The 43865-nt window shown below is 39.2% G+C and carries 55 protein-coding genes; 41 read left to right on the plus strand and 14 right to left on the minus strand.

From position 1 onward, the window contains the following. Nucleotides 1-127: 127 nt before the first annotated feature. The 7 genes from KHB02_RS21445 (at nt 128) to KHB02_RS21475 (ending at nt 4457) form a co-directional block, all read left to right on the plus strand. Complete coding sequence (locus tag KHB02_RS21445) at nt 128-322, plus strand: twin-arginine translocase TatA/TatE family subunit (protein ID WP_213145112.1); 195 nt, start codon at nt 128-130, stop codon at nt 320-322. A gap of 108 nt (nt 323-430) precedes the next feature. Further along, nucleotides 431-1162, plus strand: coding sequence for a twin-arginine translocase subunit TatC (gene tatC, locus KHB02_RS21450; RefSeq protein ID WP_213145113.1), 732 nt, complete (start codon nt 431-433; stop codon nt 1160-1162). Nucleotides 1163-1329: 167 nt separating this feature from the next. Next, nucleotides 1330-1524, plus strand: coding sequence for a hypothetical protein (locus tag KHB02_RS21455; RefSeq protein ID WP_213145114.1), 195 nt, complete (start codon nt 1330-1332; stop codon nt 1522-1524). A 374-nt stretch (nt 1525-1898) separates the two neighbouring features. After that, the gene (locus tag KHB02_RS21460) at nt 1899-2492 is read left to right on the plus strand and encodes a TasA family protein (protein WP_213145115.1); all 594 of its coding nucleotides are present in this window, start codon (nt 1899-1901) and stop codon (nt 2490-2492) included. 71 nt (nt 2493-2563) lie between these two features. Further along, nucleotides 2564-3109 carry an amyloid fiber anchoring/assembly protein TapA gene (gene tapA / locus KHB02_RS21465; protein WP_213145116.1) on the plus strand — a complete coding sequence of 182 codons (546 nt, stop codon included), beginning with the start codon at nt 2564-2566 and terminating at the stop codon, nt 3107-3109. Between the two features lie 62 nt (nt 3110-3171). Then, nucleotides 3172-3804 (plus strand): signal peptidase I SipW, encoded by a 633-nt coding sequence (gene sipW, locus KHB02_RS21470; protein ID WP_213145117.1) that lies wholly within the window; start codon nt 3172-3174, stop codon nt 3802-3804. 20 nt (nt 3805-3824) lie between these two features. Continuing rightward, nucleotides 3825-4457 carry a TasA family protein gene (locus KHB02_RS21475; protein ID WP_213145118.1) on the plus strand — a complete coding sequence of 211 codons (633 nt, stop codon included), beginning with the start codon at nt 3825-3827 and terminating at the stop codon, nt 4455-4457. A 67-nt stretch (nt 4458-4524) separates the two neighbouring features. Here KHB02_RS21475 and KHB02_RS21480 read toward each other — a convergent pair whose 3' ends face one another. Further along, on the minus strand, nt 4525-5415 hold the full coding sequence (locus KHB02_RS21480) for an MBL fold metallo-hydrolase (RefSeq protein WP_213145320.1): 891 nt from the start codon (nt 5413-5415) through the stop codon (nt 4525-4527). 189 nt (nt 5416-5604) lie between these two features. Between KHB02_RS21480 and KHB02_RS21485 the strand changes: the two genes are divergently transcribed. The 8 genes from KHB02_RS21485 (at nt 5605) to msrB (ending at nt 12689) form a co-directional block, all read left to right on the plus strand. Then, complete coding sequence (locus KHB02_RS21485) at nt 5605-7119, plus strand: spore germination protein (RefSeq protein ID WP_213145119.1); 1515 nt, start codon at nt 5605-5607, stop codon at nt 7117-7119. 12 nt (nt 7120-7131) lie between these two features. Further along, complete coding sequence (locus KHB02_RS21490) at nt 7132-8253, plus strand: GerAB/ArcD/ProY family transporter (RefSeq protein WP_213145120.1); 1122 nt, start codon at nt 7132-7134, stop codon at nt 8251-8253. Continuing rightward, nucleotides 8237-9394 (plus strand): Ger(x)C family spore germination protein, encoded by a 1158-nt coding sequence (locus KHB02_RS21495; protein ID WP_213145121.1) that lies wholly within the window; start codon nt 8237-8239, stop codon nt 9392-9394. Before KHB02_RS21490 ends, KHB02_RS21495 begins: the two co-directional genes overlap by 17 nt. Nucleotides 9395-9490: 96 nt before the next feature. Further along, entirely contained in the window at nt 9491-10051 is a 561-nt protein-coding gene (locus KHB02_RS21500; RefSeq protein WP_213145122.1) for an SCO family protein, read from the plus strand. A 104-nt stretch (nt 10052-10155) separates the two neighbouring features. Beyond that, a complete protein-coding gene (locus KHB02_RS21505) occupies nt 10156-10986 on the plus strand; it encodes an SGNH/GDSL hydrolase family protein (protein WP_241114007.1) in 831 nt (276 codons plus the stop codon). 5 nt (nt 10987-10991) lie between these two features. Continuing rightward, nucleotides 10992-11576 (plus strand): YpmS family protein, encoded by a 585-nt coding sequence (locus tag KHB02_RS21510; protein ID WP_213145123.1) that lies wholly within the window; start codon nt 10992-10994, stop codon nt 11574-11576. Between the two features lie 196 nt (nt 11577-11772). Beyond that, nucleotides 11773-12258 carry a peptide-methionine (S)-S-oxide reductase MsrA gene (gene msrA, locus KHB02_RS21515; RefSeq protein WP_378584392.1) on the plus strand — a complete coding sequence of 162 codons (486 nt, stop codon included), beginning with the start codon at nt 11773-11775 and terminating at the stop codon, nt 12256-12258. Continuing rightward, the gene (gene msrB, locus KHB02_RS21520) at nt 12255-12689 is read left to right on the plus strand and encodes a peptide-methionine (R)-S-oxide reductase MsrB (protein ID WP_213145125.1); all 435 of its coding nucleotides are present in this window, start codon (nt 12255-12257) and stop codon (nt 12687-12689) included. Before msrA ends, msrB begins: the two co-directional genes overlap by 4 nt. Nucleotides 12690-12824: 135 nt before the next feature. On the opposite strand, the gene KHB02_RS21525 is transcribed toward msrB, so the two are convergent. Continuing rightward, nucleotides 12825-13424, minus strand: a complete 600-nt coding sequence (locus KHB02_RS21525; RefSeq protein ID WP_213145126.1) for a DUF502 domain-containing protein — start codon at nt 13422-13424, stop codon at nt 12825-12827. A 119-nt stretch (nt 13425-13543) separates the two neighbouring features. On the opposite strand from KHB02_RS21525, the gene KHB02_RS21530 reads away from it, so the two are divergent. Beyond that, nucleotides 13544-13699 carry a YjcZ family sporulation protein gene (locus KHB02_RS21530; RefSeq protein WP_213145127.1) on the plus strand — a complete coding sequence of 52 codons (156 nt, stop codon included), beginning with the start codon at nt 13544-13546 and terminating at the stop codon, nt 13697-13699. 45 nt (nt 13700-13744) lie between these two features. On the opposite strand, the gene KHB02_RS21535 is transcribed toward KHB02_RS21530, so the two are convergent. Further along, nucleotides 13745-15097 (minus strand): TrkH family potassium uptake protein, encoded by a 1353-nt coding sequence (locus KHB02_RS21535; protein WP_213145322.1) that lies wholly within the window; start codon nt 15095-15097, stop codon nt 13745-13747. A gap of 170 nt (nt 15098-15267) precedes the next feature. Between KHB02_RS21535 and KHB02_RS21540 the strand changes: the two genes are divergently transcribed. The 10 genes from KHB02_RS21540 to KHB02_RS21585 all read left to right on the plus strand — a co-directional run bounded on the left by KHB02_RS21540 (nt 15268) and on the right by KHB02_RS21585 (nt 24694). After that, the gene (locus KHB02_RS21540) at nt 15268-16611 is read left to right on the plus strand and encodes an aspartate aminotransferase family protein (RefSeq protein WP_213145128.1); all 1344 of its coding nucleotides are present in this window, start codon (nt 15268-15270) and stop codon (nt 16609-16611) included. A gap of 17 nt (nt 16612-16628) precedes the next feature. Continuing rightward, complete coding sequence (locus KHB02_RS21545) at nt 16629-17321, plus strand: CoA transferase subunit A (RefSeq protein WP_213145129.1); 693 nt, start codon at nt 16629-16631, stop codon at nt 17319-17321. Further along, nucleotides 17306-17971, plus strand: coding sequence for a 3-oxoacid CoA-transferase subunit B (locus KHB02_RS21550; protein ID WP_213145130.1), 666 nt, complete (start codon nt 17306-17308; stop codon nt 17969-17971). The genes KHB02_RS21545 and KHB02_RS21550 overlap by 16 nt, the downstream gene beginning before the upstream one ends. A 32-nt stretch (nt 17972-18003) precedes the next feature. After that, the gene (locus tag KHB02_RS21555) at nt 18004-19272 is read left to right on the plus strand and encodes a peptidase (RefSeq protein ID WP_213145131.1); all 1269 of its coding nucleotides are present in this window, start codon (nt 18004-18006) and stop codon (nt 19270-19272) included. A 100-nt stretch (nt 19273-19372) separates the two neighbouring features. Further along, nucleotides 19373-20227: a putative beta-lysine N-acetyltransferase gene (ablB, locus tag KHB02_RS21560; RefSeq protein WP_213145323.1), complete on the plus strand. Its 855-nt coding sequence runs from the start codon at nt 19373-19375 to the stop codon at nt 20225-20227. A 64-nt stretch (nt 20228-20291) separates the two neighbouring features. Further along, nucleotides 20292-21683: a sigma-54 interaction domain-containing protein gene (locus KHB02_RS21565; protein WP_213145324.1), complete on the plus strand. Its 1392-nt coding sequence runs from the start codon at nt 20292-20294 to the stop codon at nt 21681-21683. A 163-nt stretch (nt 21684-21846) separates the two neighbouring features. Continuing rightward, nucleotides 21847-23280: a lysine 2,3-aminomutase gene (gene kamA / locus KHB02_RS21570; RefSeq protein WP_213145132.1), complete on the plus strand. Its 1434-nt coding sequence runs from the start codon at nt 21847-21849 to the stop codon at nt 23278-23280. A 12-nt stretch (nt 23281-23292) separates the two neighbouring features. Then, the gene (locus KHB02_RS21575) at nt 23293-23574 is read left to right on the plus strand and encodes a YokU family protein (protein WP_213145325.1); all 282 of its coding nucleotides are present in this window, start codon (nt 23293-23295) and stop codon (nt 23572-23574) included. 74 nt (nt 23575-23648) lie between these two features. Beyond that, on the plus strand, nt 23649-23879 hold the full coding sequence (locus tag KHB02_RS21580) for a YozE family protein (RefSeq protein WP_213145133.1): 231 nt from the start codon (nt 23649-23651) through the stop codon (nt 23877-23879). 119 nt (nt 23880-23998) lie between these two features. Then, entirely contained in the window at nt 23999-24694 is a 696-nt protein-coding gene (locus KHB02_RS21585; protein ID WP_213145134.1) for a hypothetical protein, read from the plus strand. Nucleotides 24695-24697: 3 nt separating this feature from the next. Here the strand turns inward: KHB02_RS21585 and KHB02_RS21590 are convergent, their stop codons facing one another. Further along, a complete protein-coding gene (locus KHB02_RS21590; RefSeq protein ID WP_213145135.1) occupies nt 24698-24862 on the minus strand; it encodes a hypothetical protein in 165 nt (54 codons plus the stop codon). A gap of 173 nt (nt 24863-25035) precedes the next feature. Here KHB02_RS21590 and KHB02_RS21595 point away from each other — a divergent pair, with 173 nt between their 5' ends. From KHB02_RS21595 to KHB02_RS21615, 5 genes are all read left to right on the plus strand, one after another. Further along, a complete protein-coding gene (locus KHB02_RS21595) occupies nt 25036-25209 on the plus strand; it encodes a YozD family protein (RefSeq protein WP_213120491.1) in 174 nt (57 codons plus the stop codon). A gap of 172 nt (nt 25210-25381) precedes the next feature. Continuing rightward, the gene (locus tag KHB02_RS21600) at nt 25382-25558 is read left to right on the plus strand and encodes a hypothetical protein (RefSeq protein ID WP_241114008.1); all 177 of its coding nucleotides are present in this window, start codon (nt 25382-25384) and stop codon (nt 25556-25558) included. A gap of 23 nt (nt 25559-25581) precedes the next feature. After that, nucleotides 25582-26403, plus strand: a complete 822-nt coding sequence (locus KHB02_RS21605) for a serine/threonine protein kinase (protein ID WP_213145137.1) — start codon at nt 25582-25584, stop codon at nt 26401-26403. After that, a complete protein-coding gene (locus KHB02_RS21610) occupies nt 26390-27160 on the plus strand; it encodes a sporulation protein (RefSeq protein WP_213145138.1) in 771 nt (256 codons plus the stop codon). The genes KHB02_RS21605 and KHB02_RS21610 overlap by 14 nt, the downstream gene beginning before the upstream one ends. A 163-nt stretch (nt 27161-27323) precedes the next feature. Further along, nucleotides 27324-27638 carry a YodL domain-containing protein gene (locus tag KHB02_RS21615; protein ID WP_213145139.1) on the plus strand — a complete coding sequence of 105 codons (315 nt, stop codon included), beginning with the start codon at nt 27324-27326 and terminating at the stop codon, nt 27636-27638. Between the two features lie 34 nt (nt 27639-27672). On the opposite strand, the gene KHB02_RS21620 is transcribed toward KHB02_RS21615, so the two are convergent. Continuing rightward, nucleotides 27673-27801 (minus strand): hypothetical protein, encoded by a 129-nt coding sequence (locus tag KHB02_RS21620; protein WP_213145140.1) that lies wholly within the window; start codon nt 27799-27801, stop codon nt 27673-27675. 180 nt (nt 27802-27981) lie between these two features. Here KHB02_RS21620 and deoD point away from each other — a divergent pair, with 180 nt between their 5' ends. From deoD to KHB02_RS21635, 3 genes are all read left to right on the plus strand, one after another. Further along, a complete protein-coding gene (deoD, locus tag KHB02_RS21625) occupies nt 27982-28686 on the plus strand; it encodes a purine-nucleoside phosphorylase (protein ID WP_213145141.1) in 705 nt (234 codons plus the stop codon). A gap of 248 nt (nt 28687-28934) precedes the next feature. Continuing rightward, nucleotides 28935-30401: a lmo1851 family serine protease gene (locus KHB02_RS21630; RefSeq protein WP_213145326.1), complete on the plus strand. Its 1467-nt coding sequence runs from the start codon at nt 28935-28937 to the stop codon at nt 30399-30401. 132 nt (nt 30402-30533) lie between these two features. Next, a complete protein-coding gene (locus tag KHB02_RS21635) occupies nt 30534-31355 on the plus strand; it encodes a hypothetical protein (RefSeq protein WP_213145142.1) in 822 nt (273 codons plus the stop codon). Nucleotides 31356-31412: 57 nt separating this feature from the next. On the opposite strand, the gene KHB02_RS21640 is transcribed toward KHB02_RS21635, so the two are convergent. Next, nucleotides 31413-31658, minus strand: a complete 246-nt coding sequence (locus KHB02_RS21640; RefSeq protein ID WP_241114009.1) for a DNA alkylation repair protein — start codon at nt 31656-31658, stop codon at nt 31413-31415. Between the two features lie 95 nt (nt 31659-31753). On the opposite strand from KHB02_RS21640, the gene KHB02_RS21645 reads away from it, so the two are divergent. Next, the gene (locus KHB02_RS21645) at nt 31754-32230 is read left to right on the plus strand and encodes a FixH family protein (RefSeq protein ID WP_213145143.1); all 477 of its coding nucleotides are present in this window, start codon (nt 31754-31756) and stop codon (nt 32228-32230) included. A gap of 25 nt (nt 32231-32255) precedes the next feature. Here the strand turns inward: KHB02_RS21645 and KHB02_RS21650 are convergent, their stop codons facing one another. From KHB02_RS21650 to KHB02_RS21670, 5 genes are all read right to left on the minus strand, one after another. Continuing rightward, complete coding sequence (locus KHB02_RS21650) at nt 32256-32615, minus strand: hypothetical protein (RefSeq protein ID WP_213145144.1); 360 nt, start codon at nt 32613-32615, stop codon at nt 32256-32258. A 6-nt stretch (nt 32616-32621) separates the two neighbouring features. Beyond that, a complete protein-coding gene (locus KHB02_RS21655; RefSeq protein ID WP_213145145.1) occupies nt 32622-33086 on the minus strand; it encodes an Hsp20/alpha crystallin family protein in 465 nt (154 codons plus the stop codon). A 67-nt stretch (nt 33087-33153) separates the two neighbouring features. Continuing rightward, on the minus strand, nt 33154-33630 hold the full coding sequence (locus tag KHB02_RS21660; RefSeq protein WP_213120503.1) for an Hsp20/alpha crystallin family protein: 477 nt from the start codon (nt 33628-33630) through the stop codon (nt 33154-33156). A 28-nt stretch (nt 33631-33658) separates the two neighbouring features. Further along, nucleotides 33659-33901: a spore germination protein gene (locus tag KHB02_RS21665; protein WP_213120504.1), complete on the minus strand. Its 243-nt coding sequence runs from the start codon at nt 33899-33901 to the stop codon at nt 33659-33661. A gap of 17 nt (nt 33902-33918) precedes the next feature. Beyond that, complete coding sequence (locus KHB02_RS21670) at nt 33919-34161, minus strand: spore germination protein (protein ID WP_213120505.1); 243 nt, start codon at nt 34159-34161, stop codon at nt 33919-33921. 179 nt (nt 34162-34340) lie between these two features. Between KHB02_RS21670 and KHB02_RS21675 the strand changes: the two genes are divergently transcribed. Continuing rightward, complete coding sequence (locus tag KHB02_RS21675) at nt 34341-35114, plus strand: SDR family oxidoreductase (protein ID WP_213145146.1); 774 nt, start codon at nt 34341-34343, stop codon at nt 35112-35114. 112 nt (nt 35115-35226) lie between these two features. Then, nucleotides 35227-35385 carry a hypothetical protein gene (locus KHB02_RS21680; protein WP_213120507.1) on the plus strand — a complete coding sequence of 53 codons (159 nt, stop codon included), beginning with the start codon at nt 35227-35229 and terminating at the stop codon, nt 35383-35385. Between the two features lie 70 nt (nt 35386-35455). Here KHB02_RS21680 and KHB02_RS21685 read toward each other — a convergent pair whose 3' ends face one another. Both KHB02_RS21685 and KHB02_RS21690 read right to left on the minus strand, forming a co-directional pair. Continuing rightward, a complete protein-coding gene (locus KHB02_RS21685) occupies nt 35456-36013 on the minus strand; it encodes a GNAT family N-acetyltransferase (RefSeq protein WP_213145147.1) in 558 nt (185 codons plus the stop codon). Nucleotides 36014-36319: 306 nt separating this feature from the next. Next, the gene (locus tag KHB02_RS21690) at nt 36320-37447 is read right to left on the minus strand and encodes an amidohydrolase (RefSeq protein WP_213145148.1); all 1128 of its coding nucleotides are present in this window, start codon (nt 37445-37447) and stop codon (nt 36320-36322) included. 169 nt (nt 37448-37616) lie between these two features. Here KHB02_RS21690 and KHB02_RS21695 point away from each other — a divergent pair, with 169 nt between their 5' ends. From KHB02_RS21695 to dapF, 4 genes are all read left to right on the plus strand, one after another. Next, entirely contained in the window at nt 37617-37940 is a 324-nt protein-coding gene (locus tag KHB02_RS21695) for a DUF4870 domain-containing protein (protein ID WP_241114010.1), read from the plus strand. 125 nt (nt 37941-38065) lie between these two features. Then, nucleotides 38066-38920 carry a patatin-like phospholipase family protein gene (locus KHB02_RS21700; RefSeq protein WP_213145149.1) on the plus strand — a complete coding sequence of 285 codons (855 nt, stop codon included), beginning with the start codon at nt 38066-38068 and terminating at the stop codon, nt 38918-38920. Between the two features lie 121 nt (nt 38921-39041). Next, entirely contained in the window at nt 39042-39833 is a 792-nt protein-coding gene (locus KHB02_RS21705; protein WP_213145150.1) for a hypothetical protein, read from the plus strand. Between the two features lie 80 nt (nt 39834-39913). Then, complete coding sequence (dapF, locus tag KHB02_RS21710; protein ID WP_213145151.1) at nt 39914-40897, plus strand: diaminopimelate epimerase; 984 nt, start codon at nt 39914-39916, stop codon at nt 40895-40897. A 1016-nt stretch (nt 40898-41913) separates the two neighbouring features. Here dapF and KHB02_RS21715 read toward each other — a convergent pair. Continuing rightward, nucleotides 41914-43761: a DNA ligase D gene (locus KHB02_RS21715; RefSeq protein WP_213145152.1), complete on the minus strand. Its 1848-nt coding sequence runs from the start codon at nt 43759-43761 to the stop codon at nt 41914-41916. Nucleotides 43762-43865: the final 104 nt, after the last annotated feature.

The following is a 43865-nucleotide window of genomic DNA, read 5'->3' on the forward strand; positions in this document are numbered from 1 at the left end:
ACAGTTATGTTATTTTTAGTGGATATTGTGAATTTAATATGAATTATTGCAAATAATTATCCCAAAATGATTATTCAATACTATAATCATCTTAAGAGGTTACTTTATTTCAAAGGGGCTGTAAATTATGTTTTCTAATATTGGCGTACCGGGATTAATCCTTATTTTAACACTTGCACTGATTATTTTTGGACCGAAAAAACTACCGGAAATTGGCCGTGCCTTTGGACAAACGTTAAAAGAATTCAAAAAGTCAACTCGTGAACTTACCGACGATGTGATGGAAGACATCAAGGAAGAAAAGGAAAAATTGAGCAAATAGGGTGTAAGATTTTGTGTCTTGCACCTTTTTCTTCTCAGTTTTAAAACTATTTTAACGAGAGAAAACTGGTTAATTAAGAATTACCATTGAAATTGGCAGGGGAAACTCATGGAAGATAAAGAACTACAGTTAGTCGATCATTTAGAAGAATTACGAAAACGGATCATTATCTCGGCGCTGGCTTTTGTGGTCTTCTTTATAGTTGGCTTTATTTATGTTGATGATATTTATAAATGGTTTGTCGGCAGTACAAAGCTTTTAGTGCTTGGTCCAAGTGATATAATGTGGATTTATTTCATGCTTGCTGGAGTGGTTGCGATTGCTGGAACAATTCCGGTGCTGGCGCTGCAAATATGGCTGTTTGTCAAACCTGCCTTGAAACCGATTGAAAGAAAAATTACGCTATCATATGTTCCGGCCCTGTTCATTTTATTTATTGCTGGTCTCGCGTTTGGCTATTTTGCCATTTTTCCGATGGTTCTTAACTTTTTGGTGAACATCGGCCAAGATATGTTTGTGACCAATTTTACGGCAGATCGCTATTTTAGTTTTATCTTGAATATGACTCTGCCGTTTGGAGTATTGTTTGAACTTCCGGTGGTGGTTATGTTTTTAACCTCGCTTGGTATTATTAATCCATTTGTGCTGACAAAGGTCCGTAAATATGCTTATTTTGTATTGATTATCATCGCGGTCGTAATTACACCTCCGGATTTTATGTCTGATTTCGTCGTGACATTGCCGCTATTGCTTCTATATGAAGTCAGCATTAATCTATCTAAATTTGTATATCGAAAAAAGCTGAAGAAAGAACAAGAAGAATTGGTAGAAGTTAATTAAAACAAACAAGACCCTAAGGGATTTATTCGCTTAGGGTTTTTTTATGTATGTATTTCCCACTTTTCTATAAAGATGATAAAGCAGCGCTATTGGGAAGCCTGCAGTTACCGATTGTAATACTGAAAAAATGCAAGCAGTATAGACCAGCTGACAGAGTAGCGTAAGGAATGAGTACAATATGGGGGATGCTCTCATATATAATTGTGGTCGATAATAAAGATAAAGAGAAAGAAAAAGTAATCGATATTTTAAAAAGATTTCCTGAAGGACCGGATGCAGTGGTGATCGGTTCGATAATCGGGAAACAAATAGGTACAGCTCCTACTCGCAATACCATTAGGTTCAAAATGCGTAATGAATAGACTATCCGGAACGATGTTTCCGAGAATATGCTAAAAAAATCTTTTACGTTCTAGTGCCAAATAATATTATAACTTTTAAAAAAGACCTTCATTTATTAGTTGAGGTCTTTTTTGCTATCTATTAAAAACCTGGTTTTGTTCTTAATAAATTACGATATTCTAAGAAAAATAAAGAAATTGCGAGGAAATAATAGATTTATGTTTGTTATAACGTATATTTGGTTCTGTTTAGTACTTTATGAATATTAAAGAGTGCAATATAATTTGATAGAGGTTCTATAAAAGGAACTTATTGTTTGTAATAAAAAACATTTTGATTAGCAGACTCTATTCTATTACATAAGGTGAAAAAAATTAATAGAGGAGGAAGGATTATGGGGACTAGAACTAAATTAGGTTTAGGGGTAGCTTCAGCTGCACTCGGATTGGCATTAATAGGCGGCGGTACATTTGCATATTTTAGCGATAAAGCCGAAACCACTGGTGCTTTTGTAAATGGCACATTAGATTTAAACACCAATCCAACAAGCATTACTGCTATTAATGACTTTAAACCGGGAGATTGGGCAAATCGGACAATTACATTGAAAAACGATGGGTCATTGGATATTGCGAAAATTAGTCTATCAACTGAAAATACAATTACAAATAGGGATGGAGCATCGGCAAATACGGATGATTTGAACAAATATATCAGGGTGTACTTCCTTAAAAACGCAGGAACAAATTTGGTTAGTTCTGGTTCATCAGAGATTATTTACGGTACAACACTAGATCAACTGAATAATAATACAGAGGAGATTTCTACCCAAGTTTTCGGCAATGGAGTAGCAAAGAATGGAACGAAGGATTTATATGTCCAATTTCAATTTATTGACAATAACGAGGATCAAAACCAATTCCAAGGTGATGCAATCGCAATTAAATGGACCTTCGAAGGCAGACAGGGAGCTGGACAAGCTAAATAAACTTATCATTTAAGGGTGGGGTCCTGCCCCGCCTTTTTGCAGTAAAAATCCACTGACTGTAAGATTTGGGGGTGGTTACAATTCGTACGTCTAGAATAAGGAAGCATTCCAATAAAAAGTGGAAGGTATTAATTACCGTCCAGATAATTAGTGCCCTTTTCCTTTTAACATTAATTACCGGGTTAGTTACATCCGATACGGAAGCCTATTTTAGTGATAATACTCAAGTGAGTGGGATTATCAATATTGGGACTTGGAATAGTGAGTGGACGGGCAGCTCTCTTGTCTTTTCTAATAAAAATAGTAATCAAACCGTTGTCAGTTGTAACTTTCCTACAGAAATATCAGCCTTAATCATAAATACGGGAAGCAATATGAATAGTTTACTGAAATATGAGGTTTACTATATTAGTAATGGGAATCCTATGTCCGGTGAAAAAGTTGGTGAGGGGTTTATGGATCCTCTTGCTAAAAACCAGTCAGTTTTCTTAAAATATAACGCCTTGAAGGCAGGTAATTATAAATTTAGAGCTTTTCAGCCGCTTGGACATGGAAATAAAGATGAAATCCAAGATTTATGGAGTGAAACCATCACAATAACTTGTAACAGTAAATAATAAAAAGTGATAGCAGACAATAAGGATACTATTTAGATTATCATCACTGAAAAGGTGATTCCATGAAAACTAGAGTTTTAAAAAAATGGATAAGCAATTTTATTACAACGTCCCTATGTGTTCTTTTACTTATCATGATTTGTGCTGTTATCTTGTCGAAAACTTCAGGTGGAAAACCAAACTTTTTCGGATACCAGCTTTTGACTGTCCAATCCGGTTCGATGGAACCCGCTATTAAAACTGGATCTATAATAGCTGTAAAACCTGGAGGGGATATGGCAAGATTTAAAAAGGGTGAAATAATAACATTTAAAACAAACGATGATTTAATTGTTACCCATAGAATAGTAGATAAAATTAAAAACGGAAACCAAGTCAGCTATAGAACAAAGGGTGATAATAATCAAACCTCGGACCTAAATCTTGTTTCATCAAATAATGTTCTAGCGGAATATAAGCATTTTACCATTCCGTTCATTGGATATATCGCAACATTTTCCAAGTCTAAAAACGGAATGGCAATCATACTATTCCTTTTGGGATTAGTCCTATTAATTGGTTCTATTATTTTTGTATGGAATACTCTTGCAAAAGATAATAAACGACGAATAGCTAATGAAATGAATCTGGAAGACCGATTGAAGAAAAATGGCGGAATACAGAATAAAAATTTCTCCTTACCAAAAAAGTTGTGATAAAGGGGGGAAGTAACAAAGTGAAAAAATTTTTAAAATTTATCATTATGCATTCAATGATAATTTTCACGATATTTTCCTTTTCACCTGGTAATACTTTAGCAGCAATGACTAAACAAGAAATAGATATAGCTTCCTCACCTGAAAAGATATTGTTTGACATTAATAACTTTAAGCCAGGAGATTGGTCTAATCGTACATTAACAATCCACAATAATGGTAATAGAGAATTTAAGTATATAACTTCGGTTAAATACCTTGATGGTTCAGAAGAATATTTTAATGAACTTTTAATAAAGGTTTCGGATAGAAATAAAGTAATATATGAAGGTAAGCTTAAGGACTTGAATAAATTAAGCCCAAGAATTCTTGCAAAGAATACGACCGAACAATTAATTTTTCAAGTTTCTGTTCCTTGGGAACTTGGCAATGAATTTCAGGGGATAGGTTGTAGAGTGGAATTTATCTTTTTTGCAGAGGATTCAGAAAGCGGTACAGTACCAACAGCCGGTGGACTACTTCCTACAACCGCAACAAATATCTTCAATTTTATTGCGGCCGGCGGTGCTCTAATTGTTACAGGAATAATGATGCAACTCTATTTTTCCAAACGAAAAAGAAAAGCAGAGCAAAATTATGTGAACCTTGATTAAAGATAACAATCAAGGTTCTTTATTTTTTTTAAGCAGAGTAAAAAAATAGAATGGCACATGGACCATTCTATTTTAATTTAATAATTTCAGCTGCTTTTTCTTCAACTGAATAACCAAGTCGCCTTAGGTGCTTGCGGATGCCGCTTCGCTCCCATGTATTTAGAAGTGGATTGGTAAGAGAACTTTTGGGGTAAAATATCCCAATTTTAGTTATTTCTTCAAAACTCAAACCCTGCTGTATATAGTCTTCGATTATCTCATCCCGGCGATTAATCACCGCAAGGAATTTATCCATGGCTTCTGTAAATTCCGCTTTCGTAAAAATCCCTTTTTGATGGCCTGTAATGTAAGTATCGGCATCGAGAGACAGAAGCCGTTTGCCTGAATTGATGAAATCTTCAATATTACCATCAGTCCCGTTATACCATGGACCAAAGGTGGTCATATCATAATCGCCAGCAAACACGACCCCGAGCTCCGGAAAATATGGGCAGGCCAGGCCGCTTGTATGTCCGGGAGTATGCAAAAACACTACTTTTACATCATCAAATACATATTCTGTCTCGTATTCATATGTTCCTGAAAAACCCCCAAGATTTTGAACCCATTCCTGTGGAAGAGTTTTTTTCCATGCTTCCACACCTTTATAACCCCACTCTTGATAGACTCCATTGGCATGGGCAATTCCTTCCACTGACCTGGATGTTTCAAATTCTATCTTATTTATAAGTTTGGTCGCATCTCGGAACAGGTGATTATGTAGGGTATGGTCAGGATGGTAATGGGTATTAATGATGAGATCAATTCCTTTTTCGTGGTCCAGTTCAAGAAGAGCTTTTGCCTCTGCTCCACTGTCAATTAGCACCTTTTCCTCGCAGTCGATATACAAGCTCCGTGAGAAAGGGACTTTGCTGCTATTTGGACCTTCCACTATGAAAATAGGGCCAATTCGATTCAATGAGTTCACTCTCCTTTTCTCTCTATTTGAAAATTCATAATTTTCACCGATGAATGAATACTCATTCATAATACCACAATATTTTGTTCTTCTCAAAATTTTTTTTATCATTCAGACTGCTTTCGAATATGGGTAAAAAATAATTATTTGGCAAAAATAAGCTAAACTGACAACAATAGGTGCATGATTATGTTCAAATGGAAAAAAGAGAGTAAGTCACAGGAAGAATTTAAAGCCCATAGCTTATATATCGATGAATTAAAAGTGCAATTAAAAAACGAACTGCTCTATTCGGATATTACCTTTCGTCATCTGAAGAAAAACGGGAATAGAATCGTCTTTTGTTTTTTAGAAAGTTTGATTGATAAGAGTAGTTTGGATGAATTTATTCTTGCTCCTATTCAAAATAATGAGAAGATTGAATGTTCCGTCCAAGGATTAACGCAGGTTCTGCCATTATCGGTCTTAACTGTAACAAATCAACTGAGTGAAGTTGTCAGCGGGCTGATTGAAGGTAATGTCTATATATATGTGGAAGGGGACCCGTATGGTCTATTAACGAATCTCAGCAAGACGGTTGAACGTGGAGTGGAGAAGCCAGAAACGGAATCAAACGTTTATGGCCCGAAGATTTCGTTTACGGAATCCCTCGTCAGCAACATGAATATCTTAAGAAACAATTTAAAGGACCCAAACCTTTGTATGCAGGATCTTGTAGTGGGAAAAAGGGTGAAAACAAAAGCGAAACTCGTCTACATACAGGGAATTGCCGATGAGGAACTTGTCACCACCTTAAAACAAAGGATCAGTGAGCTTGAAATAGATTATGTCCCCGGTAACACCGTTCTTGGACATTTGATTGAAAACAACAGCTGGAGCGTGTTTCCACAGTTGATGACGACTGAGCTTCCGGATCGGATATCGATTGCTCTTTACAGGGGTAAAGTGGCTGTTCTAATGGACCGAAGTCCAGATTGCCTTTATGGTCCCACAACCTTTTTCTCTTATTTTGAGTCAACCGAAGATGTTTATATGCGGTGGAATATGGGGCTGTTCTTACGGGTCTTGCGATTGACGGCACTTTTTTTATCAGTCCTTTTGACGCCTGCCTATGTTGCGGTTCTGACCTATCATTATGAAGTTATACCATCGCCCATGCTTGTTACATTGGGTGAGTCAAGGTCAAAGGTACCCTTTCCACCGGTCTTTGAAACATTGCTGCTAGAGTTTGTCATAGAGCTGCTTCGCGAGGCTGGTGCCAGGCTGCCAACAAAAGTAGGCCAGACCATCGGTATCGTGGGTGGTATTGTCATCGGACAAGCAGCCGTTCAGGCCGGTTTTACCAGTAACATCTTAATTATTATGATTGCATTAAGTGCTCTCGGTTCCTTTACAACCCCAAGTTATTTAATGGGTACGGCAATCAGAATGATTCGTTTTCCAATTATCATAATTGCTGGTATTTGGGGCGGAATTGGGATTATGGTTGCATTTTGTTTTTTTATCATTCATCTACTAAGGCTGGAAACACTGGGCAAACCATATCTTTCGCCAGTTTATCCTTTGCAATGGCGAGATTTGGGATATAGTTTTTTCCTTGTGCCTTATCAATATCTTACCAAACGTCCTCAGACCAATAAACCATTAGACAAAGAGCGTTTTTCGGAAAAAAAAGCAAAGCTAAAAAAAGATATAGATGAATAGAGGGCGATGTAAATGGAGGTGAATGTTAAGCCAAGAGATGGATTGCAGGTTCATGCATTCCTGCTCATTTTTATTGTTCACTCCACCCAAATTGGTGTAGGACTTGTAGGCCTGCCAAGAATTGTTTATTTAGATGCAGGCCATGACGGCTGGATTTCTGTTTTCTTAGCAGGGGTGCTGGGAGGCGTGTCTTTGTGGTTCATGGTAAAAATGCTTGGTCAATATGACAGCGCAGATTTATATGGCATCCATGCAGATGTATTTGGAAAATGGCTAGGGAATTTTCTCAGTCTGATTTATATGGGTTATTTAGCTGCCGCCTTTTTTGTGATTTATATGAATTACATAGAAATTGTGCAGGTGTGGATTTTTCCGAACCTTCCAACCTGGCAGCTTGGGTTAGTGCTGATTCTGCTTTCTGCCTATGCTGTTTATGGAGGAATAAGGGTTGTTATAGGAACCGCTTTTTTATCAGTGATGGGGACGCTTTGGATGGTTTTGGTCCTATTTGTTCCTTTAAAACATTCGGAAATAAATCATATATTTCCGATATTAGATGCCGATATCGAACAAATTCTTATAGGAGCTCACAATTCCTCCTTATCAATGATGGGGATGGAATTAGTCTTATTTGTCTACCCATATATAAAAGAAAAACAAAAAACTCAAATTTTCTCCCAAATAGGCAATGCATATACGGCCTTTATTTTTACACTTGTTACGTTTGTCTCGATAATTTATTATGCTGGTGGAAGTTTGGAACAAACCATTTGGCCTGTTATATCGTTGTTCAAAATAGTCCGCCTTCCCAATTTGGAAAGGTTCGAAATTATCGCTGTTTCTTTTTGGATGCTTATTATCCTGCCTAATTTGTGTATTTATTTGTGGGCAGCCTCGAAAGGTTTCTCACGTATATTTGCTGGAAAGCAAAAATGGGGGCTTTGGATTCTTGCCAGCTTAATCTTTGTATCTTCATTTTTTGTTAAAGCAAGATATCAAATGAATCTAGTTTCTGATATTATTGGGAAATTTGGTTTTTATGCAGGAATTTGCTATCCGATTCTTTTATATTTTATTGTTTCTGCCAAAAACAGATTTTTTAGGGGGAAGAACAATCATGCCAAAGGGTCCTAAATGGAAAACCGCTATATTGATGATTGCCAGCACTCTTTGTTTATCTGGATGCGTGGAGGCGCGGCAATTAGAGAAATTAGGACTGATTACGGCTGTTGGCTATGATTTGGATGGGAAGAATAAAATCAAGGGGACAGTGGTTGTTCATAAATTTGATGCACTGGCGAAGAATGTGACAAAGGTTATTTCAGTAGAAGCCCATACGAGTAAAACTTTACGACAGAAACAAAATCTTCGTTCTGACCAAAGGCTTGTATCAGGGCAGCTGCGCTGTGTCGTGTACAGCAAGGAGCTTGCCGAGAAAGGAATTGTGCAGCTTGTTGATACGCTCAACCGTGACCCAACTATCGGGAATATGGTTTTTTTGACGATTGCGGAGGATGAAGCTTCTTCTATCATTAACGTGGGTAAGAACAATGAAAAGCAAAATTTCGGTACGTATTTGTATAATTTAATTAATCAAAATGTCCAAAGTGAGCAGATGCTCGAACCAACCCTGCAGGAGTTTAATCACAGTTACCAAGATAATGGTAAAGACCCGGTTTTACCTCTTCTTAAAGTAGAGAGTGGCGATGTGGCCGTTACGGGAACAGCCCTTTTCAAGGATGACATGCTTGTTACAATATTGCCAACTAATAAGCTCTTTTTTTTGAAAATTTTAGCGGATAAATATAAATCCGGTACCAAAGAATTGGGTTTTAATCGTGCAGACTTCAAGAGCATTATTAAGGAAGAGGAGGGGCGGAATTTTCGGACGGTATATAATAAATTATTCCTAAATATTGATAATATCCGAAGTCATACCAAAATAAAATTAGTGGATAAGAAAAACCTTCGATTTAGAATTGAGATTAAATTTGCTTCGAGGCTATTGGAATCAACAGAGCCTCTCGAATTGACAAGCGCCAAAAATATTAAATTCATCGAGGGACAGATAGAAAAGAAAATGGAAAAGGAAATATACAAATTGCTCGTTTTTTTTCAAAAGCAAGGAGTAGACCCGGTCGGTATAGGAAATGAGTATATTACACATATACGCGGGAATGAAGTTACTTCAAAAGATTGGAGAAGTATTTATAAAAATGCTAAATTTGAAGTGCATGTGAAAACTACTATTGTAAAAACGGGAGTAATAGATTAAAATACGCTTTTTCTTTCCTCTTTTTTAAAACTTTGTTAAACTATTCACGGATAGAAAAGAGGAAGGTAGTGTATATAGGTGAAATTTCGATCGGTAATGATTTTGTTAGTCATTTCTAGCATTTTCCTTGCGTCCTGCGGACAAAAGGAGATTAAAGATGCACTAAACTGGGAGGCAGCCGATTTTTCCGCGGTGAACCAGGATAATAAAGCAGTTGGACTTAAGGACTTAAAGGGAAAGATTTGGATTGCTGATTTTATTTTTACAAGCTGTGCAGATGTTTGCCCACCGATGACTGCGAATATGACAAAACTGCAAAAAATGGTTAAGGATGAAGGGTTGAAGAATGTTGAATTTGTTTCCTTCAGCGTTGATCCCACTGTTGACACTCCTGAAGTACTGACTCGATATGCGAACCAATTTGGGGCAGACTTTTCAAATTGGACCTTTTTAACCGGATACTCTCAGCAGTTTATTGAAGGTTATGCAATGAAAACATTCAAGACGCTTGTGAAAAAACCTCAGAATGAAAATCAGGTCATCCATCAGACCTATGTCTATTTGGTAGGTCCAGATGGAAAAATTAAAAAATCATATAATTTATATAAAGATGTTCCGTTTGATGAAATGATTCAGGATATAAAAATACTGCAATAGACCGTTATACAGGTCTATTTTTTTCTGGGAATATGAGGGTATTATAGATTTGTTTTGAATGAGTTTGGTCATGTTATAATAAAATTAGTTTAGAAGGCAGGTGAATGGGTATGTATAAATTTTTCCCCCTTCTAATTCTCTCGGTATTGTTCCTGGGCTCTTGCAGCGAAACTGGGGAATGGGATTTACATCATGCAAAGCAAACGGCTGTACCGGTTTATGAACCTGTACCTGCTGATTTTATTCCGCGCACATTAACAGTTCTCTCCGCAGGCGATTCCTTAACACAAGGTGTTGGCGACAGTACAGGAAAGGGCGGCTATTTGCCTTATTTAGAAACATTGCTGGAAAATGAAAAAGGCATTAAGGATGTAGATTTCTATAACTACGGGGTGAAGGGAAACCGGACCACTCAATTGCTGAAAAGGCTGAATGCACCTGAAATAAAGCCTGTCTTAAAGAAGGCCGATTTGGTTATTCTGACTATTGGCGGCAACGATATCATGAAGGTGGTCAGGGATCATCTCTCAAATCTTGAATATTCCGTTTTTATGGATGAAAAGGAGAACTATCGTAAACATTTGATTCAGATAATAGAAACAATAGTCAAGGAAAATCCAAATGCCTCCATTGTGTTAGTGGGTCTTTATAATCCTTTTTCTAAGTGGTTTTCAGATATTGAGGAATTTGATCAGATTGTATCCGATTGGAACCAAGCAGGTCAATCAGTCATATCACAATATCCCAATGCTTACTTCGTTTCGATTGAAGATATATTTTTAAACAGCAGTGAAAACCTCCTATTTACTGATAATTTTCATCCAAATGATAAGGGCTACGAATTGATTGCCCAGCGGCTCAATGAAACAATGGAAGAACGTGTCTTGCCTGATTTGGACAGGAAGCCGTATATGGTTAGTACAGAGGAGAATTAGATTTTATGAAAAACAAATGGAAAGTTGGATTCCTAGTCCTGGCGGGAATCAACCTTTTATTCGCGATTGTCGTCCTATCGCTAGTGTTGGGTACGGGCTCGGATGCGGATAAAAAAAGCACTCAAATGAAGGAAATAAAAGGCGATCACGTTTCCTTTCATGTGAACTCTAACAAATACGATATGAATAAGCTGATTAATCATTATCTAAATGAAGAGTCATCCGATTCCCCAGTTGCTTATCGTGTTTTATTGGGAGACGAGGTGGAGTTGTATGGAAGTATTCCGGTTTTTAGTGAACAGGTCAAAATGAAATTGACATTTGAGCCTGAAGCGCAGAAGAATGGGGATTTAGTTCTAAAGCAGAGATCCATGTCTGTTGGAAGTCTGCCTCTGCCTATTTCCTATGTTCTAAAGTTTATTGGAGATAATTATAAGCTTCCGGAAGGTGTCGAAATCAGACCGAATGACAAATTGATTTATGTCCATATGCAGCAATTAAGGCTGAAAAGTGATTTGAAAATTAAAGTGGACCAATTTGATTTAAAAAAGGATCAAATCGCCTTCACAATCTTGGTGCCAGTTGATTAGGCTTATAGGTGAGCCAAAGAAAATAGTGTGTTATTTTGCGGACCAGTTGAACTGGTCCGTTTTTTAATCAACAAATTTCCTTTTTGAAGCAACATTTTGTATACTCATAAATAGCAAAGAATCTAAGAAGAATGGGGTGGAGAGCTTGGACAGTAAAGAACAATTGGCGACATTTGCCGGTGGTTGTTTTTGGTGTATGGTGAAACCGTTTGACGAGCTTCCGGGCATTAAGAGTGTTATTTCGGGTTATACTGGCGGGACGGTAAAAAATCCAACCTATCAGCAGGTTTGCTCTGACACAACTGGACATTATGAAGCGGTTCAAATTACTTTCGACCCGGAAATTTTTCCATATGAAAAATTGCTTGAATTATTTTGGCAGCAAATAGACCCAACGGACCCCGGCGGCCAGTTTTATGACCGCGGTCAATCCTATCAAACCGCTATATTTTACCACAATGAAACACAAAAAAGACTTGCAGAAGAATCAAAGCGGGCACTCGAGGGAAGTGGCCGTTTTAACAGGCCGGTTGTGACACCGATTTTGCAGGCTTTGCCTTTCTATCCGGCCGAGGAGTACCATCAGCATTACTACAAGAAAAATCCAGCTCATTATCAAAGGTATCATATTGGTTCAGGAAGATCTGGGTTTATCCAAAAGCACTGGGGAGATAAAGAATGACGAATCAAAACAAGGAAGAATTAAAGAAGAGGCTTACGCCTATGCAATTTGAAGTTACGCAAAATAACGGCACTGAACCGCCATTTAGAAATGAATATTGGAATGAAACAAGAGAGGGCATCTACGTAGATATTGTCTCAGGAAAACCACTCTTTAGTTCGCGCGATAAATTCGATGCCGGCTGCGGCTGGCCGAGCTTTACAAAGCCGATTGAAGAAGAGGAAATCATAGAAAAAGCGGATCACAGCCATTTTATGATTCGAACCGAGGTTCGGAGCAATTCTGCCGATTCCCACCTAGGCCACGTTTTTAACGATGGACCTGACCCAACTGGCCTGAGATACTGCATCAACTCCGCCGCATTGCGATTTATCCCGAAAGAAAAACTCGAAGAAGAAGGCTACGGCCAATTTAACAAACTTTTCGATTAAAAAAAGCCGCAAGTGAGCGGCTTTTTTAGCTAATAGGAAATTATAAATTTTTACAAATTTATAATTTCCTAACGCATAAATTCAACTACGCCTCTGTCTTCGTCCTATCGGACTCGCCAATCAGCGAGTTTTCATTTACATTGGACTTTTTTCCTTCTGCTTTGCACTGGACGTCATCCCGCCGGATAGAATAAATTTCATGGCATCCTCCGGTTTCACATCAATAATTTCAATCTGCTCCTTTGGAATGAGAAAGGTAAAGCCCGCCACCTGAAAGGTCTGTGGAATATATACCGCTACATGGTCCTTTAATGGACTGTAAAAATCCTCTACCTGATCGGATGTAATGAACCCCATACTTTTCATCTCGGTTCCGGGAATGACAACCAAAGCCACCTTTGAAAAAGATTTCTTATCCCCCAAAAAGGATTGTATAGTGTCCTTTATGACTGAATAAATCGTTTTTACTACAGGGATTTTTTCCAGCAGCCGATCAATTAGCCGGATGATTTTTCCTGAAATGTACTTTGTCGATAGCCAGCCCAACAGGGTAATCAGGATAATAGTCGTCAACAAGCCGATGCCTGGTATATAATCTTCCTTTAAGTACGGTCGTAACCGGTCACCAAGCAACCCATCCAAAAATAAAAACGTTTTGTATATTACATAAATGACCAGTATAATCGGAACAATCGTCAAAATCCCGTTAATAAAACTTTTTAAAATTGCTTTCATTCATCTCACCTGCCAAACTAATATCGTATTTCATAATATAGGCGAATGCACATACAGGTCAAGCACCTACTACATAAAGTAATCTTGAAAAGATACAATTTTTGGAGGAGTGAATGCGAATGTATCATGGATATGGTTATGACGGATGCTGCGGCTACCCTGGAGGTTACGGGTATGGCTATGGCGGTGGATTCGGATTTGGATATGGCGGCTTTGCGCTAATTGTCGTGTTGTTTATTCTCTTGATTATTATTGGCGCAAGCTGGGCCTACTAAAAAGTGCGGCTGACTCCTAAACCGGGGTCAGCCGTTTTCATTTTTTTATCCGATAATAACCTTTTCCTTAGGATAATGGAATGTTTCTTTCCTTCCCTTGCCTCTTAACATCAACAGACAGGTAACAATTCCAATCCTTCCGATAAACATTAATATCATGATCAGTATTTTACCGAATGTTGTCAAATTCGAAGTTAATCCCAGCGATAAACCATTTGTCCCGAAGGCAGAAGTGACCTCAACGATAATCGGTATCAAGGTGCTTTTCTCAGTAATGGATAAGATGATAATCGAAAGTAAACACAAGAAAGCTGCTGTTGTCATCACAATAAATGACTTAATGACATCGTCGTGATTTAATTCCCTTTTAAATATTTTAACAGACCCTTTTCCTTGTGCATAAAAGATAATCGTTAAAACAACAATGGCAAAGGTAGTTGTCCTTACTCCTCCGCTGGCACTGCTCGGTGAACCGCCGATAAACATTAACAGGGACATAAATAGCTGATTACTCTGAGTTAATTCACTGATATCTAATGTTGCAAGCCCTGCACTTTTGGTTGTAACGGAGTGGAAAAAGGAATAAAAAAGGGTTTGGTGCCAATTTTTATCCGAAAAAAAATGATCAATGTCCAAAAGAAAAATAAAGATTCCCCCGAGCAAAGTAAGGATGATAAAGGTCATGGTTGTCAATTTCGTAAATAGGGTAAAGTGAAATCTTTTTTTACTCCTTAAGGATAAAAAGAAATCAAGCACCTCTACGATTACAGGAAATCCAATTGCTCCAAGTACAATTAAAAGCGCGACCATGAATTGAACAAAGTAATCCTGATCATAAGGAATAAGGGAAGCTCCCGTAATATCAAAGCCAGCATTGGTCGTTGCGCTAATTGAAATAAAAAAACCATGTTTAAAAGCAGATAATATCCCATCATAGTATTTGAGTAAATGAATTCCCAAAATAATTCCGCCGATAAATTCGATGGAAATGATAAAGATAAAAATCCGCTTTGCCAGATGGACTAAGCCGGAAAGGTTTGATTGATTGTTGTCAATCATAATCAATTGCCTTTCCTTTAACCCAACTTTTTTCCCCAGCATCACCCAAAGAAATGTACTTAGAGACATGATTCCAAGTCCTCCTAGTTGGAGAATGACGCAAAGGAGAAAAATCCCGAAATTATTGAACGTATCTTTTAAGGAAATAACGCTTAACCCGGTTACGCTAACGGCGCTAACGGCTGTAAACATGGCATCGATAAAGCTAATTTTTACATTTGGAAGGTGCGCGAAAGGTAATTTTAATAAAAGTGTTGAAATAATAAGTGCAGATAAATAAAAAATAAAAATTAATTGAAATGTCGAAAGTTCCCTCGTCTTCGACTGTAGCTTCTTCATAGAGTCCATTTAAATTCATTCCTTATATAATCTCCCTGTTATTCTATAATAAGCTTTGCAAATTGTAAAAGGCCGGAAAGAAACAAAATAGTGAATCATACAATTTCAATAAGGAAATGAATCTATTAGCTTCTTAATTTTGCATTATGCAGAGGGAAGTGGTTTATAGGGTGGAACAGTCGTATTTAATTAAGCCCATGCTTGATGGGTCATATCCCGTCATCGATTATGGAAAAGGAGTCTATTTATATGACAAGAACGGAAAGAAGTACTTAGATGCCGCGTCTGGGGCTGTCACAGCCAATATCGGTCATGGAGAAAAAGAGATTATTAAGGCGATGGAAGAGCAGGCCCAAAAGGTCTCGTTCGTGTACCGTTCGCAGTTTACCAGTGAAGCAGCTGAAAAACTGGCTGAAAAGATTGCTAAGCTATTGCCGGGAGATTTGAATTGGAGCTTTTTCGTCAACAGCGGTTCCGAAGCCACAGAAACTGCCATGAAAATGGCAATCCAATATTGGCAGGAAAAAGGAATTACCACGAAAAATAAGATTTTGTCCAGATGGGTTAGTTACCATGGGATAACTTTGGGAGCGCTTTCGATGTCCGGCCATCCTGGAAGAAGGGCAAGATTTGTTCCACTTTTAGAGGAGTTTCCAGTCATCCATCCCCCTTATTGCTACCGCTGTCCATACCATCTTGAAGCACCTGCCTGCCAATATCTCTGCGCCCGTGAGCTAGAGACTGCCATCAACAGAATCGGGGCAGATAAAATTGCCGCCTTTATCGCAGAGCCTGTCATAGGTGCTGCAGGCGGAGCCATTTCCCCGCCAAAGGATTATTTAAAAGCGATAAAGAAGATTTGTGATGACCATGACATTCTGTTTATTGCAGACGAAGTAATGACAGGAGCTGGCCGGACTGGTGCGATGCTGGCATCTGAGCATTGGGGCGTCATTCCAGATATTGTCGCCTTAGGAAAGGGGCTTGGAGCAGGGTATGCACCGATTGCCGCTGCTGTTGCCAGCGATAAAATCATCGAGCCGATTCTCGCAGGCTCCAAAGTGGTCATGAGTGGTCATACATTAAGTGCCAATCCGCAAAGCTGTGCTGCCGCTTTAGCGGTCCTAGAATATTTGGAAAAAAATCAGATTATGAGAACAGTAGTAAGCAAGGGTGAGTTTTTACGAAAGGAACTTGAGAAACTAAAGAGCCAATTTTGGTTTATAGGGGATATCCGAGGGATGGGCCTTCTACTCGGAATTGAATTTGTCGAGGACCAAACGTCAAGAAGACCGTTTCCTAGAAATGCGCAAGTTACGCAAAGAATGGTGGAGCTTGCCAAGGAAAAAGGGCTGATCGTATATCCTGCAGGTGCAGGAATAGATGGGGTAAATGGTGACTCGATTATAATTTCACCTCCATTAACTATTACTGAAGTAGAAATGAATGAATTAATTTACTTATTAAAGGAAGCATTTTCAGTCTTTTCAAAGGAAATTAATTTATCGGAATGACTGGGTGGTGTGAAAAGATGGAAAACCCATTTAGGAAAATCACAACCTTGGAGAAGGTCATGGAGTTTTTTCATGACGGAATGACATTAATGTTTGGCGGCTTTGGCGGTGTAGGGACTCCGCCAGGTTTAATCGATGGGATTCTCGAAAAAGGGATTCGCAATTTGACACTAATCGGAAATGACACTGGTTTTCCCCATATTGGAATCGGAAAATTGGTCAGCCAGGAAAGGGCGAAAAAAGTGATTGCCTCGCATATAGGGTCAAATCCATTTGCCGGTCAGTTCATGCATGAGGGGAAGCTCGAGGTGGAGTTTTCCCCACAAGGCATTCTCGCTGAGAGAATTCGTGCGGGCGGTGTGGGACTCCCTGGAATTTTATCCGATATCGGCAAGGATATTGAGCTGGTAGCGGGAAATAAACAGAGGGTCTTGCTGAACGGTGAAGAATATTTAGTTGAGGAAGCATTAACAGCGGAGGTTTCCATCGTATTTGCGAAAAAGGCTGATGAATATGGAAATTTAATTTATGACAAGAGTGCCCGCAATACCAATCCACTTGTGGCCATGGCGGGTGCGATTACGATTGCCGAAGTAGAAGAAATTGTTCCCCTCGGCGCTCTTAATGCGGAAGAAATTATTACACCCGGAGTATTCGTGGATTATATCATTCCAACTAAAGGGGTGAACTGGAAATGGGCATGGGAGTAGATATACGTAATAAACTAGCGAAACGTGCAGCAGAAGAAATTCAAAATGGGATGGTAGTGAATCTTGGTATCGGCATCCCTTCCCTCGTCCCTAATCACCTCAAGAAAGGGGTAAACGTTATTTTTCATGCGGAAAATGGCATTACTGGAATGGGCCAAAGTCCGATAAAAGGTGAGGAGGACGAAAACCTTTGCAATGCAGGGGGCTTTCCTGTCACGTTAAACATCGGCGGTTCCTATTGTGATAGTACGGTTTCGTTTGGCATGATCCGCAGCGGCAAAATAGATATCACGATTTTAGGCTCCCTTCAGGTAAGCCAGAAGGGAGATTTAGCGAACTGGATTGTACCTGGCAAGAAGGTCCCGGGGATGGGCGGGGCAATGGAGCTTGCCCAAAAGGCAAAGAAAGTTATTGTCCTGATGAACCACTGTGATAAACAAGGCCGCTCAAAAATCGTCAAGGAGTGTACTATGCCCCTTACTTCCAGGGAATGTGTGGATTTGATTATTACGGAATTAGCCGTTTTTCAAGTGACAGACGAAGGACTGCTTTTAACAGAGATATTTGCCCAAGGTAATCTTGAAGATGTAGTCAATAAAACACAGTGTGAATTTGCTATTAGTGAAAATTTGAAAGAAATCCCCTATTAAATGCAGCATAGTTAATAAAGGGAGTGGTGCAGATGAAAAATCATGAAGCTCAAATCAACACCTGGTTGAAGGAGAACCGGGCAAGAGGGGCAAGGCTCCTGCAAATCCTTGTCAGGGAAAACTCCACAAGAGGGAACGAAAGCAGTGCTCAGGCGATTCTCATTGAAAAATGCCGCCAGCTTGGATTAACACTTGATATTTGGGAAATTGGCAGTGAAGAATTAAAAAATCATCCAGCCTACTGCTGTGATCGACATGACTTCGAGGGGAACCCCAATCTAGTTGCTGTGTTAAAGGGCACAGGCGGAGGGAAATCTCTCATTCTCAATGGTCATATTGATGTGGTTCCGGTTGGCAATGAGTCAAGCTGGGAACGGGATCCCTTTAGCGGGCATATCGAATGCGGAAAGCTGTACGGCAGGGGGGCCACCGATATGAAAGGGGGAACCGCCGCCCTTTTAATGGCGCTTGAGTCCATTATTGCCTCTGGAATAAAGCTTAAAGGCGACGTCATTTTTCAGAGTGTTATAGAAGAGGAAAGCGGCGGCGCGGGAACGCTTGCGGCTGTACTAAGAGGATACTGTGCCGACGGAGCGATAATCCCCGAACCGACGAATATGAAAATTTTCCCGAAGCAGCAGGGCTCTATGTGGTTTAGAATTACCGTAAAAGGCAAGGCAGCTCACGGAGGAACTCGCTACGAAGGCGTTAGTGCAATTGAAAAATCGCTAAAAGTCATTCAAAGATTGCAGCGATTAGAGAAAGACCGGAATGACAAAATTTCAGACCCGCTTTATCAGAAAATCCCAATCCCAATTCCTATTAATATTGGAAAAATCACAAGCGGTGAATGGCCGTCATCGGTGCCTGACACTGCTGTGATTGAAGGCAGGATGGGGGTTGCCCCGAATGAAACAATGCAATCTGCTCAGGCTGAAATGGAAGCTTGTCTTAACGAGCTTAATGAGCAGGATTCTTGGTTTAAGGATCATCCTTTAACCATCGAATGGTTTGGCGGCAGATGGCTGCCAGGAAATATGGAAAGCAGCCATCCATTAATGAAGGAGCTTTCTGCAAGTTTTAGAGAGGTTAATGGGGAGGAACCAGTGGTGGAGGCAAGCCCATGGGGAACCGATGGCGGAATTCTATCAGCCGTGGGGAATACACCAGTTGTTGTGTTCGGCCCGGGGACTACGGAAATTGCCCATGATGCCAATGAATATATTATTCTCGATGAAATGTTTGCCGCAAGCGAGATAATCGCTCTAACCATTTTAAAATGGTGCGGAGTACAGGAATAGTGTTGTAAAATCAGAATACTGCAGGCGAAATGTCTGGCTTGGAAAAGCCAGACATTTTCCTGGAAAATAAGTAATTTTTTGAGAAAAAGGGGTGATGATGATGAATCATTTACCAACGACAATTTTTGAAAATCATTCCACCTTCTATATGGAAGTCTGTATTGACCCATTTAATAAAAGAATCCGAGTCGACGACTATCGCGGGAATATAAATCAGATTCTGGTAAGGGCTGAGGCGCTTGTCAAACAGCATCAAGTAGAAAAGTTAATCATCAAAGCGCGAATGGAAGATACGATTTCCCTTTTTGAATTTGGTCTTCAGCCTGAAGCGATCGTAGACCATTATTTCCGGGGTTCGGATGCATATTTTTATACCAAATATTATATTTCTGATCGAAAAAAAAACGACCAATGGATGACGGAAGACGCAATCATTCACAGTATTTATCAATTGGATTATGTCCAGCAAAACTTAACCCCGCCAAAAGATTACGAGATTAAAAAAGCTGATGAAAGCCTGGCTGCCAAGCTATCTGCTCTTTACAGGCAGGTGTTTCAAATCTATCCAACTCCATTAAATGACCCGGAATATATAAAAAAGACAATGCGGGATGGGACAATCTATTATGTTTTTTTACATCAGGGGGACATCGTCAGTGCAGCTTCTGCGGAAATAAACGATTTTTATAAAAATGCGGAATTAACAGATTGTGCGACACTTCCGGAGCACCGGAAATATGGACTGATGAAGCTTCTCCTGAATGAGCTTGAGAGAGAATTAATTAAAAAGGGGATTTTTTGCAGCTATTCAATCGCCAGGTCATTGTCATTTGGGATGAATGCAGCCCTATATCAGCTCGGCTATTTTTACCGCGGAAGGCTCATGAATAATGTCTATATTTATGACAAACTGGAGGATATGAATATGTGGGTAAAGAATTTGGCAGGCTGCTAGCTTTTTGGCAGATGGTGCCCGTTTTTCGGCACCAGGTATACTGGCGGAGGGGGCAGGTGAAATAATGGGCCAATTAACTGCTTTAACACAGGAAGTCCTAAGTGCCATTTTAAAAAGCATTGATGAAGGAATCCATGTGGTTAATATCGAAGGGAAAACCATTTTTTATAATGAAGTAGCGGCAAGGCATGATGGAATGGAGGTGACAGAGGTTCTTGGAAAGCACCTGCTAGAGGCTTTCCCTTCCCTAACAGAAGATTCAAGCACCTTGTTAAAGGTCATCAAAACAGCTAAGCCAATCTATAACCAGACTCAAGAATACGTTAATCTACATGGCGCCAGAATTGACACCATGAATACTACCTTGCCAATTCTGCTGAATGATGAAATTATCGGTGCAGTTGAAATTGCAAAAGATTATTCGCGGATGAAACTGCTTGCAGAAAGGCTGCTAGACCTGCAAAAAGGACTGAACAAAAGCAAACGGAAAAAGATCCCTCCACAGGTCCGCTATACATTAAATGATTTAAAAACGGTAAACCCAAGCTTTAATAGAATGAAGGAGGAAGCCAGGAAACTAGCAAAATCGGATTCTCCCATCCTTGTATACGGCGAATCTGGTACCGGTAAAGAATTATTTATACAAGGAATTCATCATGAATCAAGACGGTCAAACGGACCCTTTATTGCCCAAAATTGCGCTGCTATCCCTGAAACCCTGCTTGAAAGCATGCTGTTTGGAACGGCCAAAGGAAGCTATACGGGAGCCGTTGACAGAAAAGGGTTATTTGAGCTTGCAGATGGGGGCACCCTGTTTCTTGATGAACTTCACGCTATGCCTATTGAATTACAGGCGAAGCTTCTTAGGGTTTTAGAGGAGGGAATGGTCAGAAGGGTGGGCAGTTCTGAAAATAGTTCCGTGGATGTCCGTGTCATTGCTGCGGTAAACGTTCATCCAAATAAAGCTCTCCAAGAAGAAAAACTGCGCTCTGACCTTTATTTTCGCTTAAATGTATTTACCTTTTCTTTGTTGCCGCTCCGGGAAAGAAAGGAAGATATCGTCTATTTATGCAAATTCTTCATACAAGAATTTAATCATAAACTAAAAAAAAATGTCCTAGGAATGGAAGAAAAACTGGAATTCTTCTTCATGGATTATCAATGGCCTGGAAATGTCCGTGAATTAAAACATACATTGGAATATATGATGAATATCTGCAGTGGCAGTTTATTAACCACTGAAGACCTGCCAATCATGATAAAGCAGCATCCACCCCATATAAGAAGGAATGTCAGGGAATGTGTAAATATGTCACTGCGTCAACATGTTGATGACCTTGAAAGAAAACTGATCATTGAGGCGTTGGAGCAATCCGGCGGCAATGTAAAACAGGCTGCAGAGCTTTTGGAAATCCCAAGACAGACTTTACAATATAAATTAAAAAAATTGATGTAATGTTAATGGGTGCCGATTTTTCGGCACCTTTTCATTTCTAAAAATGAAATAAGTATTCACTTCCTCCTTCCGACCGGCAGAACACAAACGGGCACCTTAGTTTTTCGCTTTGGCACGATACTTGCATAATATTAAAGTAAGCAAGGAGTAGGAGGAATAATGAATGAAACAATTTTTATATAAGCCTGACCGGCATTGGAAAGACATAGAGCTTTGGAAAGATGTAACGGAAGAACAGTGGAACGATTGGCTCTGGCAGTTAACCAATACAATTCGTACCCTTGACGATTTAAAAAAGGTAATTAACCTTACCCCCGATGAAGAAGAGGGGGTAAGAATCTCAACTAAAACCATCCCCTTAAACATTACACCTTATTACGCATCCCTGATGAATCCTGATGATCCGCGCTGTCCAATTAGAATGCAATCTGTCCCAATCGGAAAGGAAATTTATAAGACAAAATACGATCTAGAAGATCCCTTATATGAAGACGAGGATTCGCCGGTTTCCGGATTAACACATCGTTATCCAGATAGAGTTTTATTTCTTGTCACGAATCAGTGCTCGATGTATTGCCGCTATTGTACAAGACGGCGGTTCTCCGGGCAGATTGGCATGGGTGTCCCGAAAAAGCAGCTTGATGCGGCCATTTCCTATATACGGCAGACCCCGCAGGTAAGGGATGTTCTCATTTCCGGCGGAGATGGGCTGTTGATCAATGATAATATTTTGGAATATATCCTGAAGAATTTGCGCGAAATCGACCATGTCGAAATTATTCGCATCGGGACAAGAGCACCTGTTGTTTTTCCACAAAGAATTACAGAAAACCTTTGCAACATTTTAAAAAAATACCACCCTATTTGGCTAAATACACATTTCAATACTTCAATTGAAATAACGGAAGATTCGAAACGTGCGTGTGAAATGTTAGCAAATGCCGGTGTTCCTGTTGGCAACCAGTCCGTTATCCTTGCCGGAATCAACGACAGTGTTCCGATTATGAAAAAATTAATGCATGACCTCGTGAAAATTCGGGTACGGCCATATTATATTTACCAATGTGATTTGTCAGAAGGTATCGGCCATTTCCGTGCCCCAGTTTCCAAGGGGCTTGAAATCATCGAGGGACTTCGCGGCCATACTTCTGGGTATGCGGTGCCTACCTTTGTGGTAGATGCTCCCGGCGGCGGCGGAAAAATTGCTCTGCAGCCGAATTATCTGATTTCCCAAAGCCCGGAGAAAGTTGTCCTCCGTAATTTTGAAGGAGTGATTACCTCTTATCCGGAGCCGGAGAATTATCAGCCTGGCAAAGCAGATGCCTATTTTAAAGAAGTTTATCCAGATATGGATGAGAAAAAATCGCTCAATGGCATCGCCGGAATTATGAATGACCAGCATTTTAATCTTGTTCCGGAAGGTTTGTCGAGATTAAATCGCCGTAAGGGATACACCGAAGATCCTGCCCACTCTACACTAAAGGATAAGCGTAGTAAGCGGGATGAATTAAAGGAGAAAAAGTATCAAGCGTTAATCCAAAGGGAAAATGAAACGGAGCAAAATACCGAAGTAAAGGCAGACTCGCCAACAGAGTAGGGAAAGGAGTTGATGGTCTTGGTTTGTGAGTGGTGCAGCAGTGAAAACGTAAAAAGTGTTTCCAGTACAGTTTATTGGGAATTGCCTGATGGCTCGAGGGCAATCGAAATCACGGAGACACCTGCTTTCGACTGTCCTGATTGTTCCATGGTATATCAAAGCGAGGCGACCATTAAAGAAATAGAAGATCAATTATTTTTAATTGACAGCAAGAAGGTGGGGAAAATCATTACTTTTAAGGAGCTTATGAGCATCCCTCGCTTATTAAAAAGAAACTATTTTGATTTTTCATAAGTACTGGACACGTGAGAGTGGTTGGATTAATATTTATTGATAAAAAGAAGTCTTTTTAGAAAGGCGTTTTATCAATGAATAAATCATTTTACCATTTTTTAATGAAATACCGGCATCCGGCCCCAAAAGATGCAATCAGCCGGTTTGCCAATCACGCCTATTTGGATCATGACTTTCCTAAATATTCACTGGATTATTATGAACTAACGGCCTATCTTGAACTTAACGGCCATTATTTAGATTCTATGTCAACCTTTGATGAGGCCTGGCAGATATATACTTTGTCAGAGTATAAAGACCGATAAATCGCCTTCATGATGAGGCGATTTTTTCATTTTAAAAATGTCTAGCGCTTTTAAAAAGATGTTCGCATATACTATTGTAATCAAAATTCACGGCTAATCCTTAAAGGGGAGGAGAGGAAATGACAAAAAGGAAAAAACCAAAGTATAAAATAGGTGATACGGTTGTGATTACAATTTACGGGACTGTAGGCAGAGTGACGGATGTGAAATGGCTGGACGGAGATTATGTGTATGAAGTCAATAAAAGCCATGGTTTATTTAATGAATCAGCATTGGAATTGCTCTCAGAATATGATGGCAAGGTCTTAGAACAGGAACAAATTGATATAGAATACAAGTTTTTTATCGGCGATTTGGTTCAAGTTAGCGGCTATGGTGCGGATCTTTTTAAAGTGATTGGCTTCCGGACAGAAATTTGGCGCTATAAAGAAGACGCCTGGGAAGATGTCATTTACGAATTGTCAAGGGTAAGTGACGGGGAATGGCTGGAAGTCGGAGAAGAAGAACTGACACTTGTCGCTGATGCTGAAAGTGCAGATACATTTATCCAAAAGCTTGGTCTTTTATACTTAGTGAACAAACAAGATAAAACAACAAAAAGTCCAAATATACAGAACATGGTTAGAAAAGCAGAATTTGAAGAAATTTCTCGCAAAAAGGAGAAAAAAGAATTAATTGATAATCTGTTAGACATATTTAATGACTACCGAATTCTTTATGAATTATTTCATGATCAAGAATACTATCAAGTTATGCGGGTTATCCTGAAGAAGTTGGAAAGTCTTGTTAATAACGATGGCAAAAGCCATGTCTAGTTGTTAGGTTAATATTTCGAACAATAAATAAAGAATAAATGGAATACCAGCCCATTTTATAAAAGAAAACAAGCAATCTAGGATTTTTTCGAAATATTGGAGGGTGATGCCATCCTCACGATTTACATCTTCCATCCAAGCCTCAAGCTTCCAAAGTAAATTCGTCATACAATCACCTCGTGGATATCATCTTGTTATTCATCCTATGCTTGTCCAGCAAATTCAGAACTGAAAAGTTTCAATCTGCAATAAAATTCCACCTCGAACCAATTAGACATCCCAAAGTAACTAGCATGAAAAAGCTTTAACGGTCATACATTCTGTAAAAAGGGGGCGATGACTTGAGAGAAATTGAAGTATTTATTGATACAGAAGAAATTGCTGAATTTTTCTTTCACGAACTTGTCAAGAGAGGATACGTTCCTAGCGAAGAGGAATTAGAGGAAATCGCAGATATTACGTTTGAATATCTAATTGAAAAAAGCATTATTGATGAAGAAGTACAGGATGATTAAGTTATAACCGCTTTCCTAAAAAAATGACAATTATATAGATGAAAACGAAAGACGAGCAGTCCATGCTCGCTTTTTGTTTTATACGGGTAAAACGTCCTAAAAATTTTAAAAATCGCGAAACCTTTTTTTGTCCCTCTCGTATATATGAATACGAAAGATTGGGGGGATATGGATGTTCAAAAAAATCCTTAAATCAATTTTTAAGAACCAGCTTCATCATCAAAAGTATGGGTCTTCAAGTGATCATTGGAAAAAAAAGAACCATTATAAGCACAGCCAGATGGGGCATTATCACTATAAAAAGAAGCATAAAAGCGGCAGCTTCCTGTCTAGTTTCTTTAGCAGTTAACTGTGAAAAAAAGGTCCGCTGAAATGTATAAAAGATTAATATTAGGTTTATCAAGTTTCATTGAAAAACAGTTTTCCAAAGAAGAAATAATTTCTGGCCGCTATAAGGTGATGGAGCATCTTGGGATGGGGAGTTACGGACATAGCTATTTAGTACTTGATCTTTCCTCCCAAGATTACAAAGTTTTAAAAGCATTAAGGCTTCATAAAAGAATCACCAGGACTGGCCTGAGAGGGTTTGAATTTGAAAAGGAATTGCTGCGCTCCATTAACCATCCTGGTTTCCCACATTACTTTGAGGGGGGTACATATAGACATATACCGTATTTTACAATGGAATATATCGAGGGTAAGAATTACGAGCAGCTTATTTTCTCTGAGGGATGGAAGTTAACCGAAAGAGAAGCTTTTTCCATTGGCTATGAGCTGCTTGAGATGATCGGCTATCTTCATGAGCGGAATATTGTTCATAGGGATATCCGGATTCCAAATGTGATTTTTGACGGGTCAGCGATTAAGTTAATTGATCTTGGGTTGGCCAGATCTTTGGATAACGTCGGAGGTAAAAAATCCAAGGAATCGAACCCCCGGAAAGAGCTGAATTTCCAGGCTGATTTTTATGGTCTGGGTCACTTTCTGCTGTTTTTGATATATTCAAACTTCTCATTTCCCGAAAATAAGAAGGAAAAGAGCTGGGAAGAGGAGTTAGATATAACAGAACATGCTAAACACATTTTACGAAAATTGCTCATGCTTGAGACTCCTTATGACAATTGCGTACAAGTAAAAAAAGATATACAAAATCTTATGAATGATTTAGGAGGAATAAACAATGTCACTCTTTAACAAAATGTTTGCCAGTGTTGGAATTGGCGCGGCGACCGTAGACACGAAGCTTGAAAAGGACACTTACATGCCGGGAGAAACAGTGAAAGGTGTTGTAGAAATAAAAGGGGGTAAAGTGGATCAACAAATTGATGAAATTTACCTTGCTTTAAATACTACCTACCTAAAAGAATCGGATGACCGTAAGTATACGGTCACTGCCACCATCGACCGTTTCCGGATTACTACACCATTTACAATTAATGTGAATGAGAAGAGGGAAATCCCGTTTACGTTCCAGTTGCCATATGATACTCCCTTATCTATTGGAAGGTCTAAAGTGTGGGTTTCCACTGGATTAGATATTAAAGGAGCAGTGGATCCGGGGGACAAAGACTATCTCAAGGTTGTCCCCAACCCGTTAATGTCTGCGGTTTTTGATGCTGTCGACAGCCTTGGATTTAGAATTCGTGAGGCCGATTGTGAAGAAGCGCCAAGAAGATTGCGCGGACGCCTGCCATTTGTTCAAGAATTTGAGTTTGTTCCGGTGTCCGGATCATTCCGTGGACGCTTAGATGAGCTTGAAGTTGTGTTCTTCCCTGCTGGAAATGGCGGCCTTGACCTAATGTTCCAGGTCGACCGCAAGGCAAGAGGACTTTCTGGTTTATTCTCAGAAGCACTCGGAACGGATGAAACAAACGTAAGAATGACCGTTACCAATTCTGATATCCCTTCTCTAAGACAGCAAATCCAAAATGTGATTGGCAGATATTCTTAATAATTTATAAGTGTTAAACAATGGTGCTGTTCATATGGTGCCATTGTTTTTTTATAAAAAAACTACTTTTCGACAAAAATAGTGTTGTTTCTTTGAAGGAATCGACAATACCCGTCTTTAATTATTAAAATAGACAAATTATTCAAATAATTGGAGGGGTATTATGATCAAAATGCTGACAAGAAGGACCTGTATTCAATATGATGTGACGCTCTTTCAAACTCCAAAACATCGCGAAAGGAAAGGGCATAAACAGGTTTACCGGACAACCATTCAAGCGGGCAGCAGAGAACAATGTCTTCAGGAAACCTTTAGCCAATTTAATGTTACAGATAGAATCCCTCCCAATTATAAAGGAAGATTTCTATCCACATGGGATATTGTTTTAATTGATGAGGGGCGCGGCGGTCAATATTATTTTCAACTCCAGCCTGGAGGATGGTTCCCTATTAATAGAATAATACTATTTAACAGATAAGGAAGGCTGACATGTTTTTGTCAGCCTCTATATATTATTGCTTTCTGCCTCCGGTAGCACTATCCTCTTTTGCATGTGCCTCATGTTCAGCAATGATGGCTTCCGGCGGCACGTGATTATTTTTTTTCTGCCCGCGAATTCGGTTTCGATGTTTTTTTCCCATTTTTTCAAACCTCCAGTAGGTAATTTTCAAAATATAATTTTGGGCCTACAAATATAATTCCCCACAAAAAATAAAAAATCATGTTTTTTCTCATTTTGGTTTTTATTAAAAAAAGGTGTATGTTATAGTGACTATGGTGCAACATGTTATTGCACTTACATAATAAGGAGGGTTCCATTGATGAGTGTACATATCGGCGCAAAAGAGCAAGAAATTGCTGAAACAGTACTTCTTCCGGGAGATCCGCTTCGTGCCAAATATATTGCTGAGACGTTTTTGGAGGGGGCAGTGTGTTATAACGAAGTTCGGAATATGTTTGGATTTACTGGTACATATAAAGGGAAAAAAATATCTGTTCAAGGAACAGGAATGGGAGTTCCGTCCATTTCTATATATGTGAATGAATTAATCCAAAGTTATAATGTAAAAAACTTAATTCGGGTCGGTACATGCGGTGCCATCCAAAAGGATGTAAAGGTCCGTGATGTTATCTTGGCCATGACGAGCTCGACCGATTCTAACATGAATCGGCTGACTTTTGGGCATGTTGACTATGCGCCTGCGGCAAATTTTGATTTGTTGAAAAATGCCTATGATGCAGGGGTGCAGAAGGGGCTTAACTTAAAAGTAGGCAGCGTTTTTACAGCGGATTCCTTTTATAACGATAATGCCGAGCTTGAAAAGTGGGCGAAATATCAAATCCTTGCTATTGAAATGGAAACAACAGCCCTTTATACTCTTGCTGCCAAGTTTGGCCGGCGAGCACTGTCTATTTTAACTGTCAGTGACCATATTTTAACAGGTGAAGAGACAACAGCCGAAGAAAGACAACTGACCTTTAATGATATGATTGAAGTTGCATTGGAAGCATCTATTAAGGAATAATTGACATAACCCCCTTCCGGAATGAAGGGGGTTACTATTTTTTAATTAATATTTAATAATTTTTTCATTAACTTTTCTTTGTTAAATTTATTAAAAAGATGTTATTCTAAACACTAAGGGTAAATTTTTTAGATTTTAAAAAGTGATTCAAATATTATAGCGAGTCTTGACTTTTCTAGTCACGAAAGCAAGTCCGCTTCTTATTTTGATGGTTAATGAAAGTGGTGATGGCTTTGGAAGAAGAGAAAATGGATCAGGAAAAAGTTGAGCAAGAGCAACTGACGGATAACAATAAGCCGGGATATATTCGTTTAAAAAGATTTCACTTTATTATGCTGCTTTTTTTGATTGTTTTTTTATCAGCAGGAATCACTACAGTTGCCCTTTCATTTGGTGATGAAAAAGTAGTGACAGTTAACAACGACCGAAAAGAATTTGCAAAACTGTATGAAGCATTTGACACCTTGAATAAGGATTATTACAAAAAAGTAAATGATCAAAAATTGATTAATGGAGCCATTAACGGAATGGTGGAATCCTTGGACGATCCTTATTCTGATTATATGAGCAAAGATGAGGCCAAGAATTTTAATAACAGCATTTCTTCATCGTTTGAAGGAATTGGCGCTGAGATTCAAGAAAAAGACGGTCATATTATGATTGTCTCGCCGATAAAAGGGTCCCCGGCGGAAAAAGCCGGTTTACAGCCTAATGACATTATTCTTTCAGTTGATGGAAAAACCCTTCAGGGCATGACATCTACTCAGGCTGTAACCATTATCAGGGGTAAGAAGGGATCGAAGGTCGAATTGTCCATTAAGAGAACAGGACAAGATACCCCGATTTCTGTACCGATTATCCGCGATCAAATCCCAATTGAAACGGTATATGGGGAAATGGTTGATGACAAAATCGCAAAAGTGCAAATTACAAGCTTTTCAACTAATACCGCAAAAGAATTGACAAGCACATTAAATGACTTGCAGAAGAAAGGGATGAAAGGTCTTGTATTAGACCTTAGACAGAACCCAGGCGGTCTTTTGGACCAGGCTGTAAGTATATCGAGTATGTTTGTTCCGAAAGGAAAAGTAATTGTTAAGGAAGAGGACCGTAATGGCAAGATAAAAGAAATTGCCTCACAAAATGCCGGCAGTCCAAATCTTCCATTAGTTGTTCTGATTGATAAAGGCAGTGCCAGTGCATCTGAGATCCTAGCTTCTGCGGTTAAAGAATCAGCTGGTGTTACATTGGTTGGCGAAAAATCGTTCGGAAAAGGAACTGTGCAGACTGCTTCCAATTTCACAGACGGCTCCAACCTGAAATTTACGATTGCCAAGTGGCTGACACCTAATGGTAATTGGATTCATAAAAAAGGGATTAAGCCTGATGTGGAAGTGGCATTACCGGATTATGCATCCTTGTCAATCATTAATCCTGATAAAGAGCTGTCATTATCTTCATCATCAGCTGAAGTCCAAACCGCTCAGAAAATGTTAAAAGCCATTGGTTTTGACCCGGGTCGTGAAGACGGATTCTTTGATGAAAAGACAAAAGAGGCTGTAACTGCATTCCAGACCGCCAATAATTTGCCGGCTGATGGAATCCTAAAAGGCGACTCTACCATGAAACTGATGGAACTATTAAGGGAAAAAATCAAATCTGACGATACCCAAGTTCAAAAAGCAGTCGAAGTCTTAAAAGAAAAAATGCAATAAACGAAGGGCCTGCCACCAATCTGCTTAAGTTAAGCAGCAGGGGCAGGCTTATTAAATTTAATGAATGAACATGACTTCTTCGGGTAACTCTTTAAATAGTGTATTTTTTGTATTTAAAGGGGGGGGGATTTAATGAAGAAGATATCCATCATTTGGCTATTGATCGGCATCCTCCTCGTTGGGCAAAGGGTTCAGGCCGATAGCGATATCAGTTATAAAATCGAAATGCTTGATTGGAAACAGGTCGATGAAATATTGCCGCGGTATTCTAAATTTACCGTCATCGATCTGGAAACGGGGAAACGATTTAAGGTGCAGCGGCGTGCTGGCAGCAATCATGCTGATGTCCAACCATTAACCGTAAAAGATACGAAAATCATGAAAAAAATTTATGGCGGAAAATGGAGCTGGAAACGCAGGGCGATAATCGTCATGGATCAAAAAGACAATTGGATTGCTGCTTCCATGCATGGAATGCCCCACGGTGCCGGTGCTTTAAAAAATAATTTTCCGGGCCATTTTTGCATTCATTTTTATGGGAGCACAACGCATCGGACAAATTCCATGGATTTATCCCATAAGCTGATGATTCTCAAATCAGCCGGAAAATTGGATGATTATCTAGGTGAAGCCAATCCTTACGAGGTAATCAATGCTTACATAACTGGCTTTAAACAACAGGATGCAAGCATTATTTCAGAGGCTTCAGTGCAAAATATCCGTTTGAAGCCAATTCTAAAGAATATTGAAAATGTTAGAATTTCGCGCATGGAGTTATTGCCACCAGAGGATTTATTAGAAGAAATTAGCTTGGAGGTTCCCGTTGAACTTGATTGGGTGTTAAAAAATCGCGGCCGACAAATCTATAAAGGGGCTATTCATTTGGTGCGATTTTCTCCTGCAGATGCTTGGAAGATTGATTCGAAGCAATTTATTAAAGCAAATAAGCTATAAACAAAAAACACCTTAATGAGAGGAGATTTCCTCCATAAGGTGTTTTTTTGTGAAATACTAGATTGGCTGTTCGCCATGTTTGATGAATGTTCGTTCATCTTCAATTAATCCGCAGGCCCCGCATTGAACTCGATAATCAGGTCCGTTGTACGGAAGATGAAATGGTTCTAACTCATTACTGGCGTATTCTCGAATGACAGAGCCCGACTGGGGATCCATTTTTACGGAATGAGATACTTGTTGAATAATATTAAAACGGCTTCGATTGGTTTTACAATTTGGACATCTGTATGGTGTTGTCATAGGTTTCTCCTTTCATTGACTTGTTAAAATCTATTTTTTGCAATAATATTGGTAAGTATGTACAATTCAAGTGAAGAGACAGGAGGGGAAAATAAATGAAAAAATATCTTTGGTGTGTGCTGTCTATTCTTTTTTTAATTTTGGCAGCCTCTTGCGGTAAACAGGAAAATCATAACGCAACCAATGAGCCTCCGCAAATAATAGAGGTAGCTCTCACTATTAAACCGGAAAAAGCAGAACTAAATAAGCCGGTTATATTTGAGGCAAAGGTAACTCAAGGAAAAGAAGCAGTTGAGGACGCAGATGAAGTGACGTTTGAGATTTGGCGGTCAAAGGACGAAAAACATGAAAAAATCAATGTTAAACATGCGGAAAATGGAATTTACCGATTAGAAAAGTCCTTTCCAACAGAAGGTACCTACTATGTAATTTCCCATGTGACTGCAAGAGACATGCACAGCATGCCCAAAAAGGATTTCGTTGTCGGTACACCAAGTGAACCCGAAGACCCAAATGCAAGCCACTCAAATATGGATATGAAAGGTCACGACAATTCAACTAATGGACACTAAAAAAGACAGCACTAGGCTGTCTTTTTTAAACCTCTGCATCTTTTATACCTTTCTTTTCAAGCTTTTCTTTTATCTTAGCTCTTATTTCTTCAGAAAAATCCCCTTCATAAGACGTTCCTACTGTTAAATGTCCTGATAGTTCATTAATATCTAACTGACCAAAATTGATGGTGCTATCCTGCTTTCCCACTGTCAATTTTTCAATCAAAGATTTATTTAGATTATGCCAATTTAAATTAACATTTTTTACATTCGGTTTTGTTGACTCTGTTTCTTGTTTAAATTCCTGTATGGCCGCCTTAAGAACAGCAATTCTTTTCTCTAACTCGGAAATTTTTTTATGCCCTTGCTGCTTGGTGGATTTTCCTGAGAAAATTTGCATCATTGTACTTTATTCAGGAGCGGTAGAATTAAAGGTAATAGGAATGTCTTCAACTTCTTCTAGATTAATGGGCATAAAAATCATTAAAATCCCGTTTTTAATATCTGTCTTTATTTGTTGGCTGACCGTTGGATACGGAAGTATTAATTCCTTCTTAAACTTCCGATTAGCCCGTTCTTTAATATGATACTTGCGATTAGTCTGCAGTGATTTAAATTCCCCTTTGATGGTAAGCACCTGCTGCTGGATGGATATATTGAGATGATCCCGTTCCAAACCGGGGACCTCGGCTTCAAGGATCAGCATATTATCCTCCTCGAATAAATCACATTTTGGAAAAAAATCGCTGATGGTTTGTGGATTGAAAGGGGCTGCAGAAGTTTGCTTGGAATCGAAAATATTGTTCCAAAAATCCTCAGATTGGAAGCTATGCGCTGCATCCATCCATTTTTTTAATTTATCAATCTCCATCATATCACCCCTTGAAAATGGCCAGTTATTTCATCTTATTAATTTGATAAAAAAACATGCAGGAAATGTATTACAAAATTTCCGTTACATCAATCTGTGAAAACTGCATATCGATATTTTTCGGGATTTTCACTTCAAGGGTGCCATCTTTATAGTTTGCTGCTGCACCTTTCTTTTTGACAATGGCTGGGAGGGTGATGGTGTGTTTATCTCCGGGTTCGGGGATGTGTTCGAGAATAAGCTGATTTGACGTATGATACAGGCGAAGTTTTTTGATCCATTCTTCATCTTTAATGGGGATCCTTACAAATACGTAATCGTGTGTCTCAAAGGCTGAGGAGTTTAATGCCCCGGTTCCAGGCTGAGAAGTGGAGGATTGCGGCCCAAAGCCACTGAACATTTCCTGCGGGTTCATCATTCCTTTCATATTTCCGGGTAAAACTTTGCCAATGATATCCTGAACGTATTTGTCAATCTCATCTGGTTTCATTTTTTGAAGAGATTCCCTCACGTCTTTGTTAAAAGGGAACATATTCCATGGGAACATAACATTACATCCTTTCGATTGCTAAAAATTATATTTGATTCAAAATCGGGGCTGAAGGGTTAGCAATTTGGTCCTGATCGGTAATATCAATATCGGTATAAACATTGACATGACCGGAGGATGAAGGAGATAAATCACCAAAAGCCATATTCGTACCGATTAATTTTTGGTTGGAGGTATGGCTGTTTTGGACAATCGGGCCAAAATCAATGTTGGCATTATTATTCATGGCATTTGTTTTAATGTTAAATATATTAATTTGAAAAGGCATGATAATTTTTCAGTCCTTTATATGGGATTTGAAAAGACGTTAGATGGATTCGCGATATCTCCCATATCATTGATGTCCGGATCAATAAAGACATTCTCCATAGCAGCAGTCGGCGGTGCGAAATCTCCATAGGATGCATTTTGTCCCTGGGATTTAGTATTGGCCGTGTGAGCATTATGAAGTGCGTCACCGATGTTGACAGACCCATTGTTTGAGACACTGTTGATTTTAAAGCTGAAAATGTTGATAACAGTCTGCATGCTGTCACATCCTTTACACATTGTTACGGTATAGTATGCAGATGAATGCCCATAGGTTATTAAATCTTGGGATTACCATCCAAGGATATTGTCCAGTGCAAAGTAAATATTTGCATAAATAGAGGATTCTTTTTAACATATAGTATAAGGTGAAAATATATTTTGAGAGGTAATTGTTTGTGGGAAAACGAACAGCTTTGATTACAGGAGGGGTATCTGGAATAGGAAAGGCAACAGCCTTCCACCTTGCAGATAAAGGGTATCAGCTTGTAATCAACTATCGTAATAGTGAAGCGGAAGCAAATTCTTTAGCAAAGGAATTAGACAGGCGATTTGGAACAAAAAACCTTGCCATTCAAGGTGATGTCGCCAATGAAGGGGATTGTCACCGCATTGTAAAGGAAGCCGTATCAGCATATGGGACCATCGACGTGTTTATACATAATGCAGGGCCTTATGTACATGAGCGAAAAAAGCTTGCGGAATACACCTTTGACGAATGGAATTATATCCTTCAAGGAAATTTAAGTTCTTTTTTTTATTTATCGAAAGAGATTATCCCTTTAATGCGAAAACAAAAATGGGGAAGAATTATTACATTAGGCTTTGACAGGGCAGAAACTGCTCCTGGCTGGATTTTCCGTTCTGCCTTTGCATCTGCAAAAACTGGCCTAGCCTCCTTAACCCGGACCATTGCTTTAGAGGAAAGAGAATACGGCATTACAGCAAATATGGTCTGTCCAGGGGATATCACAAATGAATGGAAAGAAAAGAATATTATCGAAGCCACAGAAGCGAAAATCAGTGCAGCAGCATTCGAAAGACAGGGAACTGGCGAAGATATCGCTCGTGTGATTGGTTTTATCGTAGAGGAAAATTCTGATTTTATTACGGGTAGCATTATTCCTGTTACCGGGGGTTGTGATGTTTTAGGGAAGGTTTTTAAAAGTTAATATAGACACTGGAAAATGATTTATAATTTTTTGAACTATTTGATAGTCAAGTATGATAGCAGCTCCTTTTGTTAATAATAGTAAGTAATCATCGATGAAAGGAGCAAAGAATATGAGTTTTAACCTCAATCGAATTAATCCTAATCAAACCCAAGTGTTTTTTCATGATGGCCGCTTTGAAACGCTGACAAATGAGGAACTAGAAGAATTTTTGCTCCATATGGGTCTTAGTGATATAAATGAATCAATGGAACAAAACGTAACGGAATAATTTGTTATCTAACTAAAAAAGGCAATCGGGGTTTTATTAACCACGACTGCCTTTTCTTTTGCAATCAGCTTTATGCTTCGAGACGCTGAGATTCTCCTAAATTTGAGCCGTTTCGCAGCAAATTTAAGGTATAAAGGTCTTTAGGAATTTCATATAAATCAAAAATGTCGCCATTTGCATTTAATTGTTCATACAACGATTTTCTAGATTCATTTGCTTTCATAACATAGGGGAGTTTTTCCGCCGCTTTTATGGAGCGAATATTAACTTTACGGATTCTCATAAAAACTGTTTCGATGCCTAATTCATAAAATAACTCTTGAAAAAATGCGTCTTTAGCTAAACTATTGTAGCCTTTACCATGATATGGTTTTCCGAGCCATGTTCCCAGAAATCCGGCGTTGCCCTCAACATCAAATAAGCTGATGGTCCCGATTGGTGATCCCCATTCATCAAGGATCGTCCGGGATATGATCTCCCCGCGCTCTTCTGCTTCAATGGTTTGTTTTGTCATAAATAAAAATTCCTCATAGGAAGCGGCTTTTTGGCGCACAAAAGGGAAGACATCTGGATGCGTAATTAGATTGTATAATTCGTGGCTGTCATGTACATCGCGTTTTTTTAACATGATTATCCCTCCATATTAGGGCATACCGATCCCATGTCAAAAGAAGCGGCCCACCCTCGAAATTTTTTTAAGTTGAAAAAAAATTTCGGGGTGGGAATCGAACCCACTAGAACCAGTCATGACTGGTGGCGCACCATTTGCCTTCCCTATTTTGTTTGTGTAAAGCAGATTATGATTGTAAACCCCCAATGGAATTACGCTAATAAAATCAGTTTCACCTAGAAAATCATACAAGAAAAGTTTTAAAAAATAAATAGTTATTTGTAGGATTTTTGGTGAAATTTTTTGCCATTTTTCAACAATATTCTACGAATCCTGATAGATGAACTCGCCGCCAATCATTGTCCATAATGGTTTCGCCAAATAATGAAATGGGTGCTGGCTCCAAAGGACCAAATCCGCCTCTTTTCCTGCTTCAATACTTCCTACTCTGTGATCGATTTTCAGATTTTTGGCCGGCAGGATTGTGATGCCTTCAAGCGCCTTCTGTTCCGGCAAGCCTTCCCTGATGGCAAGACTTGCGCAAATATTTAAATATTGAATGGGTACATATGGATGGTCAGTCGTAATCGATACATCAATACCATGCTTGGTAAGCTCCTGATAGGTTTTCCATGTTTTGTTTTTTAGTTCGATTTTCGATCTTCGCGTTAAAGTCGGGCCAACCGATACCTGTAAGCCAAGACCGGAAAGCTCATTCGCTATTAAATGCCCTTCCGTACAGTGTTCAATTCGCAAATCAAGATTAAACTCTTCAGCGAGCCGTAATGCAGTAATAATGTCATCTGCACGATGGGCATGGATTCTTACAGGTATTTCTCTTTTCAGTGCCATCACGAGGGGTTTAATCCGAAAATCATCAGGATTCTCCGTGTTAATGGCTTGATAGAAAGCTTCTCTAAGCATCCCCATAATTCCCATTCTTGTTATGGAATTACTGTTTCCATGACTGTGAATTCGCTTCGGGTTTTCCCCTAGGGCAATCTTTAGCCCGGCCGTCTCCTCGACAATCATTTTTTTGATATTTTTTCCGGTAGTTTTGATGATGGCGGTGGTACCGCCAATTACATTGGCACTTCCCGGCATAATATGGACTGTGGTGATGCCACTTTTTACCGCATCTGTAAAAGCAGGATCTAGTGGATGAACCCCATCAATGGCCCTGATGTGCGGCGTCATCGGCTCATGCGTTTCGTTGGCATCGTTGCCGGCCCAGCCTGTACCTTCGTCATACAAACCCAAATGGGTGTGAACGTCGATAAATCCAGGAAAGAGGCAGTGCCCTTCGCAATCGATTATTTGGATGTCTGTGTCACAGGTGATGTTTTCTTCTACTTTTATTATTTTTCCATTTTCAATTAATACATCACCGCTGCGGATCGGTGCAGATGTAACCGGGTAAATGGCCGCGTTTTTTAAAAGTAATTTTTTCATAAATAAAAACCTTTCTGAATGGGTTTATAGTATTTTATCCATTTTAACAAGGGAAAAGTGGTTATTAAAGGCTTTTTCATTATTTTTCCGGTGTTTTTTGGTACTAATGACACATTTAAATTTGTTTTGCGTAATAGTATATAGGAGTATTTATTAGGGGGGAGCGCGTTTGGTTAGTAATGAGGAAAGAACAATGGCTGCTGTCATGTACGTGCTAAACTTCTTTGTGCCTGTAATTGGACCGCTGATTATTTGGCTGTTAAAAAAGGATGAGTCAGCATTTATTGATTATCATGGGAAGGAATATTTTAATTTTACAATTTCTTATATTGTTTACTTTGTCATTAGCAGTATCCTTATTGTTCTACTTGTCGGGCTGTTCCTAATTTGGGTGGTCGGTATCGCGGCCGCAGTATTTAATATTATTGCCGCGGTGAAAGCTTATGAAGGAAAGGAATACCGTTTCCCGTGGATTTTCCGGTTAATAAAATAAGTGAGGGATGACAGGCTGTCTTTGACAGTCTTTTTTTATAGCTAAAAAAGTCTTTTCATTTTGCAAATGGGCAGAGATAATCTATAATTTCTATTGTTTAATTGGCAAAGAAGGGACGGATCTGCATGAATCATCGAGTCGGTTTGGTTTTGGAAGGCGGAGGGATGCGGGGTGTTTATACTGCGGGTGTCCTCGAATACTTTTTAGAGCAGGAAATGTTCTTCCCCTATGTTATTGGCGTATCTGCAGGGGCATGCAATGCAGCCTCCTATTTATCGAAACAAAAAGGCAGAAATAAAACCGTCACGATTGAATATGCTTCTGACCCGCGCTATATTTCGTGGAAAAACTATTTTAAGAATCGGCAAATTTTTGGGATGGATTTTATTTTTGATGAAATTCCCAACAAACATATTCCTTACGACTTTGACAGGTTTTATCAAAATCCTTCAGAATTTGTCATCGGGACGACTGATTGCATGACTGGGGAACCCGTTTATTATAGTAAAAAGGATTATGGGAAAGATCTTCTGACTGTTTTAAGGGCCTCAAGTTCATTGCCGTTTATTGCACCTGAAATCCGTTTTAAGGAAAAAATTCTGCTCGATGGTGGAATCAGCGACCCCATTCCGATCAAAAAGGCAAAACAGGATGGCTATGAAAAAAATATTGTCATCTTAACCCGTAATGCCGGTTATCAAAAAAAACCATCTAAATTTCATTTTCTGGCTGACAGAAGGTACCCTGAATATAGTGGTTTGTTAACAGCACTTCGGAATCGCTATCAACAATATAATGATACGCTCAATTACTTGGATGAAGAAGAGAAAAATGGGAGCAGCTTTCTCATCCGCCCTACAGTACCGCTTCAAGTAGGAAGAATTGAACGTAATCCACGTAAATTAGAAATACTTTATAATCAAGGTTATGAGGATGCAAAAGCATTAAAAGACTCTATCAAAAAATATATAAACGAGTAAAAGAAGAGGTCAACTTTGACTCTTCTTTTTCTATTTTTTGATTGATAGAAAAACTTCTATCATTTTTTAGCGGAAGCAAAAATAGATTAATATAGAAAGGAAATGATAAGGAGTTTTCTTAATGAGAATAGACCAACATTACCGGGCTTCCGCCAATCTTAGTTTAAACGGCAGCATTGCTGCTATACTGCCGGCCATGCTGATTGTTTCAGGGAATTTTTCCTTTTTTAAAACAAATGAAATTATGTTTTTAACCATTCCGTTTATCCTCTATAGTTTCTTTGCGTTTCAACTCTATCTTTTTAGAATGAAGCAATCGCAGTCGATTCAGCGAAATTTGATCTTGATTAAAGAAGAAAAACCTGCCCGGTCTTTTTTTGAGGCCCGCCACTTGTTACTTCTTCATGTTCAAACCCTTTCTCCCAGATTACAGCTTTTTTTTCCAAACGGACATTTAGCGGCCTCGATAGTGAAAAAGTCTGGCAGAGGTTTTTTCAACTATAACCGCAACAAAACCTTTACTCTCTGCAACTCAAATGATGAGATGATTGGTTTTTATAAGGTAAACGAAAGCAAAATTCTTAAAATTGAAGTGTTTGATAGGAATTGGAATTACTTGGGGTGCATGGAGAAAAGGAAAATTTCCTGGAACAAATACAAGAAAGAATTACTGGATGCCAATGGTAAATATATTGGCGCCGTTGAGGGCTCCGCGTTGTATATGGATGAGCAGGTTTTAAACAAAGGAGAAAGAATGGTGGGGAGGCTTAGAAAAGGCTGGATGCCGATGGAATGGAGCGGCCTGTTTCCGGATCCCAATACCCCGGTACTCACCTTCACAGATAGCTTATCAGAGGAGGACAAGCTGTTAAGGCTGTCATTTTTAATAAATGAATACTTTATTGAAAGATAAAATCAACTTGTTTCCCCTCTTTCTTATTGTTTGGTATGATATATAATAAATTTACCAAACAGCTAGACGGGGGTTTTTTTGTGGACATAACATTAATTAAAGGACATGGCTCTGGTAACGATTTTCTAATCATTGATGAAATAACGAATGGCTATTCTTTTTCCGAAAGTGAAAGGGCTGAACTTGCTAAGCTGCTTTGCAATCGGGAAGGCGAGCTTGGTGCCGATGGAATTTTGTATGTAATAAATAGTAAAAACGCGGATGGCAGAATGCGGGTTTTTAATGCAGACGGCTCTGAGGCTTCGATGTGCGGAAACGGGCTTCGCTTGGTTGCCCGCTATGTCTGCGAGCTAAAAGGGCTGGATGAAGCCGTAATCGAAACCATGAAGGCGAATCTCAAAGTAAGCCGGAAACCGGAAATTTATGACGGTGTCCCCACCTATCAGGTAGAAATTTCACCAGTATTATTTGAACTAAGTGCTTTGCCGCTGAATTTAGATCAGCCAACGCTTCTGAATGAAAAAATTGAAGAGCTTTCGGATGATTTAATGTTTACAGCCCTGGCGGTTCCAAATCCTCATTTAGTGGCGATTGTTACTGCTGGACAGCTTGAAGGTAACCTTCAAAAAGAATTAAGTGAAAAAGTCAACGGACCAAATGAATTATTCCCTGATGGGGTGAATGTGAGTTTTGTAAAGCCGCTTGAATCTGGCGCCATTTATGTGCGGACATTTGAGCGCGGAGTTGGCTTTACAAATGCCTGCGGAACGGCGATGTCTGCTTCTTCCTTAGTAACATGCCTGCAGGGGTTAAATAAACTTGAAACCAGTATTCAAGTTTATAACAATGGCGGAAAGGTTCACTGCATTGTTCACCAGCAGGATGGCAAGTACCGGATTGATCTAATCGGCAATGCCACATATCTATATAATGCCGCTATAAGTGTTGACCTAAGCGGCGCAACCTTCACAGTTTCACGCAAAGAGGAGCTTTCGGAGCAGCAAACCTACGAAAAGCTGCAAGGAGAGGTGCAGGAGTATTTAAGTACAACGCTAAAAGGATAAGGAATCCCCTTATCCTCAAATTGTCGAGAAAGGTTAATTTTCTCGGCAATTTTTTATTTTGTCAAAGTCTATATTGATTGTCTATGCAACTGGGCCAGTTGATTTCCGCTCCGGGCACTCGCTTTCCGCGGGGAGGTCCTGAAGCCTCCTCGGCGCTATGGCGCCTGCGGGGTCTCCAGTGACCTCTCTATCCCGCAGGAGTCGAGTGCCCTCCGCTCCAATCAGCTGGGAGGCAAATCAACCTGAAGTATTGCACACACATTTTCCAGCCTTGCTAAGTGTATTGGAATCTTTTCTTATTCTGACGGGCTGAAGTAAGAATAGCCTATTCTCTTACATTATTTAATCCACTTAACCGGCAGTAGTGAGTTCATGCGGCTTTTCTTTTGAATCTGCGAAGCTTCGCTCAAATTTTTTCCTTTCTAAATTTATGGCTCTGTTATTATTCATTATTGATTTTCGTGAAGGTATGAAAATTCATAGGCGGAGAATTTCCGGCTAATGTATAAAGAGGAAGCTTAAGAAGCAGAGATAAGCGGAGATATTCCGATTAACTGTTCTAAATAACACAAAATCCAAAGATTTAGATGATATAACCGGAAAAACTTCCTTTATTTTTAAGGAAATATGAGTTTTTCCCAAAATACACGGAATTCTTCCGTTTATTTTTCAAACTCAGTAAAATCAACATTCAGTTATAACACAGCCAAATTTATAAAGCATTCTTCCCGATTTAGATAAGCGATTTAAGCTTATTCTTTTCTTGCAACTCCCAGAATAGAAACAAATCCACAATCAATTTGGTTACACTGTTTGGCTTACCGCTTATTTTTATTACAGTTAAAGTTCTTTATTTAACACCTGTTGATTGGCGCGGAAGGCACGTAGACTCCTGCGGGAGTACGCGGCAGGGGAGACCCCGCAGGAGCTTTAGCGACGAGGAGGCTCCCCGGCACGCCCGCGGAAAGCGAAGTGCCTGGAGCGCCAATCAACAGACTTGTTGAAAGGCCAATATATTAATTTCCTTTTTTTCGTGAATTTTGTTTTAATACTTCCAGTACAGGCGCGAAGGGCTGAATTGATTTCGTTTGGAAATAGTTTTTAAATGGGTCCCCAAACTGCTTAATTCGTTCTACAGCATAGTCCAATGTAAACATCCTAGGGTTAAGCTTTTCGTCTACTTCCTCCCAAAAAAGCGGTGTAGCAACCCCGCCATGCTCGTTCCCTCGCATCGAATACGGCGCAACAATCGTTTTTCCTTCCCCATGCTGGACATAATCCACATATAACCTGTTTCCTCGTTTCTTTTTCATTCTTTCGATTGTAAAGGAATCGGGATCTTTTGAAATCAAATATTCGGCGATGAAGCTCGTAAACAATCTTGTGTCATCATAGCTGAATTCATCTTCTGGCAATGGAAGATAAATTTGCAGTCCCTTATTACCAGAGGTTTTGATAAACCCGATCAAGTTTAACTGATTAAGAACCTCTTTTATTAATAAAGCGGCCTTTATTGCCAAATGAAATTCATCCTGTGATGGAGGATCTAAGTCAAACACAATTTCACTTGGCCCCTTGCTCATGGTAGTTTGAAATGGCACATGAAACTCAATGGCAAGCTGGTTTCCAAGCCATATCAAGGTTTTTAAGTTATTGCAGAGAATATAATCAATGTCATCAGCTGTATGGGTATGGACAAAATGCGGAGCATAATCTGGACAATTCTTTTGATAAAATGCTTCCCCAAACATCCCGTGCGGAAAGCGAATGACGGTAAGTAAGCGATTTTTTAAAAATGGCAGCATATACGGGGAAATTTCCCTTAAATAAAAAATATAATCAGCTTTCCTGATATTGAACTTGTCCCACAGCGGCTTATCAGGATGAGTGATTTCAAGGTCTTCAGGCAGATTTTTTTGCTGAAAAATAAATTTATCATAGGTGCAGTCCTTAGGTACCAAATCAAATCTGAAATGGTCAAAATGAGGCTCGCGAAGCTGGTTTTCATAAAGCTCCAAATATTTCACTTCCAGGCAGATGGCAGGCTCTACAAAAATAAATTGGTTATCCTCTTTGACCATATTTTGTTTTAAGATTTGCCCAAGGGCCTGTTTTTCATCCGGTTTAAAGCCGAATAAAACTTGTCCTACCCCGTAAATGGAGTCATCCTTATAGACCCCCACATAAAAATATCCATTTGTTTTATCATAGGAGGTGACAAAGCAGCTGACATATTTCCAATTCTTATACTTTAGCCAATGTAAAGACCGCTTTCCTTCCTCCCAAATACTTGAGGCCTGTTTAGCTACGATCCCCTCACCGTCGTATAGCACCACTTTTTCCCATATTTCATTAAAATCCTCATAGGCCATAACAGGCTGCAGAAGCTGCTTATTATATGGGTCAGCATTTAATTCAAGTCCTGTTTTTTTAAATAATCTGTTTAGTTCTTCTTTTCTTTTTAAAAATTCAAGGCCATACATCGGCTTACCATTTTGGACTAATAAATCAAAAATCATCAAGCGGCAGGGGGAATTTTTTGCTTGCTCTCCTATTTTTTTCGCTGCCTTTAAGCGGCCGCGTATTTGAATGGCTGAAAAATTAGCTTTATAGGGATTTTCAAGGGAAACAAGTTCACTATCGAGTTGAAGCGGCAGAAATGGTTTAAATTCATTTTCATGCTGTAATAAAAAATCCTCTATTTCTGGAAATTGTGGTAATAGGGATTTCCCATTTCGGCTTGTCAATTCGATCCCGTTTGAATCCCAATCCAGTATGGCTCGAAATCCATCATATTTTACTTCGAAGAGCCAGTCTTTCTGAACAGGCTGATCAAAAGTCAGCGTGGGGAGCATCGGTTTCATGGAAAATGCCCTTTCTTTTTTCAGCTAATAAGAAAGTATAAAATTTTCTCAAATTTTATACTTTCTTAACGCATAAATTCAACTACGCCTCTGTCTTCGTCCTA

It is taken from the genome of Neobacillus citreus (assembly GCF_018343545.2).
GTDB classification, from domain to species: domain Bacteria; phylum Bacillota; class Bacilli; order Bacillales; family Cytobacillaceae; genus Neobacillus; species Neobacillus citreus.

Coding starts and splice junctions, on each gene's coding strand:
- KHB02_RS21605 (WP_213145137.1), top strand. CDS start 25,582: ATGTATAAAAGATTAATATTAGGTTTATCAAGTTTCATTGAAAAACAG.
- KHB02_RS21445 (WP_213145112.1), top strand. CDS start 128: ATGTTTTCTAATATTGGCGTACCGGGATTAATCCTTATTTTAACACTT.
- KHB02_RS21535 (WP_213145322.1), bottom strand. CDS start 15,097: ATGAAGAAGCTACAGTCGAAGACGAGGGAACTTTCGACATTTCAATTA.
- KHB02_RS21600 (WP_241114008.1), top strand. CDS start 25,382: ATGTTCAAAAAAATCCTTAAATCAATTTTTAAGAACCAGCTTCATCAT.
- KHB02_RS21455 (WP_213145114.1), top strand. CDS start 1,330: ATGAGTACAATATGGGGGATGCTCTCATATATAATTGTGGTCGATAAT.
- KHB02_RS21500 (WP_213145122.1), top strand. CDS start 9,491: ATGATTTTGTTAGTCATTTCTAGCATTTTCCTTGCGTCCTGCGGACAA.
- KHB02_RS21555 (WP_213145131.1), top strand. CDS start 18,004: ATGAAAAATCATGAAGCTCAAATCAACACCTGGTTGAAGGAGAACCGG.
- KHB02_RS21635 (WP_213145142.1), top strand. CDS start 30,534: ATGAAGAAGATATCCATCATTTGGCTATTGATCGGCATCCTCCTCGTT.
- KHB02_RS21690 (WP_213145148.1), bottom strand. CDS start 37,447: ATGAAAAAATTACTTTTAAAAAACGCGGCCATTTACCCGGTTACATCT.
- KHB02_RS21615 (WP_213145139.1), top strand. CDS start 27,324: ATGATCAAAATGCTGACAAGAAGGACCTGTATTCAATATGATGTGACG.
- KHB02_RS21575 (WP_213145325.1), top strand. CDS start 23,293: ATGGTCTTGGTTTGTGAGTGGTGCAGCAGTGAAAACGTAAAAAGTGTT.
- sipW (WP_213145117.1), top strand. CDS start 3,172: ATGAAAACTAGAGTTTTAAAAAAATGGATAAGCAATTTTATTACAACG.
- KHB02_RS21700 (WP_213145149.1), top strand. CDS start 38,066: ATGAATCATCGAGTCGGTTTGGTTTTGGAAGGCGGAGGGATGCGGGGT.
- KHB02_RS21680 (WP_213120507.1), top strand. CDS start 35,227: ATGAGTTTTAACCTCAATCGAATTAATCCTAATCAAACCCAAGTGTTT.
- deoD (WP_213145141.1), top strand. CDS start 27,982: ATGAGTGTACATATCGGCGCAAAAGAGCAAGAAATTGCTGAAACAGTA.
- KHB02_RS21610 (WP_213145138.1), top strand. CDS start 26,390: ATGTCACTCTTTAACAAAATGTTTGCCAGTGTTGGAATTGGCGCGGCG.
- KHB02_RS21485 (WP_213145119.1), top strand. CDS start 5,605: ATGTTCAAATGGAAAAAAGAGAGTAAGTCACAGGAAGAATTTAAAGCC.
- KHB02_RS21705 (WP_213145150.1), top strand. CDS start 39,042: ATGAGAATAGACCAACATTACCGGGCTTCCGCCAATCTTAGTTTAAAC.
- KHB02_RS21665 (WP_213120504.1), bottom strand. CDS start 33,901: ATGCCTTTTCAAATTAATATATTTAACATTAAAACAAATGCCATGAAT.
- KHB02_RS21495 (WP_213145121.1), top strand. CDS start 8,237: ATGCCAAAGGGTCCTAAATGGAAAACCGCTATATTGATGATTGCCAGC.
- KHB02_RS21620 (WP_213145140.1), bottom strand. CDS start 27,801: ATGGGAAAAAAACATCGAAACCGAATTCGCGGGCAGAAAAAAAATAAT.
- KHB02_RS21630 (WP_213145326.1), top strand. CDS start 28,935: ATGGATCAGGAAAAAGTTGAGCAAGAGCAACTGACGGATAACAATAAG.
- KHB02_RS21545 (WP_213145129.1), top strand. CDS start 16,629: ATGGAAAACCCATTTAGGAAAATCACAACCTTGGAGAAGGTCATGGAG.
- KHB02_RS21640 (WP_241114009.1), bottom strand. CDS start 31,658: ATGACAACACCATACAGATGTCCAAATTGTAAAACCAATCGAAGCCGT.
- ablB (WP_213145323.1), top strand. CDS start 19,373: ATGAATCATTTACCAACGACAATTTTTGAAAATCATTCCACCTTCTAT.
- KHB02_RS21590 (WP_213145135.1), bottom strand. CDS start 24,862: ATGACGAATTTACTTTGGAAGCTTGAGGCTTGGATGGAAGATGTAAAT.
- KHB02_RS21490 (WP_213145120.1), top strand. CDS start 7,132: ATGGAGGTGAATGTTAAGCCAAGAGATGGATTGCAGGTTCATGCATTC.
- KHB02_RS21550 (WP_213145130.1), top strand. CDS start 17,306: ATGGGCATGGGAGTAGATATACGTAATAAACTAGCGAAACGTGCAGCA.
- KHB02_RS21530 (WP_213145127.1), top strand. CDS start 13,544: ATGTATCATGGATATGGTTATGACGGATGCTGCGGCTACCCTGGAGGT.
- KHB02_RS21715 (WP_213145152.1), bottom strand. CDS start 43,761: ATGAAACCGATGCTCCCCACGCTGACTTTTGATCAGCCTGTTCAGAAA.
- KHB02_RS21660 (WP_213120503.1), bottom strand. CDS start 33,630: ATGTTCCCATGGAATATGTTCCCTTTTAACAAAGACGTGAGGGAATCT.
- KHB02_RS21655 (WP_213145145.1), bottom strand. CDS start 33,086: ATGATGGAGATTGATAAATTAAAAAAATGGATGGATGCAGCGCATAGC.
- KHB02_RS21460 (WP_213145115.1), top strand. CDS start 1,899: ATGGGGACTAGAACTAAATTAGGTTTAGGGGTAGCTTCAGCTGCACTC.
- KHB02_RS21580 (WP_213145133.1), top strand. CDS start 23,649: ATGAATAAATCATTTTACCATTTTTTAATGAAATACCGGCATCCGGCC.
- KHB02_RS21645 (WP_213145143.1), top strand. CDS start 31,754: ATGAAAAAATATCTTTGGTGTGTGCTGTCTATTCTTTTTTTAATTTTG.
- msrA (WP_378584392.1), top strand. CDS start 11,773: ATGGTGAAACCGTTTGACGAGCTTCCGGGCATTAAGAGTGTTATTTCG.
- KHB02_RS21585 (WP_213145134.1), top strand. CDS start 23,999: ATGACAAAAAGGAAAAAACCAAAGTATAAAATAGGTGATACGGTTGTG.
- KHB02_RS21670 (WP_213120505.1), bottom strand. CDS start 34,161: ATGCAGACTGTTATCAACATTTTCAGCTTTAAAATCAACAGTGTCTCA.
- msrB (WP_213145125.1), top strand. CDS start 12,255: ATGACGAATCAAAACAAGGAAGAATTAAAGAAGAGGCTTACGCCTATG.
- KHB02_RS21650 (WP_213145144.1), bottom strand. CDS start 32,615: ATGATGCAAATTTTCTCAGGAAAATCCACCAAGCAGCAAGGGCATAAA.
- tatC (WP_213145113.1), top strand. CDS start 431: ATGGAAGATAAAGAACTACAGTTAGTCGATCATTTAGAAGAATTACGA.
- KHB02_RS21685 (WP_213145147.1), bottom strand. CDS start 36,013: ATGTTAAAAAAACGCGATGTACATGACAGCCACGAATTATACAATCTA.
- KHB02_RS21510 (WP_213145123.1), top strand. CDS start 10,992: ATGAAAAACAAATGGAAAGTTGGATTCCTAGTCCTGGCGGGAATCAAC.
- KHB02_RS21525 (WP_213145126.1), bottom strand. CDS start 13,424: ATGAAAGCAATTTTAAAAAGTTTTATTAACGGGATTTTGACGATTGTT.
- KHB02_RS21505 (WP_241114007.1), top strand. CDS start 10,156: ATGGGTATGTATAAATTTTTCCCCCTTCTAATTCTCTCGGTATTGTTC.
- kamA (WP_213145132.1), top strand. CDS start 21,847: ATGAAACAATTTTTATATAAGCCTGACCGGCATTGGAAAGACATAGAG.
- KHB02_RS21565 (WP_213145324.1), top strand. CDS start 20,292: ATGGGCCAATTAACTGCTTTAACACAGGAAGTCCTAAGTGCCATTTTA.